The organism is Rehaibacterium terrae (assembly GCF_014202935.1).
Classification (GTDB): domain Bacteria; phylum Pseudomonadota; class Gammaproteobacteria; order Xanthomonadales; family Xanthomonadaceae; genus Rehaibacterium; species Rehaibacterium terrae.
Map to the genome: position 1 here is coordinate 132,227 of NZ_JACHHX010000005.1, position 56,051 is coordinate 188,277.

The window sequence follows — 56,051 nt, forward strand, 5'->3', positions numbered from 1 at the left end:
CTACACGGCCCACCATCTTTCCCGGCAGTCGGTCTCGCAGGCTGGCTCAACCAGTGGGTCGCAGGTTCGAGTCCTACACGGCCCACCATCTTTCCCGGCAGTCGGTCTCGCAGGCTGGCTCAACCCGTTGGTCGCAGGTTCGGGTCCTGCGCGGCCCACCATCTTTCCCGGCAGCCGGTCTCGCGGGCTGGCTCAACCAGTGGGTCGCAGGTTCGGGTCCTGCGCGGCCCACCATCTTTCCCGGCAGCCGGTCTCGCAGGCTGGCTCAACCAGTGGGTCGCAGGTTCGAGTCCTGCGCGGCCCACCATCTTTCCCGGCAGTCGGTCTCGCGGGCTGGCTCAACCCGTTGGTCGCAGGTTCGGGTCCTGCGCGGCCCGCCATTCCCGTTCCGATTCGTTTTGGGCGTGCCGGTCACGCCGGGGTGCGTTCGGCTTCGTCCAGGGCCGCCAGGACCAGGTTGCCGTAGCGGGCGAGTTTGTTGCTGCCAATGCCGGCAATGCTGGCCAGTTCGGGCAGGCTGCGCGGGCGGAATTCGGCGATGGCGCGCAGGGTGGCGTCGTGGAAGATCACGTAGGCGGGAACGTTCTGTTCCTTCGCCAGCCGGGCGCGCAGTTCGCGCAGGTGTTCGAACACGGCGGCATCGGCGGGCGAGAGCGCGCTATCGCTGGCGGCGGTGGGGACGCTGCGCAGCCGTTCGCGCTCGCGTCGGCGGGTCGCCTCGCGGCGCAGGAGCAGGCGGCGTTCGCCGCGCAGCACGGGGCGGCTGTCGGGCGTCAGACGCAGGCCACTGTGGCCGTCGGCATCCACGGCCAGCAGCCCGGCGGCGACCAGTTGCCGGAAGATGCTGCGCCAGTGTCGCGCATCGAGGTCGGCGCCGATGCCGAAGGTGCTCAGGCGGTCGTGGCCGAGTTCGCGGATGCGTGGGTGGTCGGCGCCGCGCAGGATGTCGATCAGGTGGGCGACGCCGTAGCGCTGGCCGCTGCGGTAGACGCAGCTCAAGGCTTTCTGCGCGGCAACGGTGGCATCCCAGGTGTCGGGCGGGCTCAGGCAGTTGTCGCAGTTGCCGCACGGTTGCGGGTAGTCCTCGCCGAAGCCGGCCAGCAGCAACTGCCGCCGGCAGCGGGTCGATTCGCAGTAGCCGAGCAGGGCGTCGAGCTTGCGCCGCTCCACGCGCTTGCGCTCCTCGCCGGCCTCGGAGGACTCGATCATCTGCTTGAGCATCACCACGTCGCCCAGCCCGTAGCACAGCCAGGCCTCGGCCGGCGCGCCGTCGCGGCCGGCGCGGCCGGTTTCCTGGTAGTAGCCTTCCATCGACTTGGGCAGGTCCATGTGCGCGACGAAGCGCACATCCGGTTTGTCGATGCCCATGCCGAAGGCGATGGTGGCGACCATGACGATGCCGTCCTCACGCAGGAACCGGCGCTGATGCTCCGCGCGCTTCGCCGCGTCCATGCCGGCGTGGTAGGGCAGGGCGGCAATGCCGTGCGCTTCGAGGTAGGCGGCGGTTTCTTCGACCTTGCGCCGCGAGAGGCAATAGACGATGCCTGCTTCGCCGCGATGACCGTCGAGGAAGTCCAGCAGCTGGCGGCGGCTGTTGTCCTTCTGCACCACGCGGTAGCGGATGTTCGGGCGGTCGAAGGAGCTGACGAAGTGGCGCGCCTGCTCCAGATCGAGCCGCTCGGCGATCTCGCGCCGGGTCGGCGGGTCGGCGGTGGCGGTGAGTGCGATGCGCGGCACCTGTGGCCAGCGTTCGTGCAGCAGGTTGAGCTGACGGTATTCGGGCCGGAAGTCATGGCCCCACTGCGACACGCAGTGCGCCTCGTCGATGGCGAACAGGGCGATCGCGCTGCGTCCGAGCAGGTCGAGGAAACGCGGAGTCAGCAGGCGCTCGGGGGCGACATAGAGCAGGTCGAGCTCGCCGGCAAGCAACTGCCGTTCAATCGCTGCCGCCGAGGCGGCGTCGAGCGAAGAGTTGAGAAAGGCCGCGCGCACGCCAAGCTGAGCCAGGGCCTCGACCTGGTCCTGCATCAGCGCGATCAGCGGCGAGATGACGATGCCGGTGCCGTTGCGCAGCAGCGCCGGGATCTGGTAGCACAGCGACTTGCCGCCGCCGGTGGGCATCAGCACCAGCGCATCGCCGCCGGCGACGACATGTTCGACGATGGCCTGTTGCGGGCCGCGGAAGGCGTCGTAGCCGAACACGCGGCGAAGGAGGTCCAGGGGCGATGGCGACATGCGCGGCAGGTTAGCAGAGCGGCATCCCGCCATCGGCCCCCGTCACCAGCGGGCCGTGCTCACTCCAGCAGCGAGCGCAGCATCCACGCCGTCTTCTCGTGCAGTTGCATGCGCTGGGTCAGCAGGTCGGCGGTGGGTTCGTCGCCGGCGGCCTCGGCCGTCGGGAAGACCTTGCGCGCGGTCTTCACCACCGCCTCGTGGCCTTCGACCAGTTGCTTCACCATCTCCTTCCAGTCCGGTACGCCTTCTTCCTCCTTGATCGAGGACAGCCTGGCGTACTGGCTGTAGGTGCCCGGGGCGGGGAAGCCCAGCGCGCGGATGCGCTCGGCGATGTCGTCCACGGCCACGGCCAGTTCGGTGTACTGCGTCTCGAACATGGTGTGCAGTGTGTTGAACATCGGACCGGTGACGTTCCAGTGGAAGTTGTGGGTCTTCAGGTACAGCGTGTAGGTGTCGGCCAGCAGGTGCGACAGCCCGTCGGCGATCTTCTTGCGATCCTTCTGGCCGATGCCGATGTCGATCTTCATCGATAGTGCTCCTTCCGTTTGGGCCGATACGGTTAAGCTACGCCCCCCGCGCGTGGATGTGAAATGGAGATGCTCTTTCGCATCGATAGCCGCGATCTATCGTGAAACCCCGCCCGTGACACTGCCCGGCCGCCCCCGCGACGCCCTCCGCCACGCGCTGTCCCGCGACCAGGGGCGGCTGCGGCGGCTGCTGTCGGCTTGGGAAAAGGCGCCCGGCGACGGGAAGGCGAAAGCGGCTTTCGAATCCGCGCTGGCCGCCTCGCGGGCTGCGTATGCGCAGCGCGCGGCCTCGGCACCCAGGCCCACGTTGGACGAATCGCTGCCAGTCGCGCGCGAGGCCGACACCATCGTGCGCCTGATCCGCGAGCATCCGGTGGTCGTGATCGCCGGCGAGACCGGCTCGGGCAAGACCACGCAACTGCCGAAGCTGTGCCTGGCGGCCGGCCGCGGCATCGCCGGCATGATCGGCTGCACCCAGCCGCGCCGGATCGCCGCCCGCGCGGTGGCGCGGCGGGTGGCCGAAGAGCTGGGCGTGGAGTTCGGCGGCGCGGTCGGCTACCAGGTGCGCTTCACCGAGCAGGTCTCCGAGCGCACCCACATCAAGTTCATGACCGACGGCATCCTGCTGGCGGAGATCCAGTCCGACCGCTTCCTGTCGGCCTACGACACCATCATCGTCGACGAGGCGCACGAGCGCAGCCTCAACATCGACTTCCTGCTCGGTTATCTCAAGCAACTGCTGCGCAAGCGTCGCGACCTGAAGGTGATCGTCACCTCGGCGACCATCGACACCGAACGTTTCGCCAGGCACTTCGGCGATGCGCCGGTGGTGAGCGTCGAGGGGCGCAGTTACCCGGTGCAGACACGTTACCGGCCGCTGGAAGGCGAGGGCGAGGACTGCGGCGAGCGCACCGTCAACGAAGCCATCGTCGCCGCCGTGGACGAAATCACCCGCGAGGACCCACACGGCGACGTGCTGGTGTTCCTGCCCGGCGAGCGTGAGATCCGTGATGCGCATCAGGCGCTGGAGCGGCGAAAGTACCGGCAGACCGAGGTGCTGCCGCTGTACGCTCGACTGTCGGCGCGCGATCAGGATCGCGTGTTCAACCCCGGTCCCAAGCGTCGGCTGGTGCTGGCGACCAACGTCGCCGAGACATCGCTGACGGTGCCGCGGATCCGCTACGTGGTCGATCCAGGGTTGGCGCGGGTCAAGCGCTACAGTCCACGCGGCAAGCTCGACCGCCTGCACATCGAGCCGATCTCGCAGGCCAGCGCCGACCAGCGCAAGGGTCGCTGCGGCCGCGTGGCGGCGGGGGTGTGCTATCGCCTGTACAGCGAGGCGGACTTTCTGTCGCGGCCACGCTACACCGACCCGGAGATCCTGCGCGCCAGCCTGGCCGGCGTGATCCTACGCATGCTCGCGCTGGGCCTGGGGCGGGTGGAGGATTTTCCCTTCCTCGATCCACCCGATCCACGCGCCGTCGCCGATGGCTGGCAGCAGCTCGCCGAACTCGGCGCGGTGGACAAGGACCGTCGGCTCACGCCCACCGGGCGGCAGATGGCGCGGCTGCCGGTCGACCCCAAGCTGGCGCGGATGCTGATCGCTGCCGCGCAGCATGGGGCACTGCGCGAGATGACGGTGATCACCGCCTTCCTCGGCATCCAGGACCCGCGCGAGCGTCCGGCCGACGCGCGCCAGGCCGCCGACCAGGCGCATGCCGAATTCGCCGATCCCAGGAGCGAGTTCGTCGGCGTGCTCAAGCTGTGGGACGCCTATCGCGCGGCGCATGAGGAACTCACCCAGGCAAGGCTGCGCGACTGGTGCGGCAAACGCTTCCTGAGTTTCCTGCGCATGCGCGAATGGCGTGAGCTGCACCGGCAGTTGCTGCTGCTGTGCACCGAGCTGGGGTGGGCGCTCAACGCCGAGCCCGCCGGGTATGGCGCGCTGCACCGCTGCCTGATCGCCGGCCTGCCCGGACAGCTCGGCCACAAGGCCGACAAGGGCTTGTACGACGGCCCGCGCGGGCGCAAGTTCCAGCTCTTTCCCGGTTCGGCGCTGGCGTCGAAACCGCCGCCGTGGGTGCTGTCGGCGACGATTCTCGACACCCAGAAGGTGTGGGGCCTGATGAACGCCGCAATCGAACCGGACTGGGCGATCGCCGAGCTGCCGCATCTGCTGGCGCGAAAACATTTCGATCCGCACTGGTCGCGCGCGCAGGGGCGGGTGGTCGGCTTCGAGCAGATCAGCCTGTTCGGGCTGGTGTTGGCGCCGAAGCGGCCGGTGCATTACGGCGGCCTGTATCCGGTCGAGGCGCGCGAGATCTTCGTCCGCGAAGGTCTGGTGCGCGGCGAGGTCAACACCCGCGCCGCCTTCCTGCCGCGCAACCTGCAGACGCTGGCGAAGGCGCGCGAGGAGGAGGCCAAGCTGCGTCGGGCTGGCCTGGTTGCCGACGAAGACTGGCAGGCGCAGTGGTATCTGGATCGCCTCCCGGCCGAGGTCAACAGCGTGGTCGCGCTGGAAAAGTGGTATCGCACGCTGCCGGTCGACAAGAAGAAATCGCTGGAGTGGTCGCTGGCCGAGCTGCTGCCGGGCGAGGGCGGCGAGGCCGAGCGATTCCCGAAGTACCTGCCGTTGGGGGAGGCGCGGTTGCGGCTGCATTACCGCTTCGAGCCCGGTGCGGCCGACGACGGCGTGACACTGGACGTGCCGCTGCACCTGCTCAACGCGGTCGACGCCGCGCGCCTGTCATGGCTGGTGCCGGGCCTGATCGAGGACAAGGCCGCGGCGCTGATCCGCGGTCTGCCCAAGGTGCTGCGGCGCAACTTCGTGCCGGCGCCGGAATTCGCCCGCGCCTTCCGTGAGGCCCACCCGAAGCCGAGTGCAGATGCGATCGCCGGCGAGCTGGCGCGCTTCCTGAGGCAGGCGACCGGCGTGGAGGTCGCCGCCAGTGACTTCGACGAGGCCGCGCTGGAGCCGCACCTGCGCATGAACCTGCGGCTGGTGACGCAGGACGGCAAGCTGCTGGCCGAGTCGCGCGATCTGGACGAATTGAGGCAGCGCTTCGGCCAGCGCGCCGAGCACGCCTTCGCCGCCCGCGCCGGCGAGCGGCTGGCGGCGGAGGGCCTGCGCGAATTCCCGGCCGAGCCGATCCCGGAAAGCGTGCCCGGCGAAGCCGGCGTGCCGGCGTTCCCGGCGCTGGTGGATACCGGCGAGGCCGCTGCGCTGCGCGTGTTCGCCGACCGCGCCAAGGCCGATGCCGAGCATCCGCGCGGTGTCCGCCGGCTGCTGGAGATCGCGCTCGCCGACCGCATCCGGCAGGCGCGCAAGCAATTGCCGGTCTCACCCAAGACCGGCCTGCTGTACGCCGCCATCGAATCGACCGAACGGCTGCGCGCAGATCTGGTCGATGCCGCGCTCGATGCGCTGCTCGCCGATGGCCTGCAGTCGATCCGCGACCGCGCCGTGTTCGCGCAGCGTCGCGACGACATCGGCAAGCGCCTGTTCGGCGAGGCGATGGAGCGCCTGAAGCTGGCCGAGGCGATCCTCGCCGCGGTCGCCGAGCTGCGGCCGAAGCTGGAGTCGCCGCTGATGGGCTGGGCGCGCGGCAACCTCGACGACCTGCGCGCCCAGCTCGACGACCTGGTGCATGCGGGCTTCCTGCGCGAGACCCCGGCCGAGGCACTGGCGCAATACCCGCGCTACCTCAAGGCGATGATGCTGCGCGCCGAGCGCGCCAAGCTGGACCCGGCACGCGACCAGGCGCGGATGCTGGAGATCAAGCCGTTCGTCGACGCGCTGGCGCGCGCGCGCGCCGCCGGCGCGCTGGCGCAGCCGGACTGGCAGGCATTGCGCTGGGAGCTGGAAGAACTGCGGGTGTCGCTGTTCGCCCAGGAGCTGGGCACGCGCGGGCCGGTGTCGGTCAAGCGGCTGGCGAAGCGGCTGGAAGTGCTGGCTGCCACCGATGGCAGGGCATGGCCCTGATGCCGTGACGACGGATGGTTCAGCGGATCCGTTTGACGCGGACGCGGGCGTTGTAGCCATCGACCGAGAGGAACCAGGCATTCATGAAGCCCGGGCTGATCCGCACCACCGGATCATGCAGCCGTACCGCAAGACGGGCGGCGGGGTCGGTGGATTGCCAGACCTGCCCGTTCTCCAGCTCGAATACGGTATTGGTGCCGTCCCAGCCGCGGAACTCGCCGAGAATGCGCGAAACGATCGGCCCGGCGCTGGCACCACTGTCGATGAGGCCACGGCGGTCGACCTCGGGAGCCAGGCCCTGGGTCGCCTGCGCAGCCGTACGCTGACCATGGGCATCGAGTTCGCGCCGCAGCCAGGCATTGAGCGCAGCCAGCTCCTCGGGGCTGAGCTTGTCCAGCCCTGCCGCCTTGAACTCGGCACCCGTCATGCGTTCCTCGAGGGAGGAGAATTCCTGCGCCGGCAGGGCCGCGGCAGGCAGGAGAAGGGCGGCAAGCAGGGCGATTCGACGCATCGTGGGTAGTCCTTAGGCGGTTTCGGGCTAGTGTAAACCGAACGCTCACGTCTATAACTAGCGCACAGGTCCACCCCGACGCCCGTGAAACGCTCCCGCCCCGACATGCCGGCCCTGGCCGAGTGGCTGGCTTCCGCTGCCGCTGCCGCACTGACGCCCGGGCAGCGCGAGGCATTGCGCCAGTGGGCGGAGGACGGCCCACCGACGCAGGCCGAGGCCGAGCTGGTCGAAACCCTGGCGCTGTTGGCGCCGCTCGGCGCCGACGGCGAGGTGCTGGCGGCGACGATCCTGCACGACCTGCCGGCGCTGCGTGAGCGCGCCGGGGCGGCCCTGGCCGAAGTCTTCCCGGGCATGTCCGGCCTGCTCGAAGGCCAGCAGGCGGCCGAGCAGGTCTGGAGCCTGCACGGCGGCAAGAGCGCCGCCGGCAATGCCGAGGGCCTGCGCCGGTTGCTGCTGGCGATCATCCGCGACCTGCGGGTGATCCTGATCCTGCTCGCCCGCCAGCTGGTCAGGCTGCGTCATGCCGATACCCTGCCGGAGCCGCAGCGGCTCGCGCTGGCGCGCCTGACCGCCGACATCCATGCCCCGCTCGCCAACCGGCTCGGCATCTGGCAGCTGAAGTGGGAGCTGGAGGATCTGGCCTTCCGCTACCTGCAGCCGGACACCTACAAGCGCATCGCCAGACTGCTCGACGAGAAACGCGCCGATCGCGAGGCCTTCATCGAGGACTGCAAGGCACGCATCCGCGCGGCGCTGGCCGAGGCCGGCATCGCCGCCGAAGTGGCCGGCCGGCCCAAGCACATCTTCAGCATCTGGAAGAAGATGCAGCGCAAGGACGTGCCGTTCGGCGAGCTGTACGACGTGCGCGCGGTGCGCATCCTGGTCGACGACATCACCGCCTGCTACGCCGCGCTCGGCGTGGTGCACTCGCTGTGGACGCCGATTCCGTCGGAGTTCGACGACTACATCGCCAAGCCCAAGGGCAACGATTACCGCTCGCTGCATACCGCCGTGGTCGGGCCACAGGGCAAGACGCTGGAGGTGCAGATCCGCACCCACGAGATGCACCAGCACGCCGAGCTGGGCGTGGCCGCGCACTGGCGCTACAAGGAGGGCGGCAGCGCCGCGGCCGGCTTCGAGCGCAAGATCGCCTGGATGCGCAAGCTGCTCGAAGGCCGCGAGGGCGAGGAGGACAGCGCCCTGCTGGCCGGCCTGCGCAGCGACCTGATCGAGGACCGCGTCTACCTGCTCACCCCGCGTGGCGAGGTGATCGACCTGCCGCGCGGCGGCACCGTGCTCGACTTCGCCTACCACGTGCACACCGAGGTCGGGCATCGCTGCCGCGGCGCCAAGGTCAACGGCCGGATCGTGCCGCTGAACTTCCAGCCCAAGAGCGGCGATCGCGTCGAGATCCTCACCGGCAAGGTGCCCGAGCCGCGCCGCGACTGGCTGGTGGCGGCCAACGGCTTTCTCGCCAGCGCGCGTTCGCGCGACAAGGTGCGCAGCTGGTTCCACAAGCTCGACCGCGCCCGCAACGAGCATGCAGGCCGCGAACTGCTGGAGAAGGAGCTCAAGCGGCTGGCCCTGCACCAGGCCGACCTGCAGGCGGTGCTGCCGAAGTTCCGCCTCGACAGGGTCGAGGACCTCTACGTGGCGGTGGCGCTGGGCGATGTCGGCCCCAGCCAGGTCGCGCGCGCCCTGCACGAGGCGCAGCACGAGGCCGCCGCGCCGACGCCGGCGCAGGACATCGTCAGCCCGCGGGCGCGCCCGCCGCGGCCGTCCGACCGTTTCACCGTCGAGGGCGTGGGCAACCTGCTCACGCAGCTGGCGCGCTGCTGCCAGCCGGTGGCCGGCGACGCCATCGTCGGTTACCTCACCCGCGGCCGTGGCGTCAGCATCCACCGCGAGGGCTGTCCCGCGCTGGGACGCCTGGCCGCGCGTCATCCCGAGCGCATCCTGCCGGTGGAGTGGGGACGGCGCGGCGCGGCCAGCTACAGTGTCGACGTGCTGGTGCGCGGCGTCGACCGCAAGTGGCTGCTCAAGGACCTGACCAACGCGATCGCCCAAGGCGGCGCGCACGTGCTCGGCGTCCACAGCCGTGTCGACGATGGGCGCGGCATCGCCGAGGTGCGTTTCACGCTCAAGGTCGCCGACTTCGAGCAGCTCGGCCAGCTGCTCGGCAAGCTGAATGGCATCCCCGGCGTGCACGAGGCCCGCCGCACCTAGGGAACCTCTGAACAAGTTCAGAGGTTCCGCGCGCCAAGGATGGCGCGCCCGTGGATCAAGCGCGCAAGTGCTTGATCCGGCGGAGCCGAGTCCGGACATGCGCCGGACTCGGCGAGTCTGGGCAAGTCCAGGATGGACTTGTTCAGACCTTCCCTGATGAATGCGGCGCGCTATCCTGCACGGATGACGCCAACCGCCGAGCACGCATGAATTCCCGCCGCGAGCCGACTTTCGGGCCGCCGCCGTCCGAAGCGCCCGACCCCGACACCATCCGCGCCGACTTTCGTCCCCGTCGCCCGCCGCCACCGCCGCCGCGGCCACTGTGGCCGTGGCTGCTGGGGCTGGGCCTGCTGGTCGGCGTGGGTGGCGGCGTCTACCTGTTCCGCGAGTCCCTTGCCGACCGGCTGCTGCCGAGCACCCGTCATGCGCAACTGATGGAAGAGGCCGCCGTCGCGCTGGCCGAAGGCCGGCTGAGCGCCGCCGACGGCCGTGGTGCGCGCGAGCTGTATACCGCCGTGCTGGCGCTCAATCCCGACCACGCGCAGGCGCGCGAGGGCCTGCGTCGGGTCGCACAGGCCGCGCTGGCACAGGCGCGCGCCCGGCTGGACGCCGGCGACCGCGAAGGCGCCCGCGAAATGCTGGCGCTGGCGCGCACGCTGGCGGTGCCTGCGCCCGAGCTGGCGCCGGTGGAGAACGAGCTGCGCCGGCTCGAATCCGAGGAGAGCGAACTGGGCCGCCTGTTGAGCGCCGCCGACGACGCGCGCCGCGCCGGCCGTCTCGACGGTGGCGCCGACAGCGCCCTGGCCCTGTACCGGCAGGCACTGGCCGCCGCGCCAGACAGTGCCATCGCCCGCGCCGGCCTGCAGGCGGTGCTCGCCGACCTGCTGCGCACGGCCGCCGAGCGCCTCGACGCCGGCGACCAGGACGGTGCGCTGATGCTGGTCCAGCGCGTCGAGGCCATCGACGCCGCCCACCTCGACCTGCCACCGCTCAAGGCGCGGCTGAGCGAATTCCAGGCCGGGCAGGGCCAGCACCGCTCCGAAGCCCTGGCCGCCGCCGACGCCGCCCGCCGCGAGGGCCGATTGAGCGAGGCGCGCGACGGCTACCGCGCCATCCTCGCCGTCGAGCCCGAGGACAACCGCGCCCGCCAGGGGCTGGAACAGGTCGCCGCCGCACTCGCCCAGCAGGCGGTCCGCGCCGCTGCCGATTTCGACTTCGAGACCGCCGAGGCGCGGCTGGTCGAGGCGCGCGAGATCGCGCCCGGCCACCCCGCCATCCGCGATGCCGAGGCGCGCCTGCTGCAGGCGCGCGCCCGCGCGTCCACGGTCGAGGAGGCCCCGCTGGCCTCGTCGCCGCAAGTGCTGCGTCTGCTGGAGGAGGCCGAGCGCGCCGCCGCCGCGCGGCGCTTCGTCGACCCGCCCGGCGACAGCGCCTGGGACATCCTGCGCAACGCGCGCGCGCTGGCGCCCAACGACGAGCGCATCTACGCCGCCATGGAGGCGCTGGTGCCGCGCGCGCGCCGCTGCGTCGAGGACGACATGGCCGCCAACCGGCTCAGTCAGGCCGGGGAGTGCCTCGAAGCCATCGTGGCGATGAACCCCAACGAGCCGACCCTGCCCGAGTTGCGTCGCCGCCTCGCCGAGCGCTGGATCGGCCGGGCCGAGGAGCGCCTGGGCGCCGGCGAGCTCGGCGAGGCCGAGCGCGCATATCGCGCCGCGCAAGGCATCGAACCCAACCATGCGGGCCTGCCCGCGCTGGCGGCCCGTATCGAGCAGGCGCGGCTGGCGCGGCCGCGCTGACCGTCTCGGGCTTGCCGCTTGACCTGAGGGTCGGGCTGCGGGAAGGTGGATCGGCCGCCGCCGGGCGGCGCGGCCGTCGGAGGGGAGATGGCGAACGGGCATCAGGGCGATGGCGGTTACCGCGGGCCGGAGCGGCGCACCGGCAAGGAGCGGCGGCAGACGCCGGACCGGCGCGAGGAAATCCGCTGGGAGCCGACCAAGACCAACCGCCGCAGCGGCAAGGATCGCCGCAAGGCCAGTCGCTGGGACGACACCACGATCCGCTGAGGGATCCGCCGAGGCCGGCACTCAGCCCGGCAGCGTGCGGCAGCCCAGCGCCTCCAGCCAGGCATGCAGGGCCGGCACCTGCGCCAGCCACGGCGCGGCCAGCGTGAGCAGGCCGGCGGACAGCACCAGCGTGGCCGCGGCGGTCCGGGCCGCCGGCCGGGCCAGCCAGCGTGCGGCGCGGGCCCCGCTCCAGGTCAGCGGGATCATCGTCGGCAAGGTGCCGAGGCCGAAGGCCGCCATCACCAGCCCGCCCTGCAGCGCGTCGGCACTGAGCCAGGCAGCGAACAGCAGGGTGGTGCTCAGGCCGCAGGGCAGCCAGCCCCAGAGCAGGCCGAGCGTGACCCGGCGCGGTGTGGTGTTGGCCGGCAGCAGGCGGCGCTGCAGCGGCGCCAGCCGTGTCCACAGCGCGGCGCCGGGGCGCGCGAGGAAGGCCAGCCGCCCGCGCCGGTCGAGCAGGCGCAGCGCGACCAGCACCAGCACCACGCCCACGCCCATCCGCATCGTCAGCATCAGCGATTCGGCCTGTGCCAGTCGCAGTGCGCCGGCGCCGATGCCGGCCACCAGCGCGCCGGCCAGTGCATAGCCGAGGATGCGGCCGAGGTTGGATTCGACCGCGGTGCGCAGCGGCGCCTGGCCGCCGCTGCCCAGCGCCACGCCGGCAGCGACGCCGCCGCACATCGCCACGCAGTGCACGCCGCCGAGCAGGCCGGTGAGGAAGGCGGCGGTGACGGTCAGCCAGTCGATGGGCATTCGGGGAGTCAGGAAACAGTGGAGAGGAGTGAGAAACGAGGTGGAGCGGATCCGCTTGCGTGCAGGGTCGGTGGCACGCCCTGCTCCCTCACTTCCGCTTTCCCGTCTGGCGCCCTTCGTCCCGCTCTTCCGCCAGGATGTCCAGCCCCGGCGTCTCCAGATCGTCGAACTGGCCGCGGCGAACCGCCCAGATGAAGGCCCAGACCGCCGCCCCCAGCAGGAGCAGGCTGATCGGGACGAGTACGAGCAGAATGGTCATGGCGCCATCATCGCATCGCCGGCGGCCGCGGTGGCACGCGCCTCTGCTGTCCCCGCCTCTGGGCGGGCCGGGAACGGCAGCCGTGCCAGCCGCAGCGCGTTGGCGGTGACCAGCAGCGAGGAACCGGCCATGCCCAGCGCCGCCAGCCACGGCGTCACCCAGCCGAGCGCGGCGAAGGGCAGGGCGATGATGTTGTAGGCCAGCGCCCAGGCCAGGTTCTGGCGGATCACCGCGCGCGTGCGCCGCGCCAGCGCGACGGTCTGCGGCAGGCGCAGCAGCGACTCGCCGGTCAGCACCAGGTCGGCGCTGCGGTGCGCCAGCGGCGCGCCGCCGGCCATCGCCAGCGAGACGTCGGCGCCGGCCAGCACCGGGGCATCATTGATGCCGTCGCCGACCATGGCCACCACATGGCCGTCGGCCTGCAGGCTGCGCACGAAGGCGAGCTTGTCCTCGGGCGACAGCCGGGCATGGTGCTGCGGGATGCCGAGCGCACCGGCCAGCAGGCCGACCGCGATCACGCCGTCGCCGCTGAGCACCGTTGGCGACAGGCCGAGCGACTTCAGCGCCGCCACCGCCTCGACGGCATCGGCGCGCGGCCGGTCCTCGATCACGAAGCGTGCCAGCGCATGCGTGCCGTCGCCGAGCCAGATCATGCCGTCGTCGAAGCGGCTGGCGGCGAAATCGGCGCGACCGAGACGGTAGCACCGGCCGTCGACAAGTCCCTGGATGCCTTGGCCGGGCGCGGCCCGGACTTCGTCGGCCACCGGGGCGGCCTCGCCGGCGAAGGCGCGCGCGAGCGGATGGCCGGCATCGCGTTCCAGCGCGGCGGCGATGCGGCGTGCCTGTGCAGCATCCATGCCGGCGAAGGTCTCGACGTGGCGCAGGCTGGGGCGTCCTTCGGTGAGCGTGCCGGTCTTGTCCAGCACCAGCGTGTCGGCACGGGCCAGCGTGTCGAGGGCGTCCGGCCGCAGCGCGAGCACGCCGATCCGCGCCAGCGCACCGTGCGAGACGCCGAGCGCGGTCGGGATCGCCAGCGACAGTGCGCAGGGGCAGCTGATCACCAGCACCGCCAGCATCACCTCGAAGGCACGCTCGGGGGCGAGATGCCACCACACCGCGAACACGACCGCGGCGGTGGCGAACAGCGACACGACGAAGCGCGAGGCCAGCGCGTCGGCGGCCTGCGCCAGCCTGGGGCGCTGCGCCTGCGCCTGCTCGACCAGCCGCACCAGATGCGACAGGCGGGTGTCCTGGCCGGTGCGGGTCACGCGCATCCGCACCGGCGCGTTGCGGCAGGTGCTGCCGGCATAGACCGGCTCGCCGGCGCGCTTGGCGACCGGACGCGATTCGCCGGTAAGCAGGGATTCGTCGAATTCGCCGTCGTCGCACAACACGCCGTCGGTGGGTACTTGCTCGCCGACGCCGACCCGGACGGTGTCGCCGGCGGTCAGCGCGGCCAGCGGCACCTGCTCGCGGCGGCCGTCGTCGCCGATCCGCCAGGCCAGTGCCGGCCGGGCGCGCGCCAGTGTGTCGACCGCGGCATTGGCACGCTGCCGGGCGAGCGCCTCGATGGCGCGCGCGGCCAGCAACAGGAACACGAACATCACTGCCGCGTCGATCCAGACGTGCGGACCGCCGCGCAGCGTTTCGATGAGGCTGGCGAGGTAGGCCAGCAGCACCGAGGTCGCCACCAGCGTGTCCATGCCGAGCCGGCGCAGGCGCAGCTCGCGCGCCATGCCGGCAAGGAACGGCCAGCCCGAGTAGAACACCACCGGCGTGGCCAGCAGGAACGCGATCCAGCGGAAGAAGTCGCGCGTGGCCGCCGGCATCTGGTTGTCGAAATCCAGATACAGCGCCTCGGCGAACATCATCGCCTGCAGCATGCCCAACCCGGCGACGCCCAGCCGGATCAGCAGGGTGCGCCGTTCGCGGCGGCGCTCGCGCTCCAGCGCCTCGCCGGGTGCCAGGTGCGGGCGGTAGCCGAGCCGCGCCAGTGCCTGCAGCACGCGCGAGAGCGGCGTGGTGTCGGGGTCCCAGGCGACGATCAGGCGACCGGTGACCGCATTGGCCTGCACGTCGCGCACGCCGTCCACACGGCGCAGGGCGCGGTCGATCAGCCAGGCGCAGGCGGCGCAGCGCATGCCTTCGACCAGCACGGTGATCTCGCGTCCGCCGATCGCCTCGCGGCTGTGTTCGGCGAGGATGTCGGCGCGATCCCAGGCGGCGAAGTCGTCGGCCTCGGCGTCGACGCGGCGCCCGTCGGCCTGTCGCAGGCGGTAGTAGTCGTCGAGGCCGGCGTCGCGTATCCACGCGGCGGCGGTGCCGCAGCCATGGCAGCAGACCGCGCGCGGCGCGCCGTCGAGCGTGACCGTCGGCGCGTCGGCGGGCAGCGGCTCGCCGCAGTGGAAGCAGCCGCCTTCGCGCGCCATCGGCTCAGTCCGTCAGAGCCGGGTGCAGGCGTGCCCGGGTGGCGCCGGCCGGCAGGCGCGCGATCAGCCGCCAGTCGCCGCTTTCGGGCGTCAGCACCAGCTTCCAGTCGTGGCTACGGTCGGCGGTGAAGCGGCCGAGGAATGCGTCGTCCTGTCGCAGCAGCGGCAGCGCTTCGTCGGCCGCGGCGGCCGTCGGGTGCACGGCGCTCAGGTGCAGGCGCGCCGGAATGCCGGCATCGCCCTCCAGCGTCACGCGCACCGCGCCGGTGTCGGCGTCGAGATCGAGCCGGGCGCTGAGGCCGAGCTCGAGCGCGCGCTGGTCGGCGGCCAGGTCGGCGATCTGCACCTGCGCGGTGCGGCGCACCGATTCGGGGACGGCATCGGCGCCGCCGGCGCGCACGGCGATGGCGACGGTGGACAGCCCGGCGATCACGGCCGACAGCGGAAAGGCGAGCATCAGCCAGACCATCGGCTCACGGTACCAGGGACGGGAAACGGTTGCGTTCATGGCTCACATCGGTCCGAAGAAGCGGGTGTCATGGGTGCTGCGCACCGCGGGGTCGTCGAGGCTTTCGACCACGATGCGCACGTCGTGGCGGCCGGCGACCCGGCTCGGCTCGCCGCGCAGGGTGACCGGCACGGTCAGCACCTCCTCGGCGGCGGCGTGGATTTCGATCGGCGCGCCGACCAGGGTGATCGCCCCCTCGCCCTCGACGGCGATTCGGTAGGTGTGCGCGCGCGGCTGCTTGTTGATGATGCGCAGGGTGTAGGCGTTCTCCACCGCGCCGTCGGCGGCGGTGCGGTACAGCGCGTTGCGGTCGCGCAACACGTCCACCTGCAGCGGCGCACGATTGAGCACGCCCCAGGTCCAGCCAGTGAAGAGCGCGAGCAGAAGTACGCCATAGATCACCACCCGCGGACGCAGGATCCGGCTGGGCTTGCCATCGACGGCGTTCTGGGTGGTGTAGCGGATCAGCCCGCGCGGGTAGGAAAGCCTGTCCATCACCCCGTCGCAGGCATCGATGCAGGCACCGCAGGCGATGCACTCGTACTGCAGGCCGTTGCGGATGTCGATGCCGGTCGGGCAGACCTGCACGCAGAGCGTGCAGTCGATGCAGTCGCCGAGATCCTCGGGGCTGTTGACGGTCGGCCGCTGGTCCTCGGGCAAATCGATCAGGCCGGTCGTGATGCGCGCGCCACCGCGTTCCATTTCCTCATGGGCGGCATGGACCTGCGCCGCCCGCGCCGCGGCTGGCGGCAGCAGCCCGCGCGCACGCTCCAGCACGCTCGCCAGACTGCCGCGCTTGCGTGCGCCACGTGGCTCGCCGCGGCGCTCGTCGTAGGCGATCAGCAGCGTGTTGCGGTCGAACATCGCGCTCTGGAAGCGCGCGTAGGGGCACATGTACTTGCAGACCTGCTCGCGCAGGAAGCCGGCGTTGCCCCAGGTGGCCAGGGCGTAGAACAGCACCCAGAAGGTTTCCCAGCCGCCCCACTCGAACGGGTACAGGCGTGCACCGAGATCACGGATGGGGGTGAAGAAGCCGACGAAGGTGAAGCCGGTCCACAACGCGAACAGCACCCAGGCGACATGCTTGCCGCCGCGGCGCAGGATTTTTTCGCGGTGCCACGGCGAGGCGTCGAGCTTGATGCGTTTGTGGCGGTCACCCTCGAAGAAACGCTCGATCCAGACGAACACTTCCGTCCACACGGTCTGCGGGCAGGCGTAGCCGCACCACAGGCGGCCGGCGAGGGCGGTGAAGAAGAACAGGCTCAGCCCCGCCATGATCAGCAGCAGGGCCAGGAAGAAGAAATCCTGCGGCCAGAAGTTGAGCCCGAAGAGGTAGAACTTGCGCGCCGGCAGGTCGAACAGCACGGCCTGCCGCCCGTCCCAGGTCAGCCACGGGAACAGGTAGTACATGCCCAGTAGCCACCACACCGCCGCGGTGCGCAGGCGGGTGAAACGGCCGTTGACCTCGCGTGGGTGGATCTTCGCCTCGGAGACGTACATCGAGCCCGAGTCGTCCACCTGCTGCAGGGGAATTCGCTTGCTCATGCGTCGTATGCCCGCGAGCATTCGCGGAGATTGCTTTCAGGCGGGCAGGAGCCCGCCCGCTCTTCCGGGGCCCCTGAGCGGCGGCGGGCGCGCGGAGGAAAAGTCCGAAGGATCGCCGGCAGGGATGCCGGCGACGTTTGCGCCGGCACAGGATGTGCCGTCGCAAACGCCCGCAGCGCGACCGCGCACCCTTTGGGCAGGAAGCCCAAAGGGCGCCGATCCGGGGTGCCCTTTCTTTTGGTTACCTTTTCTTTGGGCAAGCAAAGAAAAGTAACCCGGCCGCCGGCAGGCGGACGGAACAGCCGGCCCGAAGGGCCGGCCAGATCGCGAATACCTTCAAGTGAAGAGCAACACCACCCCCATCCCAACCCTTGCGGCGTGGAAGCAGCGTTGGCGCAGCAGGCGGACATCGATGCGTCGCTCACTCCCGCTCCGGCGGCAGCGGCCGGTTGTAGCGGCTGGCCGGCCGCAGCAGGATCCAGGTGAAGGTCGAGGACGAGACCGTGCACAGCCAGAACATGAAGAAGCCGATCGTGTAGCCGGCGCCGCGGCTGATCTCCAGGTCGGGGAAGGTCAGGTCGCGCAGCGCCAGCGGGTCGACGAAGGCGAAGAACACCGTCGTCGCCACGCCGGCGGCGAAGAAGCTCGGCCACAGGATCGCCCCGAGCCGCTGCGCGAGCGGCCGGGGTGGGTGATCGAAACCGGCGCCGCGCGGGCTCATTGCGCCGCGCCCGCCTCGGCCGGCTGGTTGCGCGCGTACACCCAGGCGGCGACCAGACGGGCGCGGGTCTCGCCCAGAATGTCCTTGTGCGCCGGCATCTGGCCATTGCGGCCGTTGACGATGGCGGTGCGGATGCTGTCGAAGTCGCCGCCGTACAGCCAGACGTTGTCGGTCAGGTCAGGCGCTCCCAGCATTGGGTTGCCCTTGCCTTCGACACCGTGGCAGGCCGCGCAGACCATCTCGAAGCGCGGCTTGCCGGCGCTGGCCAGCGCCGGATCGACGCGCTGGCCGCTCAGCGACTGCACATACACCGCCACTTCGGTGACTGCCTGCTCGCTGCCGAGCACGGCGGCGAACGGCGGCATCACCGCCTGGCGGCCGTGCAGGATGGTCTGCAGGATCGTTTCCGGCTCGCCGCCCCACTGCCAGTTGCCGTCGACCAGGTTCGGGAAGCCCTTGGCGCCGCGTGCGTCCGAACCGTGGCAGGTGGCGCAGAAGTTGCCGTAGATGCTCTGGCCGAGCCGGATCGCTTCCGGATCGCGTGCGATTTCGTCGATCGGGCGGCCCTCGAAGCGGGCGAACAGCGGGGCGAGCTTCTCCTGTGCGGCGGCGACGTGGGCGTCGTGCTCGCCGGCCGAGGTCCAGCCGCTGGTGCCGGCGAAGTTGCCCAGGCCCGGGTACCAGATCAGGTAACCGATGCTGAAGACGATGGTCAGGTAGAACAGGTTGATCCACCACTTCGGCAGCGGCTTGTTGTATTCGCGCAGATCGCCGTCCCAGACATGGCCGGTGGTGTCTTCGGGTTGCTCGCCCTTGCGGCGCTTGGAGGTCAGCCACAGCAGCCAGACGCAGCCGGCGATGTTGACTACGACCAGGACGATGATGAACCAGGACCAGAAGGCGCTCATGGTCACTCCTTGGTTTCTTCTTCAAGGGGCAGCCTGGAGGCCGCCTCGAAATCGGGTTTGCGCTTGCTGCTCCAGGCCCAGATCCAGCCGCCGATGAAGGCGGCGAGCAGGACGGCGGTGATCAGCCCATTGACGATGCCGGTGTTCATGGCGTGTTCCTCACTGTGTCCGCGGGCCGTGCCTGCCCAGGCTCTGCAGGTAGGCGATCAGTGCGTCCATCTCGGTCTTGCCGGCCACGGCGGCCGCCGCGCCATCGATGTCCTCGTCGGTGTAGGGGTCGCCGAGGCGGCGAAGGACGCGCATCCTGGCGACGACCTCGCCGGCATCGATCTGGCGCCGCTCAAGCCACGGGTAGCCGGGCATGTTCGACTCGGGCACCACGTCTCGCGGGTTGATCAGGTGCACCCGGTGCCAGTCGTCCGAATAGCGGCCGCCGACACGGGCCAGATCCGGGCCGGTGCGCTTGGAGCCCCACTGGAACGGCCGGTCGTAGACCGATTCGCCGGCCAGCGAATAGTGGCCGTAGCGCTCGGTCTCGAAGCGCAGGGTGCGGATCATCTGCGAGTGGCAGTTGTAGCAGCCCTCGCGCACGTACACGTCGCGTCCGGCCAGTTCCAGCGGCGGGTAGGGCTTGACGCCCGGCAACGGCTTGACCGCCTCGGCCTGGTACATCAGCGGCACGATCTCGGCGAGGCCGCCGAAGGAGATCACCACCGCGATCAGGATGGCCATCAGGCCGACATTCTTCTCGATCTTCTCGTGACTCATGTCCGTGTCCTCCTCAGGCATGGGCCGCGTCGGCGACCGGCTCGACCAGCGGGGAGTCGGCGGTGTCCCGCGCCATCTGGAAGGTCTTCCAGACGTTCCAGGCCATCACGCACATGCCGCCGAGCACCAGCACGCCACCAAGGAAGCGCACCAGGTAGTAGGGATAGGTGGCGACCAGCGACTCGACGAAGGTGTAGGTCAGCGTCCCGTCGGCGTTGGTGGCGCGCCACATCAGGCCCTGCATCACGCCGGCGATCCACATCGAGGCGATGTAGAAGACCACGCCGATGGTGTGCACCCAGAAGTGGATGTCGATCAGCCTGGTGCTGTACATCTCCTTCAGCCCGAGCACGCGCGGGTAGATCATGTACAGCGCGCCGATGCTGATCATCGCCACCCAGCCGAGCGCGCCGGAGTGCACGTGGCCGATGGTCCAGTCGGTGTAGTGGCTGAGCGAGTTGACCGTCTTGATCGACATCATCGGCCCCTCGAAGGTCGACATGCCGTAGAAGCTCAGCGAGACGATCAGGAACTTGATGATCGGATCGGTGCGCAGTTTGTGCCATGCACCCGAGAGGGTCATCATGCCGTTGATCATGCCGCCCCAGCTCGGCGCCAGGAGGATCAGCGAGAACACCATGCCGAGCGACTGCGCCCAGTCCGGCAGCGCGGTGTACTGCAGGTGGTGCGGGCCGGCCCACATGTAGATCGCGATCAGCGCCCAGAAGTGCACGATCGACAGGCGGTAGGAGTAGATCGGGCGGCCGACCTGCTTGGGCACGTAGTAGTACATGATCCCGAGGAAACCGGCGGTCAGGAAGAAGCCCACCGCGTTGTGCCCGTACCACCACTGCACCATCGCATCGACCGCGCCGGTGTAGACCTGGTAGGACTTGGTCAGCGTCACCGGCAGCGCCAGGTTGTTGACGATGTGCAGCATCGCCACCGCGATGATGAAGGCGCCGAAGAACCAGTTGGCCACGTAGATGTGCTTGACCCGGCGTTTGGCGATGGTGCCGAAGAACAGCACGCCGTAAGCCACCCAGACCGCCGTGATCAGCAGGTCGATCGGCCACTCCAGCTCGGCGTACTCCTTGCTCTGGGTGATGCCCAGCGGCAGCGTGATCGCCGCCAGCACGATCACCAGCTGCCAGCCCCAGAACACGAAGGACGCCAGCCTGTCCGAGATCAGCCGGGCATGGCTGGTGCGCTGCACCACATGCAGGCTGGTGGCGAACAGCGCCGAGCCGCCGAAGGCGAAGATCACCGCATTGGTATGCAGCGGCCTCAGGCGGCCGTAGCTGAGCCACGGAATGTCGAAATTCAGCGCCGGCCAGTACAGCTGGGCGGCGATGAACACGCCGACCGCCATGCCGACGATGCCCCAGACCAGGGTCATCACCGCGAACTGGCGGACCACCTTGTCGTTGTAAGTCTCGTGTTGCAGCGCTTGGGAGGCCATGTCCCCATTTCTCCGGATGGCTTTGCGCGGCAATTCTCGGGGCGCGGGGTCGGGGGACGGTTGACTTGGATCAAGTGCGAGCGGCCGGCTTTGGTGCCGCCGCCCCGATCGCGGCTTCCGCGCTCCGTCGGCGATGGCCCCGTCCCCTTGCCTGCCGGTCCGTGCTAGCGTGCCCGGCCATGACATCCACGCCCTTGATCACCAACGACGCCGTCGTTCTCGGCCTGCTGGCCGTCACCCTGGGTCTGGTGTTCTGGACCGGCACCGGTCCGACACCGTTCTGGCGCCGCTTCTACGCGATCGTGCCGGGGCTGCTGCTGTGCTACTTCATCCCGGCGCTGTACAACACCTTCGGGCTGATCGACGGCGAGTCCTCCGGGCTGTACCCGATGGCGCGCGACTACCTGCTGCCGAGCGCACTGGTGCTGCTCACCGTCTCGGTCGACATCAGGGCGATCCTGCGGCTGGGGCCGAAGGCGCTGATCATGTTCCTGACCGGCACCGCCTCGGTGATGCTGGGTGCGGTGCTGGCGTTCCTGGTCCTGCGCGGGCTGGCGCCGGAGGTGGTGGCCGGCGAAGTCTGGCGCGGGCTGACCACGGTGGCCGGCAGCTGGATCGGCGGCGGCGCCAACCAGGCGGCGATGCGCGAGGTGTTCGAGGTCGACATGAACGTGTTCGGCCAGTTCGTTGCCGTCGACATCCTGGTGTCGAGCCTGTGGCTGGCGCTGATCCTGTTCCTGGCGCCGCGCGCGGCCGCCTTCGACCGCTGGACCGGTGCCGATACCCGCGCCATCGATGAGCTCAAGCGCCGGGTCGAGGCCTACCAGGCCGAGCATACCCGGGTCGCCAGCCTGCCCGACCTGATGGTGATCCTCGCCATCGCCCTCGGCGCGACCGGGCTGGCGCATGCGCTGACCGACCTGATCCTCGCCGGCATCGCCACGCTGCCCGCCGAATGGAACCTGGCGGATTACAGCCTGACCTCGCGCTTCTTCTGGGTGGTGGTGCTGGCGACCACCTTCGGCCTGCTGCTCAGCTTCACCCGCGCCCGCCGCTACGAGGGTGCCGGCGCCTCTAAGGTCGGCGCGGCGATGCTGTACGTGCTGATCGCCACCATCGGCATGCACATGGATCTGGGCGCACTGCGCGACGTGCCGGGCCTGTTCGCGCTGGCGGCGGTCTGGCTGCTGATCCACGGCGTGCTGATGTTCGCCGTGGCCAAACTGATCCGCGCGCCGCTGTTCTTCCTCGCCATCGGCTCGGAGGCCAACATCGGCGGCGCCGCCTCGGCGCCGGTGGTCGCCAGCGCCTTCCACCCGGCGCTGGCGCCGGTGGGGGTGCTGCTGGCAGTGCTGGGCTACGTGCTCGGCACCTACTGCGCCTACCTGGTCGGCCTGGCGCTGCAGGCGCTGGCGGGGTGAGCGAAGGAAAACAACGGCACGCACGGCGTGCGTGCTTTGGCTCTTGCCGCCTTCCCGCGTCCCCTACAGCCAGCGCGCCCGTTTGAGCAGGCGGTAGAGCAGGCCGGCCGAAAGCACGGTGACGCCGGTGACGACGTAATAGCTGTAGTCGCCGGCCAGCTCGGGCATGTGCTCGAAGTTCATGCCGTACCAGCTCGCGATCAGCGTCGGTACCGCCACCAGCGCCGCCCAGCCGGCCAGGCGCTTGACCACCTCGCCCTGGCCGACGGTGACCAGCGAGAGGTTGACCGTCATTGCCGCGGTCACCATCTCGCGCAGGGTGTCGATGGCCTCGTTGACGCGCAGGGCGTGATCGAACACGTCGCGGAAATGCAGGCGCATCTCCTCGCGCACCAGGGTCGGGTGCAGGTGCACGAGCTGGCCGAGGATGTCCTGCAGCGGCGCCACCGCCAGCCGCATCTTGGTCAGCTCGTACTTGAGCCGGTACAGGCGCTGGATGGTTTCGCGGCGGAAGGTCTCGGCGAAGATCGCCTGCTCCAGTTCGTTCAGCTCGTCCTGGAACTCGCGCACGATCGGCTGCAGGTTGTCGACGACGTAGTCGAGCACCGCGTACAGCGCGTAGCTTGGCCCCAGCCGCAACAGTTCGGGATGCTGCTCGCAACGGGCGCGCGCCGGCGCGTAGGTGAGCGAGGCGCCGTGGCGCACGGTCACCAGGTAGCGCTTGCCGAGGAAGACATGGGTTTCGCCGAAGCGGATGCTGCCGTCGACCAGTTGCGCGGTGTGCAGGGCGATGAACAGCGAGTCGCCGTAGGCCTCGATCTTGGGCCGCTGGTGGGCATGGTGGGCGTCCTCGACGGCCAGCTCGTGCAGCCCGAACTCCGCCTGGATCTGCGCCAGCAGCGGCTCGTCCGGCTCGTACAGGCCGACCCAGACGAAGCCGTCCCGCTCCCGGGCGAGGAACTCGCCGATGCCCGCCACCGGCAATTCGCGACGGCTGCCATCGGCCGGATAGGCGACGCAGTTGACGATGCCGGCTGCCTGGATTGCGCTCATGGCGGCATCTTCACCGTGCCGCCCGGAGCCGGCAAGCTCAGCCGCGGCGCCGCAGCGCCCAGGCGAGGGCGGCGTGCAGCGGCAGCATCAGCGCGATCCAGTCGGCATTGTCCTGCAGCCGGAACGGGAGGAAGCGCAGGAACAACGCCAGGCCGGCGCCGAGCAGCACCAGCATCAGCAGCCGGTGGAAGCTCCTCGCCGGCTCGCGCCCGCGCCACAGTGCCCGCGCGCCCGGCAACAGGGCCAGGCACAGCGGGTTGAACAGCAGCAGGTTCTCGTTCCCCCAGGCGGCGACGTGGTCGGTCAGCAGCCACAGCGCCAGCAGGCCGAGACCGGTCACGCCGCACAGCGCCCAGAGGCCGGCGGCGATGCCGGCCAGCGCGCGCGGCGTGCGCCGGCCCAGCCAGAGCAGACCGATGGCGAGCGTCAGCCCGAGCAGGGCGTAGCGGGCGCGCCATTGCGGCGGTTCGTCCCAGGCCGGCGGCAGGCGGTGCACGAGCAGCGTGTCCTCGCCAGTGACCAGGGGGCGGCCGTCCGGCAGGCGCACCTCGCGCACCGCCTCGCGCAGGCGCATCGGCACGAAGGATTCCTCCCAGCGCGACAGCGGCCGGTCGGCGTAGGGGCCGAGGCCGATGTGCATTCCGAAGCCCATCCACGGCAGCGGCATGCCCAGGCGCAGCGATTCCATGCGGTAGGTCAGCCCGCGCGAGCGACCGCTGAGCTGCGTCTGCAACAGGCCGCCGAGCGCGTCGTCGAGCGCATCGCGCACCTTGGTCGAGCAATTGGCGGTGAAGTAGTCGTAGCGGTAGACGGCGTTCTCGGGGCGTGCATTCCAGGCCAGGAAGTCGGCCAGGTCGCGCGCGGCGGCGTCCTCGATCGCCAGCCACTGCAGCGTGACGCCGCGCCCGGCCCGGGCGTAGTAGGCCAGGTCCTGCGAGAACGGCAGTGCCACCAGCCGGTAGCGCATGTCGCCCTTGAGGAAGCGCAGCAGGAAGCCGGGCTCGTCGAAGTCGAAGTAGCCGTAGTTGTAGAGCGTGGGCTCGTTGCCGTCGCCTTCGTCGACCAGGATGGCGTTGTGGCCGAAGCGCGACCAGTACTCTTCGCCCGGCTCCATCGTCACCAGGCCGATGCGCGGTGCCGCCGCCGCGCCGGCGACGAGCAACATCCACAGCAGGAACAAGGCGGCCAGGCCGCGGCCGCGCTCAGTCATCGTCCTGCAGGCTCACGACGAAGCTGTGCACGCGGCGGCGGTCGCTGCGTGCGACGCGGAAATGGAATCGGCCCAGGGTCAGCTCCTCGCCGGCTTCCGGCAGGTGGCCGATGGCCGAGGTCACCAGCCCGCCGACGGTGTCGTAGTCGTCGTCGGGGAAGTCGGCACCGAAGCGCTCGTTGAAGTCGGCGATCGGCGTCAGCGCGTCGACCACATACTGGCCGTCGGTCTGGGCGACGATCTGGCTGTTCTCGCCTTCGGCCTCGTCATGCTCGTCGTCGATCTCGCCGACGATCTGCTCGAGCACGTCCTCGATGGTGACCAGGCCGGCGACGCCGCCGTATTCGTCGACCACGATCGCCATGTGATTGCGCGAGAGGCGGAACTCCTTGAGCAGCACGTTCAGTCGCTTGGACTCGGGAATCAGTACCGCCGGCCGCAGCAGCGGGCGCACCGAGGTCGGCGGATTGGCGCCGGCCAGGCCCTTGAGCAGGTCCTTGGCGAGCAGGATGCCCAGGATCTCGTCGCGGTCCTCGCCGTGCACGGGGAAACGCGAGTGGCCGCTCTCGACCACGATGTGCAGCACCTCGGAGAGCGGCGCATCGGCGGGAATGGACACCATCTGCGCACGTGGCACCATCACGTCGCCGACCTGCTGTTCGGACACGGCCAGCGCGCCTTCCAGCATCTTCAGGGTGTCGGCGGTGAGCAGGCCGTTGGCCTGGGCTTCCCGGAGGATCTCGAGCAGGTCCTCGCGGCTGCGGGGTTCGCCGGAGAAGGCGGCGCTCAGGCGGTCGAGCCAGGAGCGGCGCTCCGGCGGGCTACTACTGGGGTCCTCGGACATGGATCTTCGACAGGCGCCCGCGAAAGGGGCGGTGGCCGGCAGTTTACCGCGAACGGGTGGCGGCTTGCCGTCGACATCAGCCCGGCCGCGGGCGGCGAGCCGTTACAGATAGGGATCGGCGATGCCCAGCCCGGCGAGGATTTCGCGCTTGAGCTGTTCCATTGCCTCGGCTTCGAGCGGGTCGTCGTGATCCATGCCGAGCAGGTGCAGCACGCCGTGCACGGTCAGGTGGGCGTAGTGCGCGGCCAGCGGTTTGCCGTGCTCCCTGGCCTCGCGGGCCACCACCGGCGCGCACAGCACGATGTCGCCGAGGATCGGCAGGCTCACCCCGTCGGGCAGCTCGGCCGGAAAACTGAGCACGTTGGTGGCGTAGTCCTTGCCACGGTAATGGCGGTTGAGTGCGCGGCCTTCGCGCTCGCCGACCAGGCGGATGGCCAGATCGGCGCGGCGCACACGGCCGCTGAGCGCGGCTTCGGCCCATTTGCGGAAGCTCTGCGGCGCGGGCAGCCCGGCGCGGTCGAGTCCGTAACTGACGCCCAGATCCAGCTGTACCGCCCGCCTGCCCATCGTCAGTCCTCCGGCTTGCCGTCGCGCGCATCGTAGGCGCGAACGATCCGCTGTACCAGCGGATGCCGCACCACGTCGCGGGCGGTGAAGAAGGTGAAGCTGATCCCGTCGACGTCGCGCAGCACCTCGACCGCATCGCGCAGGCCGGATTTGACGCTGCGCGGCAGATCGACCTGGGTGAGGTCGCCGGTCACCACCGCGGTCGAGCCGAAACCGATCCGGGTGAGGAACATCTTCATCTGCTCGATGGTGGTGTTCTGCGCCTCGTCGAGGATCACGAAGGCGTCGTTGAGGGTGCGGCCGCGCATGTAGGCCAGCGGTGCGATCTCGATGACGTTCTTCTCGATCAGCTTGAGCACGCGCTCGACGCCGAGCATTTCATACAGCGCGTCGTAGAGCGGGCGCAGGTAGGGGTCCACTTTCTGGCTGAGGTCGCCGGGGAGGAAGCCCAGCTTCTCGCCGGCCTCGACCGCCGGACGCACCAGGATCACGCGCTGCACGCGGCTGGTGTTGAGCGCCTCCACCGCGCTGGCCACGGCGAGGAAGGTCTTGCCGGTGCCGGCCGGGCCGATGCCGAAGTTGACGTCGTGGGTGGCGATGGCGTGCAGGTAGCGCGCCTGGTTGGCGCCGCGGCCGCGCACGTTGCCGCGCTTGACCTTGATGACCACCTCCTGCGTGCCGGCGGTGTCGGCGAGGCGGTCGATGCTGGCGTCGTTCAGACGCAGGTGGACGCGCTGCGTGGTCAGCGTCTCGCTGGCCGTCTCCTCGTAGAGCGCCTTGAGCAGGCGTTCGGCGGCGCGCGCGGCCTGGTCCTCGCCGATCACCCGGAACACGTTGCCGCGGTTGGCGATCTCCACCCCCATGCGCAGCTCGATCTGCCGCAGGTGCTCGTCGAACGGGCCGGCGAGATTGGCCAGGCGCGCGATGTCCTCGGGCTCCAGGACGAAGTCGCGCTGGGCGAGCGGGGTGCTCATGGCGCGTCAGCCACGGATCGGCACGGATGGGCGCGGGTCGGGGAGCCTGAAGCCGGCCCGTCGGCGCATGGCGCTGAAAGGAGGCGGTGGATGCAAGCCATGGCGGTCAGCTTCTCCCTGGGTGGCGCTTCATCCGCGGGCATCCGCGTCGACCCGTGGCCGGACTCAGGCCGCCTCGGAGCCGCCGATGGCGAGGACCCGTCCGCGCAGCGAGTTCGACAGCGCGTGGGTGATCGTCACGTCCACGAACTGGCCGATCATGCGGGGATGGCCGGGGAAATTGACGTAGCGCATGTTGCCGGTGCGCCCGGTCAGCTCGTTCGGATCCTTCCTGCTCGGTCCCTCGACCAGTACGCGCTGCACGCTGCCGACCATGGCCTCGGAGATCTTCTTCGCGTTGGCGTCGATGGCGGCCTGCAGGCGCTGCAGACGGGCTTTCTTTTCGGCCTCGGGCGTGTCGTCGGGCAGGTTGGCGGCCGGTGTGCCGGGGCGGGCGGAGTAGATGAAGCTGAAGCTCTGGTCGAAGCCGATGTCCTCGATCAGCTTCATCGTCGCCTCGAAGTCCTTCTCGGTTTCGCCCGGGAAGCCGACGATGAAGTCCGAGCTGATCGAGATGCCCGGCCGCGCCTCGCGCAGGCGGCGGATCTTGGCCTTGTACTCGAGCACGGTGTGGCCGCGCTTCATCGCGGCGAGGATGCGGTCGGAGCCGGCCTGCACCGGCAGATGCAGGTACTCGGCGAGCTGCGGCACGTCGCGGTGGGCCTCGATCAGCGCGTCGCTGAACTCGACCGGGTGCGAGGTGGTGTAGCGGATGCGGCCGATGCCATCGATCTGGGCGATGGCGCGGATCAGCAGGGCGAGGTCGGCGACGCTGCCGTCGGCCATCCGGCCGCGGTAGGCGTTGACGTTCTGGCCGAGCAGGTTGACCTCGCGCACCCCCTGCTCGGCGAGCTGGGCGACTTCCAGCAGCACGTCGTCGAACGGCCGCGAGACTTCCTCGCCGCGGGTGTAGGGCACCACGCAGAAGGTGCAGTACTTCGAGCAGCCCTCCATGACCGAGACGAAGGCGGTCGGGCCTTCGGCGCGCGGCTCGGGCAGGCGGTCGAACTTTTCGATCTCGGGGAAGCTGATGTCCACCTGCGGCCGGCCGGTGTCGCGCCTGGCGGCGATCATCGCCGGCAGCCGGTGCAGGGTCTGCGGACCGAACACCAGGTCGACGAAGGGCGCGCGCTGGAGGATCGCCTCGCCCTCCTGGCTGGCCACGCAGCCGCCCACGCCGATGATGACCCGGTCGTTCTTCTTCTTGAGCTGCCTCCAGCGGCCGAGCTGGGAGAACACCTTCTCCTGCGCCTTCTCGCGGATCGAGCAGGTGTTGATCAGGATGACGTCGGCCTCGGACTCGTCTTCGGTCAATTCCAGGCCGTGCTCGGCCGCCAGCACGTCGGCCATCTTGGCCGAGTCGTACTCGTTCATCTGGCAACCGTGGGTCTTGATGTAGAGCTTGCCGGCCATGCAGGCGTACCGAAAACCGCAAACCGCTATTGTAGTGGCCGCGGGTTGGCGCGCCAAACGTTTGACCGCAAAGGACTTGGCAGTCCGGCCGGAGCTGTGGAAACTGCCGTCATGCGAATCCGGGGAGTCGCCGCCGTCCTTCTGTCCGCGCTGGCCGCGTCCGCCGCGGCGGGCGAGCTGTACCGCTGCCAGGCCGCCGACGGCAGCCTGAGCTATACCAACACCCGCCCCGGGGGGCAGGACTGCAAGGTGATCCAGCGCTACACCCCGGCGCCGGCGCGCGGCGGCGGCACGCCGGCTGCGCCACGGGTGGATTTCCGCAGCGTGCCCGGCGATGCGGCGCCGCGCGCGCCCGCCGTCTCCGGCCAGGCCCGGGTCACCCGCGGCGCGGTCTACAAGTACGAGCGCGACGGAGTGGTGCACTACACCAACGTCCGGCCGCGCGGCGAGCCGGTCGAGGTGCTGTTCACCTACGTCGAAACCTGTTTCGCCTGCGCCGTGCGGCCGGGCGTGGACTTCCGCACGGTGCCGCTCAACACCAGCGCCTTCGCCGCCGAGGTGGCGAAGGCGGCAAGCGAGTTCGGCGTCGATGAGGCCCTGGTGCGGGCGGTGATGCACGCCGAGAGCGCGTTCAACCCCAATGCCCGCTCGCACAAGGGCGCACAGGGGCTGATGCAGTTGATTCCGGCCACCGCCGAGCGTTTCGGCGTCGCCGACCCCTTCGACGCGGCGCAGAACATCCGTGGCGGCGTCGAATACCTGGCCTGGCTGCTGCGCCGCTTCGACGGCAACACAACGCTGGCGACCGCCGCCTACAACGCCGGCGAGGGCGCGGTGGACCGCTACGGCGGGGTGCCGCCATTCGCCGAGACCCAGCGCTATGTCGAGCGGGTGGCGATCCTGTTCGACCGCTATCGCAGCCGGCTGGCCGCGACGTATTGAGCCGGTCCGCCGGCGGTGGCCGGAAGCGCTCCGGGAGTGCTCAGGCCCCGGCCGGTGGCGGCCGGCGCGCCAGCGTCAGTTCGGCGCGGAAGGGGATGCCGGCGCGCATCCCGGCCAGGGCGACCCGGGTGCCCGGCGCCAGGTCGGCCTCGCGCCGGCGCAGCTCGAGCGGGTCGGCGATGGCGCTGCCGTCGAGCTCGGTGAGCACGTCGCCCGGGCGCAGCCCGGCCAGCTCGGCCGGGCTGCCCGGGTGGACGGCCGAGATCGTGACCCCGTGCGCACTGCCGGCGACGCGGCCGGAGCCGTCGAAATATTCCGCGCCCAGCCAGCCGCGCACCACGCCGCCCTCGCGCACGATGTGGTCGAGCACCATGCGCGCGGTGCTGACCGGGATGGCGAAGCCGATGCCGTTGGCGTCCGGCACGCGTTGGGTGAACACGGCGGTGTTGATGCCGACCAGTTCGCCACGGGCGTTGACCAGCGCGCCGCCGGAGTTGCCACGGTTGATCGCGGCATCGGTCTGGATGAAGTCCTCGTAGGTGGCGATGTGAAGCTGGTTGCGGCCGAGCGCCGAGACGATGCCCTGGGTGACGGTCTGGCCGAGCCCGAACGGGTTGCCGATCGCCAGCACCACGTCGCCGACCCGCAGCGGGCCCGGGGTGTCGAGCGGCAGTGCGGGCAGGTGCTCGCCCTCGATCTTCAGCACCGCCAGATCGGTATCGCCGTCGGAGCCGACGACCCGCGCCTGGGTCACCCGGCCGTCCTGCAGCACGATGCGGATGTCGCCGGCGCCGGCGATGACGTGGTGGTTGGTCAGCACGTAGCCGTCGCCGCTGACGAGCACGCCCGAGCCCAGCGAGCGTTCCAGCCGCTGCCGCGGCGGGCCGAGGGTGAGCGTCGAGTAACGCTGCATCAGCGGGTCGGGTACCAGGCGCAGCGAGCGTTCGGTGACGATCTTGTCGGCATAGATGTTGACCACCGCGGGCGCCGCGCGGGAGACCGCGTCGGCGTAGCTGGCCGGACCCGGCGGGGGCATCGCCGGGCCGGTGACGGCGGCGGGCGTCGGCAGTCCGGCCCAGCGGCGCAGGCCGGCGGCCGCGCCGGGGGTCAGCTGCGAAACCAGGAACGCCAGCGCCAGGCCGGCGACGGCGGCTTGCAGCAGGAAGCGGGCGATCGGCATGGCGGGCGCGTCGGGTCGGGGCCGGCGGCATTTTCGCATGGCCGGCGCAAGCGTTGTCCCGGCATTCGGGCATCCGTTAAACTTCCCCGTCTTTGCGGGGCGGGGCATGCGCCGCAAGTCACGCTGTCTCAGCCACATTCAGTCGTTATCGCGGAGAGCCGGATGGCTAACCAAGGGGTCAACTCAGGCCGCCGCCGTTTCCTGACAGCCACCACCGCCGTCGTCGGCGCGGTCGGCGCGGGATTCGCGGCCGTTCCGTTCATCAAGTCCTGGCAGCCCAGCGCGCGCGCGCAGGTGGCCGGTGCCCCGGTCGAGGTCGACATCAGCAAGATCGAGCCCGGCCAGCGCATCACGGTGCAGTGGCGCGGCCAGCCGGTCTGGCTGGTGCGGCGCACGCCCGAGCAGCTGGCGGCACTGCCGAGCCAGAATCCGCGGCTGCGCGATCCCAACTCGGACAACACCGAGCAGCAGCCGGATTACGCCCGCAACGAGTTCCGCTCGATCCGGCCGGAGCTGCTGGTGCTGGTCGGCCTGTGCACCCACCTGGGCTGCGTGCCGCTGTACCGTCCGGAGCTGCAGGCGCAGCCGTTCGACTCCGAGTGGAAGGGCGGCTTCTACTGCCCCTGCCACAACTCGCGCTTCGACATGGCCGGCCGCGTCTACGAGGGCGTGCCGGCGCCGACCAACCTCAAGGTGCCGCCGTACCGGTTCGTCGACGACAACCGCGTCATGATCGGCGTGGACGAAGGAGCTGCGTGATGGCGAACATGATCGACCGCGCGGTCAGCGGGTTCAGCGACTGGTTCAACCAGCGTGCGCCCGGCTTCCTGCCGTTCTACAGGAAGCACATGTCGGAGTACTACGCTCCGAAGAACTTCAACTTCTGGTACTACTTCGGCTCGTTGGCCCTGCTGGTGCTGGTCAACCAGATCGTCACCGGCATCTGGCTGACGATGAACTACAAGCCGTCCGCCGCCGAGGCTTTCGCCTCGGTCGAGTACATCATGCGCGACGTCGAGTGGGGCTGGCTGATCCGCTACATGCACTCCACCGGCGCGTCGGCGTTCTTCATCGTCGTCTACCTGCACATGTTCCGCGGCCTGATCTACGGCAGCTCGCAGAAGCCGCGCGAGCTGGTGTGGATCCTGGGCATGCTGATCTTCCTGACCCTGATGGCCGAGGCCTTCCTGGGCTACGTGCTGCCGTGGGGCCAGATGAGCTATCACGGCGCGCAGGTGATCATCAACCTGTTCGGTGCGGTGCCCTGGGTCGGCGAGGCGCTGACCGAGTGGATCCGCGGCGACTACCTCGTCTCCGACGCCACCCTCAACCGCTTCTTCGCCCTGCACGTGATCGCGCTGCCGCTGGTGATCCTGCTGCTGGTGGTGCTGCACCTGGCCGCGCTGCACGAGGTCGGCTCCAACAATCCCGAAGGCATCGACATCAAGAAGGTGAAGGACGCGAACGGCAAGCCGCTGGACGGCATCCCGTTCCATCCGTACTACACCGTGAAGGACATCTTCGGTGCGGGCTTCTTCCTCACCATCATGGCTTTCATCATCTTCTTCGAGCCCACCTTCGGCGGCCTGTTCCTCGAACACGACAACTTCGTCGAGGCCAACCCGCTGGTGACGCCGGACCACATCAAGCCGGTGTGGTACTTCACGCCCTTCTACGCGATGCTGCGCGCCGTCCCGGACAAGCTGTTCGGCGTGATCATCATGGGCGCGGCGGTGATGATCCTGTTCCTGCTGCCGTGGCTGGACCGCAGCCCGGTGCGCTCGATCCGCTACCGCGGCTGGGTGTCCAAGCTGCTGATCGCGATCTTCATCGTCGCCTTCGTCAGCCTGGGCTGGCTGGGCATGCAGCCCGGTAGCGAGCTGCAGACGCTGATGGCCCGCCTGTTCACCCTGTACTACTTCGCCTTCTTCGCCTTCATGCCGATCTGGTCGCGCATCGACGCCACCAAGCCGGTTCCGGAACGGGTGCCCTCGCATGACTAAGCGCCTCCTCGCCTTGCTGTTCGCCCTGCTGCCGCTGGCCGCGTCCGCCGCCGGCGATGTCAAGCTGCAGGCGTCCAACGTCAACATCGGCGACCGGGCCTCGCTGCAGCGCGGCGCGGCCCTGTACATGAACTACTGCGCCGGCTGCCACTCGCTGGAGTTCCAGCGTTTTTCGCGCATGGCCGAGGATCTGGGCCTGACCGAAGAGCAGGTCATGACCTGGCTCAATTTCACCGAGCGCAAGTTCGGCGAGACCATGACCATCGCCATGGACAAGGGCGACGGCGAGGCCTGGTTCGGCAAGGCACCGCCCGACCTGTCGCTGGTGGCCCGCGCCAAGCTCGGCGGCCCGGACTGGGTCTACACCTTCCTGAAGTCCTTCTACGTCGACGAAACCCGCCCGGCCGGCTGGAACAACACCGTCCTGGCCAATGCCAGCATGCCGAACGTGCTTTGGGAGCTGCAGGGCATCCAGCGCGCCGTCTACGGTCAGAACAAGGACGGCTCCTCCCACGTCGAGCGCTTCGAGCTGACCACCGCCGGCCGCATGACCCCGCAGCAGTTCGACCAGGCCGCGCGCGACATCAGCGCCTTCCTGGCCTACGTGGCCGAGCCGGCCGCCCTCAAGCGGCAGTCGCTCGGCGTGTGGGTGCTGCTGTTCCTGTCGCTGTTCACCTTCCTGGCCTGGCTGCTCAAGACCGAATACTGGCGCGACGTGCACTGATGTCCCGCTGCGCCGGGATGCCCGGAATCCGCGAGGCCCGGCTTTGCCGGGCTTCGCGTTCACGAGGGGTGGCCCCATCGCGGTTTTCCGCGAATTCAGGTAGGTTTTGGGGCGGCGAGGACCGCCGGCACCGGGCTGGTGGCGCCAAATCGGCCGGCCGGACGCCGGCCGGGGAGATCCGCATATGGCCGCAAGCCCACGTCTGCGCAATGCCCTGACCCTGTTTTCCGCCCGCGACTGCGTGGTTTGCCACCGGGTCAGGCTGGTCCTCGCGGCCAAGGGCGTCAGCTATGAATTGATCCCGGTAGACCCGACCAACCCTCCCGAGGATCTGGTCGACCTGAATCCCTACCACTCGGTGCCGACCCTGGTGGACCGCGATCTGGTGCTGTACGCCGCCTCGGTGGTCAGCGAATTCCTCGACGAGCGTTACCCGCACCCGCCGCTGATGCCGGTCGATCCGCTGGCGCGGGCGCGACTGCGGCTGGCGATGCTGCGGCTGGAACACGAGTGGGTGCCCCACGTGCAGGCCATCCAGCATGGCACCAAGGCCCAGGCCGAGGCCGGCCGCAAGCGGCTCAAGGAGCTGCTGCTGGCCTCGCTGCCGCTGTTCAAGGCCTCCAAGTTCTTCCTCAATACCGAAATGAGCCTGGCCGACTGCGCCATGGCGCCGATCGTCTGGCGCCTGCCGGCGCTCGGCATCGCCCTGCCCAAGGAGGCCAAGCCGATCGAGGATTACGGCATGCGGATCTTCCGCAACCCGGGTTTCATGCGCAGCCTGACCCCCGAGGAGAAGGTGCTGCGCGAGCTGCCCGCATGAGCGACAAGCCCCACCGGATGACCTCCAACCGGCCCTACCTGATCCGGGCGATGTACGAGTGGATCGGGGACAACGGCATGACGCCCTATCTGCTGGTGGACGCCTCCCATCCGGGTGTGCAGGTGCCGCCGCAGGCGGTGCAGGAGGGGCGGGTGGTGCTCAACATCGCTCCCCGCGCCGTGGCCCAGCTGGAGCTCGGCAACCAGGAGATCCGCTTCATGGCCCGGTTTTCCGGCGTCAGTCAGCCGGTGCTGGTGCCGGTGGCCGCCGTGCACGCGATCTACGCGCAGGAGACCGGACAGGGCATGATGCTGCCGGCGGAGGAGGGTGGGGCGACGGCGCTCGAGCCGGGGCCGGAGGATGGCCCGCCCGAGGACGGCGGCGGCGCGCCCAGGCGCGGCCACCTGCGGGTGGTGAAGTAGCGCGGCGTCAGTCGGCCGCGGCCAGCGGGCCGATCAGCTCCACCAGCCTGGTGCCGAACAGCACGATGCGGCCGCTGTGGCGGTCCTCGCCGTGACGCGAGTAGTCGAAACGGTAGTGCCGCTCGACCCCGAGCCGGCCGTCGGCGCCGCGGCGCAGGCGCAGCCTGACCAGATGCACGCTGTGGTCGAGCCATTGCACGCCGGCCGCTTCGCAGGCCTGCCGGCCGAGCCGGTGCGCGGTCTCGCTGGCGGCGCGCGCGTTCGACCACAGGAAGGCGGCGAGCGCGAAGCCGAGCATCGCCAGCAGCAGGCCAGTCATGCCGTCGCCCCCGTGGTCCCGCCCGGCGGCGTGCCGAACCTGAGGGAAAGGTCGATCGCGCGCACGTGCTTGGTCAGCGCGCCGACCGAGATGCAGTCCACGCCGGTCCCGGCGATCGCCCGGACCCGTTCCAGCGAGACGCCGCCCGAGACCTCCAGCGGCACCCGCCCGGCAGTGATCCGCACCGCCTCGCGCATGCCGTCCAGGCTGAAGTCGTCGATCAGGATGCGGTCGGGCGCGGCGTCGATCGCCTGCCGGAGTTCGTCCAGATCCTCGACTTCGACGATCACCGGCAGGCCGGGGTGTGCCCGGCGGGCGGCCTCGACCGCTGCGGCGATCGAGCCGGCGGCGTGGATGTGGTTCTCCTTGATCATCACCGCGTCGTAAAGCCCGAGCCGGTGGTTGTGACCGCCGCCGGCGCGCACCGCGTGCTTCTGCGCCAGGCGCAGCCCGGGCAGGGTCTTGCGGGTGTCGAGGATGCGCGCCGCGGTGCCGGCGACGGCGGCGACGTACGCCGCCGTGGCGGTGGCGGTGGCCGACAGTGTCTGCAGGAAATTCAGCGCGCAGCGTTCGCCGCTGAGCAGCGCGCGGGTGCGTCCGGCGAGGGTGCAGAGCACGTCACCGGCCTCGACCCGGTCGCCCTCTGCCACGCGCCAGTGGATCCGGACATGCGGGTCGAGCGTGCGGAAGCAGGCGTCGAACCAGGGACGGCCGGCGATGACCGCCGCTTCCTTGCACAGGACGTAGGCGCTCGCCGGCGTGTCGGCCAGCAGATCGGCGGTGACGTCGCCGGGGCCGATGTCCTCGGCCAGCGCGCGCGCCACGTCGGCGGCGACGAGTTCTTCGGGCGGGGAGGGGAGGGAGCTCATGGCCGCGCATTATGCCCGCCGCGGCACGGGCCGGCGCGTCACGCGCTGCGGGATTCTTCCTGCGGCTGGGCGCTGTCCTCGCGCAACTGTCCGAGCACGGTGCTGAGCGCACGCTGCAGCATGTCGGCGCCTTCCAGCATCCTGGTCAGGCCCTTCTCGATCTCGCGCACCAGCTCTTCCGGCCGGCGGTCGGCGACGCGCATGCCGTTGCGGTTCACGAACAGGCAGCGGCCGGAATAGGGGCTGACCCAGCTCAGCTTGGCACGCTCGCTGCGATCGCTGTCGGCCGGGCCGAACTCGAACCAGGTGCCGGGCGGAACCGAGCGGATGCGCTCGAGCAGGACCGGGTCGACTTCGCCCGGCAGCGGCTGTTCCTCGCCGATCTCGGGATCGGTCTCGACCACGCCTGGGCTGCGCGCCACCGGCGGCTCCTGTTCGAGGAAGTCCGGGGCGGGGCGCTCGCCGAGCCGCCAGCGCATGAACTCGCGCAGTTCGAGGATCAACTGCTCGACCTCGGTCTCGTGGTAGGCCACGGTGGCCAGCCCCTGGCGCAGCTGCGCCTCCAGCACCGGCAGCAGGGCGCGCAGGCGCAGGCGCTCGACGTCGCTGCCGCCGGAGGCGGTGCACCAGAGCAGAGCCTCGCTGAAGCCCATCGCCTCGCGGTAGTTGGCCGAGTCCTCGCCGTGGCGCAGCCAGAGCAGCACCAGACAGTTGGCCCAGGGGCGGGTCAGCAGGTGGCGCACCCAGGCCGGCGCCGGCACTTGCGCCAGCCGCGCGGCGAGTGCCTGGTGGACCTGGCGGCGGGCGTGCCAGAGCCGTTCGCGGCCGGCGGTGGCTTCGACCACGCGCTGCTCGGCCAGCTCGGCGCGGCGGCGCTGGGCGTCGAGCCCGGCGCGCAATTCCTCCAGCAGGCGCGCCTGCGCGGCGAGATCCTCATGACGGGCGAAACTGTCGATGGCATCGGTGATCTGCGCCAGCAGGCGGCCGTCGGGATCGGCGCTGCGGCACCAGCCGAGCATGGTCTCGCCGATCACGTCCACCAGCTGGCGGGCCGGATGATCGTGCCGGGCGAGCACTTTCGGATCGTCGATGGCGGCGCGGGTGAGGGGCACCTGCATCCGCTGCATCAGCGGCTGCAGCGCGCGCGGCACGCGGCGATCGCGCAGCAGCGCGTCGAACACGCGCCCGACCAGATCGACGGTGGCCAGCTGGGTCGGCGCGGCGCCACCGCCGTAGCGGGCTTCGGCCAGCAGCTGGGCGGCGAGCTGACGCGGCGGCGGCAACTCGCCCCCTGCGGCCAGCCGGCGCGCGACGCGCTCGACCGCCAGATGCAGCCCGGCGCCGGCGGCATCTCCAGCGGGGACGCCGTCACGGCGTGCGGTCAGGCTGGGCTCGGCGTCGCCTGCGGCCGGCTCGCCCGCCTGCAGCCGCGATTGCAGCAACTGGATCAGGCGGTCGAGCAGTTCGCGCTCCGGCAGGGAGTCGCCGTCGGCCTTCTCCCTCCGCACGGCGGCGGCCTCGCCGGCGGCCGGCTTCTGCGGCGACGGCCTGGGCGGCTCGCGCTTGATCTGGCCCGGCAGCGTGGGCAGCACGCCCGCATCGGCCAGCCGCAGGTTGATGTCGCCGTAGATGGGGTCGAGGCTGCCGAGCAGGTGGCGCTCGAACAGCTTGAGGATGATCAACCTGACCTCGAGACTGACTTCCAGCGCCGAGATGGCGGTGCGGAAGGCTTCGGCGAGGCGGGCCGGACCGAAAGGATTGCTCTCGTCGTCCAGGTCGGGCCGTCCCAGCAGGTGGCGCAGGCGCTCGTTGAGGGCGAACAGCGCCGCGCTGTGGCGCTGCTGGGCCTTGGACACCATGCCGGTGAGCGCCAGCTCCTCCTCCAGCTCTTCATGACCGACCAGCGCGAGCTTGTCGCTCTCGGCGGCCTCGCCTGCCGACGGCGCGGGGTGGTGGCCGACACGGGCGAGGAAGTCGCGCTCGATGGTGTCGCGCCGTCGCCGGCATTCGCGCATGCCGTCGAAGTACTGCTGCTGACGGGTGCTGACGGTGCTGTGCTCGGCCAGCTCGAACAGGCTGTCGTCGAGGGTGTCGAACAACGTCTTGACCGACACCTTCAGGCGCGCCCGCAGCCAGCTCGTCAGCTCTGCGAGGAGGTGACGGGTCGTGTCCGGCGGGAGCGGGGGCAGGGTCATGGCCGAACGCGGAGGGCTGCCGTCGCCGGGGCGAGTCCCGGGACGGCAGCCTTGAGCCTAAGCCACGTCATCCCGGGAAATCCGTGATCTGGGTCGTGTTTATCCCCTCGTCGGCCAGCAGCACCGGAATGCCGTCGTCGATACGGTAGACGGTGCGCCGGTCGCGCGTGATCAGCGCGGCGGTGAGGGGACTGGATTGCGGCGAGCCGTCGGCCCGCACGACCCGGCCTTCGCCGATGGCGCGGTTGAGCGCCTCGAGTTGCCGGGCGGAGAGAGGCGCCAGGGGTTGTCTGGTCACCGGGCAGCAGAGGATGTCGAGCAGGCGTCGGTCCACGATCTGTCTTCTGGGCTCTCCGGGCTCGATTCTGTCAGGCTGGTCTTGCGCTTACAATACGCCTTTGACGCGAAAGCACGCCATGGCCGACCACTCCGTGACCGCGCCCCTCGTCGGGGTCGTGATGGGCTCCCGCTCCGACTGGGAAACGATGCAGCATGCCGTCGCGCGCCTGGAGCAGCTCGGCGTGCCGCATGAGGTCAGGGTGGTGTCGGCGCACCGCACTCCCGACCTGCTGTTCGACTATGCCGCCTCGGCGGCGTCGCGCGGGCTGCGCGCGATCATCGCCGGCGCCGGCGGCGCCGCGCATCTGCCGGGCATGCTGGCCGCCAAGACCCCTGTGCCGGTGCTCGGCGTGCCGGTGCAGAGCAAGGCACTGAACGGTCTGGATTCGTTGCTGTCGATCGTGCAGATGCCGGCCGGCATCCCGGTCGCCACCTTCGCCATCGGCGCCGCCGGCGCCGCCAACGCCGCCCTGTTCGCCGCCGCGCTGCTGGCGGCGGACCGCGATGCCATCCGCGCCGCGCTGGAGGCCTTCCGCGCCAGGCAGACCGGCGACGTGCTCGACCATCCGGACCCGCGCCTGTGACCACCGTCGGCATCCTCGGCGGCGGGCAGCTGGCCCGCATGCTGGCGCTTTCCGGGGCGCCGCTCGGCCTGCGCTTCCTGGTGATGGACAACACCGAGGACGCCTGCGCCGGCCAGTTCGTGCCGCAACTGGTCGCCGACTACCGCGACCAGGCCGCGCTGGCCGAGTTCGCCACCCGCGTGGACGTGGCCACCTTCGACTTCGAGAACGTGCCCGCCGAGAGCGCGCAATGGCTGGCCGAGCGGGTGCCCGTGTTCCCGAGTCCGCGCGCGCTCGCCGTCGCGCAGGACCGGCTGGCCGAAAAGACCCTGTTCCGCGAACTCGGCATTCCGGTACCGGCCTTCGCCGCGGTCGATTCGCGCGCGGGGCTCGACGCCGCCATCGCCGCGGTCGGCACGCCCTGCATCCTCAAGACCCGTCGGCTCGGCTATGACGGCAAGGGCCAGTTCCGCCTGAAGACTGCGGGCGATGCCGAGACGGCCTGGGCTGCGCTGGGGGCGCAGGCCCGGGCACACGGCCTGATCCTGGAGGCCTTCGTGCCGTTCCAGCGCGAGCTGTCGGTGGTGGCGGTGCGTGGCCGGGATGGCGAGTTCCGCGCCTGGCCACTGACCGAGAACTGGCACGACCATGGCATCCTCAGTGCCAGTCTGGCGCCGGCCAGTGCCGACCCGGCGCTCCAGGCGGCGGCGCTGGAGCAGGCCCGCAAGGTCGCCGAGGCGCTCGATTACGTCGGCGTGTTCGCGCTCGAGCTGTTCCTTTGCGACGGCACGCTGCTGGCCAACGAGATGGCGCCGCGCGTGCACAACTCCGGCCACTGGACCATCGAGGGCGCCGAAACCTCGCAGTTCCAGAACCACCTGCGCGCCGTGCTCGGCCTGCCGCTGGGGGCCACCCGTCCGCTCGGCAGCAGCTGCATGCTCAACTGGATCGGCGAACTGCCCGATGCGTCCGCGGTGCTGGCCGAACCCTGCGGTCACTGGCACGACTACGGCAAATCGCCGCGGCAGGGGCGCAAGGTCGGCCATGCCACCTTCCGCGCCGACGGCGCCGGCGAGCTCGCCGGCGCCCTCGACCGTGCGGCCGCCGCCCTCGGCCGTCAGGCCCAGGTCGCGCCGGTGCTGGCGCGGTTGCGCGGAGCTTGAACAACAACGGCAACAGCACTCACGGAGCAGGGGCGAAAGGCAAGAGAAAAACGCAGGGAACCATGTCGATCTCCCGCCTCTCTCCGCTTTTCTCCTTTACTCCGTGAGTGTTGTTGCCGTTGCGCCTGCGCTTCAGCGCTCGGTCCCTTCCGGCCCGAACACGACGACGTGTTCGATGTCGGTCCCGATGCGCAGGCGATGGCCCGGCGCGTGCTGGACGTGGCTTGGGAACAGCGCGCTGACCAGCTCGCCGTCATCCAGTTGCAGCGTGTAGAAGGTTTCCGCGCCGCGGAACACCGCCGAGACGACCAGCGCCTCGATCCCGTCCGCGCCGTCCGGCTGCAGGTCGTCGGGGCGGATCAGCACCCGCACCGTGCTGCCGGCGGCGAACTCCATCGCCCGGCCGGTACGCAGCCGGCCGAGCGCGGTGGCGACGGTGTGCGGGTCGAGCACGGTGCCACGGATGAAGCGGCCCTCGCCGACGAAGCCGGCCACGAACGGATCGGCCGGACGGTGATAGACCTCGAAGCCCGGTGCCCACTGCAGCAGCTCGCCGGCGCGCATCACCCCGACGGTGTCGGCGAAGGCGAAGGCCTCGTCCTGGTCGTGGGTGACCAGCAGTGCGGCGATGCCCCAGCCCTTGAGCAGCTGGCGCAGCTCGCTGCGCAGGGCGATGCGCAGGTGCGCGTCGAGGCTGGAGAAGGGCTCGTCGAGCAGCAGCAGATCCGGCCGTGGCGCCAGCGAGCGGGCCAGCGCCACGCGCTGCTGCTGGCCACCGGAGAGTTCGTGCGGATAGCGGTCGGCCAGCCCGTCCAGGCCGAGCGGCGCCAGCGCCCCGGCCACGCGCGCGGCGCGTTCGCCGCGCGGCAGCCGGTGCAGTCCGAAGGCGACGTTCCCGGCCACGGTCAGGTGCGGAAACAGCGCCAGGTCCTGGAACACGAAGCCCACGCCGCGCCGCTCCGGCGACAGCGTGGTCGCGTCGATTCCGCGCAGCGCGATGCGGCCGGCGGTCGGCGGATGGAAACCGGCGACCGCGCGCAGCAGCGTGGTCTTGCCGCAGCCGCTGGGGCCGAGCAGGCAGCCCAGCTCGCCGGGCGCCAGCGTCAGCGACACCTCGTGCACTGCCGGCAGTCCGCCGTAGTTGCAGGACACCCGCTCGACGGCGAGCAGCGGGGCCGTGGCGCCGGTGGCGGCCGGAGCGCGCGTCGACCCCGGCACGGCGAGGGGGTCGAGTGCGCCCGACGCGGGTGCCGCTTCGCCGTGCATGCGTCGTGCGCCCTCGGTCGGCCGATGCCGGGTCGTCGATGCCGGTGGCTCAGGCCATCTGACTGGCGACGAAGTCCCAGTTGACCAGGTTCCAGAACGCCTCGACGTACTTGGCGCGGGCGTTGCGGTAGTCGATGTAGTAGGCGTGCTCCCACACGTCGCAGGTCAGCAGCGGCTTGTCGGCGCCGGTGAGCGGGGTGGCGGCATTGGAGGTGCTGACGATGGCCAGGCTGCCGTCCGGGCGCTGCACCAGCCAGGCCCAACCGGAGCCGAAGGTGGTCAGCGCGGTCTGGGTGAACTGCTCCTTGAACTGGGCGAAGGAGCCGAACGCCTTGACGATCGCCTCGGCCAGCTTGCCGGTCGGCTCGCCGCCGCCGTTCGGGGACAGGCAGTGCCAGTAGAAGGTGTGGTTCCACACCTGCGCGGCGTTGTTGAACATGCCGCCCTGCGACTTGCGGACGATCTCTTCCAGATCCAGGTTCTCGAACTCGGTGCCCTTGATCTGGTTGTTGAGGTTGGTGACGTAGGTCTGGTGGTGCTTGCCGTAGTGATATTCGAGGGTCTCGGCGGAGATGTACGGCTCCAGCGCGTTCTTCTCGTAGGGCAGGGCGGGCAGTTCGATCGCCATGGTGCTTCTCCTTGTGCTGGCTGGGTGGCTGCGCGGGGGAGCGCGGAAGGACTTACAATTCTAGCCCATCGCCTCGCCGGCAGGCCGGCCCGGTGCCGGGACGGTGAGGTGCGCGAACCATCACCCCGAGCAGGATCCCCCATGCCCAACTCCCCCACGATCGACCGGATCAAGGCCCTGGTCGAAGGCCATCCCATCGTCCTGTTCATGAAGGGCACCCCGCAGTTCCCGATGTGCGGCTTCTCCAGCCGGGCGGTGCAGGTGCTCAAGGCCGCCGGCGCCGACTTCGCGCACGTCAACGTGCTGGAGGACCCGGAGATCCGCGCCAACCTGCCGCGTTACTCCGACTGGCCGACCTTCCCGCAGCTGTTCATCAACGGCGAACTCATCGGCGGCTGCGACATCACCGTCGAGCTGTTCGACAGCGGCGAGCTGCACCGCATGGTGGCCGAGGCGCAGAAGCAGAAGGACGAGGCGTGAGCGCGGCCTTCGATGCCGTCCCGCCGGCGCGGCCCGGCGCCCTGGCCGGCCGCGTGGTGCTGGTGGCCGGCGCCCATGGCGCGCTCGGCGAGGCCAGCGCCCGCGCCTGCGCCGAGGCTGGCGCCACCGTGGTGCTGCTCGGCCGCCGCGTGCCCAAACTCAACCGCGTGTACGATGCCGTGGCCGCGCTCGGCCCGGAGCCGGCGATCTATCCGCTCGACCTGGAAGGCGCCGGCCCCAACGACTACGCCGAGCTGGCCGACAAGCTCGCCGCCGAGCTGGGCCGGCTCGATGGCATCGTCCACGCCGCCGCCGACTTCAAGGCGCTCACGCCGCTGGAGCTGACCGCGCCGGAGGACTTCGTCCGCGCGCTGCACGTCAACCTGCTGGCGCCGTGGCTGCTGACGCAAGCCTGCCTGCCGCTGCTCAAGCGGGCCGCAGACAGCGCGGTGGTGTTCGTCGGCGAGGATCTGGACCGGGTGTCGCGCGCCTACTGGGGCGGCTACGGCATCGCCAAGCACGGCTTGGCCGGGCTGGTGAAGATGCTCGCCGTCGAGCTCGAGAACAGCCCGGTGCGGGTGAGCGCGTTGCAGCCGGCGCCGATGCGTACCCCGCTGCGCGCCCGCGCCTACTTCGGCGAGGACCCGGGCCAGTGGCCGGAAGCCTCGGCCTACGCCCCGGCCGTGGTGCACCTGCTGTCGCCGGCCGGCGTGGCCCAGCGCGGCCAGCTCTGGAAAGTCCGCGCATGACCACGGCCGCCGCCGCGATCCTGCTGTTCCTGATCCTCGACCCACTGGGCAACATCCCGGTGTTCCTGAGCCTGCTCAAGCCGCTGCCGCCGCAGCGGCGGCGGGTCGTGCTGGCACGCGAGCTGCTGATCGCGCTGGGCGTGCTGTTCGTGTTCCTGTTCGCCGGTCAGTACCTGCTGCAGCTGATGCAACTGCGCCAGGAGTCGATCAGCATCGCCGGCGGCATCGTGCTGTTCCTGATCGGCATCAAGATGATCTTCCCGCGTCCGGAGGGCATCTTCGGCGACGTGCCCGAAGGCGAGCCGTTCATCGTGCCGATGGCCATTCCGCTGATTGCCGGCCCGTCCGGCATGGCGGCGGTGATGCTGATGGCCAATTCCGACCCCGAGCGCACCGCCGACTGGAGCCTGGCGCTGTTCCTGGCCTGGGCGGCGACCGCGGCGATCCTGTTCGCCGCCACCTGGCTGTACCGCTGGCTGGGCATGCGCGTGCTCACCGCCGTCGAGCGGCTGATGGGCATGCTGCTGGTGGCGCTGTCGGTGCAGATGTTCCTCGACGGGGTGAAGGCCTACCTCGCCGGCTGAGCCCGGCCCGATGGCGAGCCAGGGCCGCGATCGGGCATGCCCCGGCCGGATATCGCCGCCACGGCGGCCCCCGCCGTCGTGGGTTTGCGCCGGGCTGGCGATGCTTTGATGCTTTTCCCCGGTCCCCGGTCCCCGGTCCCCGGTCCCGCCGCCTGTCACACGCCTTTCAGACAGCCCCCCTATCGTGACGCCGGTCCCCGTGACGGATCGGCCACGTGATCAGCGTCGAACAGAGGTTCTACGAGAAGTTTCCGCGCCTGGCGGCCGGGCGCGGGCGTGCCTTCAGTCGGCCGGTGGTCGGCCTGCTGCGGCGCGTGACCTGCGAGGCGCGCATCAACGACGTGCTGGCCCACCTGCGCGACACGCAGGGTTTCGACTTCGTCGAGCGGGCGCTCGATCAACTGGGGGCGTGCTACCAGGTCGCCCACACCGATCGCGAGAACATCCCGGTGGAAGGGCGCGTGGTGATCGTCGCCAACCATCCGCTCGGCGCGGTCGATGCCCTGGCCCTGCTGCATCTGGTGGGGTCGGTGCGGCGTGACGTGAAGATCCTCGCCAACGACATGCTGATGCAGCTGGAGCCGCTGGCGCCGCTGCTGCTGCCTTGCGACGTGTTCGGCGGCGGCCGCAATGCGCTGCGCGAAGCCTACCGCGCGCTGGAGCGCGAGCAGGCGCTGATCCTGTTCCCGGCCGGCGAGGTCAGCCGGCTGCGACCGCAGGGCGTGCGCGACGGGCGCTGGTCGGCCGGCTTCGTCCGCTTCGCCCGCAAGTCCGGTGCGCCGGTGCTGCCGGTGCACATCGATGCCCGCAACTCGCCCACCTTCTACGGCGTGTCGATGCTGGCCAAGCCGCTGGCCAGCCTGCTGCTGCCGCGCGAGATGTTCGCCGCGCGGCAGGCCCGCCTCAGCCTCACGGTGGGCGCGCAGGTGCCGGCGCGGGCGCTGGACGGCACCGGTCTGAGCGACCACCGGCTCGCACAGCGCATGCGTGCCCACGTTTACCGGCTGCCCAAGCGCAAGCCGCCACGGTTCGCCACCGCGTCGGCGATCGCCCATCCGGAGAGCCCGCAGGCGGTGAAGCGCGCCCTCGCCATCGCCGAGCCGCTCGGCCGCACCGGCGACGGCAAGCGCATCCTGCTGCTCGACCCGCAGCCGGATTGCCCGGCGCTGCGCGAGATCGGCCGCCTGCGCGAGCTGACTTTCCGCAAGGTGGGCGAGGGCACCGGCCGCCGGCGCGACCTCGACGCCTACGACCGCTGGTATCGGCACATCGTGCTGTGGGACGAAGAGGCGCTGGAGATCGTCGGCGCCTACCGCATCGCCGAGGGCGCGCAGGTGCTCGACGAGCGCGGCGTCGCCGGCCTGTACACGGCCAGCCTGTTCGACTACGCCACGGCCGCGGAAGGCTTTCTGCGCGAGGGCGTCGAACTCGGCCGCAGTTTTGTCCAGCCGCGCTACTGGGGCAGCCGCAGTCTCGACTACCTCTGGCAGGGCATCGGCGCCTACCTGCGCGGCCGGCCGCAGGTGCGCTACCTGTTCGGCCCGGTCAGCCTGTCGGCCAGCCTGCCGGAGGCCGCGCGCGACTGGATCGTCGAGGCCCACCGCCACGGCTTCGGCGACCGCGCCGGCCTGGCCCGTGCCCGCAATCCCTACCGGCCTGCCGCCGCGACCGCCACCGCCGCCGCCGAGGCCTTCGCCACGCTGGACGCAGGCCGGGCGCTGATCGCGCTGAAGTCGAAATTGAGCGATCTTGGTGTCGTTTTGCCGACACTTTATCGGCAATATGTCGAGCTTTGCGAGCCGGACGGCGTCCTGTTCCTGGACTTCGGCATCGACCCCGGCTTCGGCCATTGCGTCGACGGCCTGATCCGCCTCGACCTCACCCGGCTCAAGCCGGCCAAGCGGGCCCGCTACCTCGGGGCGCCGGCTGCCGCGGATGCCTGACCTGCGCGAGACCAGCGCGAGTGCCACGGAACTGTCATCAAACCCCGATATGCTGTTAAACTGGCGTTAACCCTCCCGGGCCGTACGGACTCGGGTCGGGCTCGGGGAAGTGACTGGAATCACTGCATCGCGCGACCGGTATCGCGCACTCCGGACTGCGGCAGACAGGACGCCTCGAATTTCCTTTCCGCAATCAGACAGGGCATAGACCATGAAGAATCGAAGCACGGTTCGGTTGTCGCGTCTGGCGCTCGGCCTCGCCGTCGCGCTGGCCGCCGCTCCCGCCTTCGCGCAGAGCACCTCCGCCGCCCTCAGCGGCCGCATCGTCGGCGACGACGGTCAGCCGGTCGCCGGCGCGCAGGTGACCATCCTGCACACCCCGTCGGGCACGATCAGCCGCGCCACCACCGACGCCGAGGGCCGTTACACCGCACGCGGCCTGCGCGTCGGCGGGCCGTACACCGTCACCGTCAGCCGCGACGGCTACCAGTCGACCGCGCAGGAGAACGTCTACGCCCTGCTGGCCGAGACCTCGCAGGTCAATCTCGAGCTGCGTTCCGAGGTGAGCAGCCTGGAGGCGATCACCGTCGTCGGCAGCGCGATCGATTCCGTCTTCGGTCCGGACCGCATGGGTACCGGCACCAACGTGTCGCGCGAGGACATCGACCGCCTGCCGTCGATCGCCCGCAACATCCAGGACTACATGCGTCTGGATCCGCGCATCGCGCAGACCGACAAGGAGCGCACCGAGATCTCCGCGGGCGGCCAGAACACCCGTTTCAACAACATCCGCGTCGACGGCGTCACCGTCAACGACGGTTTCGGTCTGGAGAGCAACAACCTGGTGACCGCGCGCCAGCCGATCTCGATCGACGCGATCGAGGCGCTCAACATCTCGCTGGCCAACTATGACGTCAGCCTGTCCGGCTACACCGGCGTCAACGTCGACGCGGTGACCAAATCCGGCACCAACGACTTCTCCGGCACCGTCTACGGCCTGTACCGCAGCGGCGACTGGGCGCGCGACGACATCATCCCGGGCTCGTTCTTCGCCCCGCCGAAGGAAGAGCAGACCTACGGCATGACCTTCGGTGGCCCGCTGATCCGGGACAAGCTGTTCTTCTTCCTGACCTACGAAAAGTTCGAGCGCACCCTCGGCGCGCCCACCAACCTGCCGGCCGGCATCACCGCCGCGCAGATCCAGGAAGTGCGCAACATCGCCCAGAACGTGTGGGGCTTCGACGCCGGCGACTTCGCCCTGCCGGGCAAGCTCAAGTTCGAGGTCGAGGACATCGTCGCCAAAGTCGACTGGAACATCAACGACGACCACCGCGCCTACTTCCGCTACAACAAGTCCGAGCAGACCGAGCCGTTCCTGCGCCAGATCGGCGCCCGCAGCCTGTCGCTGTCGAGCTTCTGGCAGACCAACAACAAGACCTACGAGTCGGCCGTGGTCCAGCTGTTCAGCGACTGGAGCGACCGTTTCTCGACCGAGTTCAAGATCGGCCGCTCCGAGTCCAGCTCGCTGTGGGACCTCAACTCGCGCCTGCCGCAGATCCAGATCTGCCTCAACAGCACCTCGTGCAGCGGCGCCGACTCGATCTACCTCGGCGCCGAGCAGTTCCGCCACATCAACATCCTTGAGACGCAGATCGACACCGCCTACGGTGCCGGCTTCCTGTTCCTCGGCGACCACGAGATCAAGTTCGGCGCCGAGTACCAGAAGAACGAGGCCTACAACCTGTTCGGTCGCGACCAGTTCGGCGTCTACCAGTTCGTCGGCCTGGACGCCTTCCGCAACGGCACGCCCAGCCAGTTCAACGTCCGCTACCCGATCAACGGCGACATCAACTCGATCGCCGCCCAGATCAAGCTGGAGAACCTGGCCCTGTTCATCCAGGACACCTGGTCGGTCAACTACAACCTGACCCTGAACTACGGCCTGCGCTACGACGTGCCCAACGTGCCGACCCCGCCGCCGGCCAACCCGGCCGCCTCGGCGATCTTCGGCTACGACAACACCAACACCATCGACGGCAACGGCCTGCTGCAGCCGCGCGTCGGCTTCAACTACACCTTCGACAGCGAGCGTCCGACCCAGCTGCGCGGCGGCGTCGGCCTGTTCTCCGGCGCGGCCGCCAACGTCTGGCTGGCCAACCCGTACCAGAACAACGGCGGCATCACCCTGGGCGAGTTCTTCTCCAGCACCGGCGCCGGCATCGTGTTCAGCCCGAATCCGGACAACCAGCCGGGCACCCGCGTCGATCCCAACAACCCGACCCCGGGCGGCCCGCTCGACCTGGTCGATGGCGACCTCAAGCAGCCGGCGGTGTGGAAGGCCAACCTGGCCATCGAGCACGAGCTGCCGTGGTGGGGCATCGTCGGCTCGGCCGAGCTGCTGCTCACCAGCGTCAAGGAAGGCCTGTACTACGAGAACCTCAACCTCGGCAGGCCGAGCCTGCAGGCCCGCGACGGCCGCCTGATGTACTGGGGCAACCCGTTCGCCGCCCCTAACGGCAGCTTCAACACCGGCTCGGCGAACGCCCGCGGCAACCGCAACCGTCAGTTCACCGACGTCACCGTGCTGCGCCCGACCAACAAGGGCGAAGGCCAGCAGCTGACCCTGTCGCTGAACAAGCCGGTGGTCGAGAACTGGTCCTGGAGTCTGGCCTACACCTACACCAACGCCACCGAGGTCAGCCCGCTGACCAGCTCGCAGGCGATCTCCAACTGGGCCAACAGCTTCCGCCTGAACCCGAACGAGCCGATCGCGGCCCGCTCGGTCTACGAGGTGCGTGACCGCTTCATCGGCACCCTGGGCTACCAGACCTTCCTGTTCGATGGCTACAAGACCTCCTTCGCGCTGTTCTACGAAGGGCGTTCGGGCCGTCCGTACAGCTGGTCGTTCCTCAACGACGCCAATGGCGACGGTCGCGTCAACGACCTGCTGTACGTGCCTGCCGGTCCGGGCGATGTGATCTTCACCGGCGGAGCGGCGATGGAGCAGGCGTTCTTCGACTTCATGCGGCGCAACCCGGGCCTGGCCCGTTTCGCCGGCAGCGTGGCCACGCCGGGCTCCGAGCGTTCGCCCTGGGTCAACACCTTCGACATCCGCATCAGCCAGGAGATCCCGGGCTTCTTCGGCAATCACAAGGCCGAGATCTGGCTGGACATCCAGAACGTCGGCAACCTGATCAACAAGGACTGGGGCCGCATCGAGGAGATCGGCTTCCCGTTCGGCAAGGGTGTGGTCAGCTTCGCCGGCATCGATCAGGCCACCGGCAAGTACCGCTACACCTTCAACGAGGCCAACGTCCGCGACGTCGTCCTGCGCGACAACCGCGGCGAGTCCCGCTGGTCGGCCCAGATCGGTTTCCGCTACCGCTTCTGATCCATCCGCCTGCGTGGCATCTGACGGCCGGGGGCGCGAGCTCCCGGCCGTTTTCATGTGCGCCCGGCACGGGCGCACATGGCGCACATCGGGATAGGGCGCACAGCGTCCATCGCCGATCGGTGCCCGTGCGACCGCCGGTCGCAGCGATGGGCGGTCCGCGCCCGCCGCGAACCGTGGCCCCAGGCGCGCCCCTCGAAGGGTGTACGCCGTCACCGCGCCGCGCTCCGCCTCCCGGCCGGTGCTACAGTGGCCAGTCCAACAAAACGAACGCCATCGAGCGACGAGAACAGATGAACCGAGCCGACACCCTGGATACCGTCAACGCCCGCATCTCCCCGCGCGGCGGCCTCGACATCCTTTCCCGCGACGAAGTCGCCCGCCTGCGCGACGCCTCCGCCGGCGGCCTGCACGACCTGCTGCGCCGCTGCGCCCTGGCCGTGCTCACCAGCGGCAGCCAGTCCGACGACCCGCGCGCCGCCCTCGAGCGTTACCCCGATTTCGACATCCAGGTGCTGCAGCAGGATCGCGGCATCAAGCTGGAGTTGCGCAACGCGCCGGCCGTCGCCTTCGTCGATGGCGAGATCATTCGCGGCGTCGCCGAGCAACTGTTCTCCGTCGTGCGCGACATCGCCTACACCGCCATCGAGGTCAAGTGCAGCGGCAAGTTCGATCTGGAGAGCTCGGAAGGACTGACCAACGCCGTCTTCGAGATCCTGCGCAATGCTCGTGTGTTGCGTCCGAATCTGGAGCCCAACCTGATCGTCTGCTGGGGCGGCCACTCGATCGCCCGCGACGAGTACGACTACACCAAGCTGGTCGGCTACGAACTGGGCCTGCGCGGCCTGGACATCTGCACCGGCTGCGGCCCTGGCGCCATGAAGGGGCCGATGAAGGGCGCCACCATCGCCCACGCCAAGCAGCGCCGCTTCGAGAACCGCTACATCGGCATCACCGAGCCCGGCATCATCGCCGCCGAGTCACCCAATCCGATCGTCAACCAGCTGGTGATCATGCCGGACATCGAGAAGCGCCTGGAGGCCTTCGTCCGGCTCGGCCACGGCATCATCGTCTTCCCCGGCGGCGTCGGCACCGCCGAGGAGATCCTCTACCTGCTCGGCATCCTGCTGCACCCGGACAACGCCGGCCTGCCGTTCCCCCTGGTGTTCACCGGCCCGAAGTCGTCCGCCGCCTATTTCGAACAGATCGACCAGTTCCTGCGCCTGACCCTGGGCGAGGATGTGGCCAAGCGTTACCAGATCATCGTCGACGACCCGGCCACCGTCGCCCGCCGCATGCGCGCCGGCGTCGACAAAGTCCGCGAGCACCGCCTCGACAACAAGGATGCCTTCTTCTTCAACTGGTCGCTCAAGGTGCGCGAGGAATTCCAGCGCCCCTTCGACCCCACCCACGAGGCCATGGCCGGTCTCAACCTGCACCGCGACCAGCCCGCCCACCTGCTCGCCGCCGACCTGCGCCGCGCCTTCTCCGGCATCGTTGCCGGCAACGTCAAGGAGGAGGGCATGCGCCGCATCGAAGCCGGCGGCCCGTTCGAGATCCACGGCGACCCCGAGATCATGCGCGCCCTGGACAAGCTGCTGCGCGCCTTCGTCGAGCAGCGGCGGATGAAGATCAGCGGCGAGTACCGGCCGTGCTATCGGGTGATGGCGTGAGGAGCATCACTGATTGCAGGCGGGAGTTCCCCAGGCAGGCTTGTTCTGCCGAGTGGCAGTGAGAGTGCCGCAGCGGTCGCCCGCCTGCACGCCCTTGGGGGTGGCCGTGATCGTGTAGTTGCCTGCCGTCGCCGAGCTGATGGCAATGGTGTAGTAGTCAGACAGCGGGAGGGTAGGGTAACCGGCGGTAGTGCAGGGACTGGTTGGACAGGCGTAACTCGGATTTTCAGCGCGCCAGCGCTCCAAGTCGAGCTGTAGCTGCCCAACCGACCGGAAGGCCTCTGCACGCCGCCCTTTCCGGACCTGTTCGTTATAGGCAGGGATCGCGACGGCCGCCAGAATTGCGACGATGGCGATCACGACCATGAGCTCGATCAGCGTGAATCCGCGGGTCTGTTGCATATCGGCCGTCTCACTGTTCGGTTCGGATCATAGCACCGGGTCATCCGGGCCAAGTCTGCGCGAGGCTCACTTGTCCCCGGGAATGACGCCGTCCGTCGGCGATGGCTTGCCCTTGCCCATGGCAGCTTCCTACAGTCGTGGGCGTCAAACAGGCAGGAAGGACGGATCTGATGCGAGCCGCGGGGCAGCCCTCGGGGGGCTTCACACTCGTGGAGCTCATGGTCACCTTGGCGGTGCTGGCCATCCTGCTGGCAGCAGCGGCGCCCTCGTTTCGTGAATTTTTCGAGCGCTATCAGCTTCGTGGCGTGGCTGATCAAGCACTTGCATTCTTGGCGCAGGCGCGCCAGTCAGCGGTCGAGAATGATCGCAACATCACGCTCGGGCTGGCAGGGGCGGGATCGCAGTGGTGCATCGGCGGCGTTCAGGCCGCTCCGATGGCTGCCGGAGCCTTGGTCCCGACGGCTCCCGCGGCCTGCGACTGTGCTGCCGCCCCGAACCAGTGCATCGTCGATGGAGAGCCCTTTGTCGTGTCCTTCGAGAATGCGGGAGGGGCCGAACTCGTCTCTGGACGCGGTGCCTCCTTGACTTATGACAGCAAGAGTGGCGCTCTGGCCGTGCTGGGCACAGCGCCACAGTTCGAAGTGCAGTCGGCGACAGGACGATACGGGATCAGGATCGTGATCAGTCCGCTGGGGCAGGCGCGCGCCTGCATTCCCGCAGGCAAGCGGGTCATGCCGGGGTATCCGACATGCTGATCGGCTCTGGATTTGTGCCGCGCATGTGGAGAATGTCGCGACGTGTCGCCGTCGGCCTCTCGTTGGTCGAGCTGCTGGTGGCGATCGTGGTTGGCTTGTTGGTGGTGCTTGCCACCATCACATTCATCGCCTCGATAGCGAGGGCCAATTCACAGGACATCCAAGTGACCCGGCTGACACAAGAAGTCCGCGCATTGTCCGAGGTGATCGTTCGAGAGGTGCGAAGAGCCCGATACGTCTCGGATCCGATCGGGCTGGTGGCCCAGGCAAGCACAGCGGTCGGCAATGATCTCTTGGAGATACGGGATGCCTCGACTAATGCTCCCAGCAACCCGGGGAACTGCATCGTCCTGGCCTACGATGACCCGCCCGGCGGACTGGTGACGCGCAGCATCCGGCTGCAGCGCAATGATGGTCAGGGGCAGGTATGGATGAATACGGCGGGTGACGATTGTGCTGGAGGCGTGGCAATAAGTTCGGCACAGGTTGATGTCGTGGATCTGCGACTGCGCCAGGTCGGTGGCTCGCGGATCGACATGGAGATCAGTGCGCGGCTAGCCGACCCGCCGCCGGGGCTCGAAGGGGTTGCCCGCGTATTTCGTCAAACGGTCTATGTTCGATCCGGACAGGTGAATTGAGATGGCCGTCACTTCTGTCGTTCACCTGCCGCAGCGGATTATCCGCAGCAACCGGCGTGTTCGCGGTACGGTGCTGCTGGTTGTCATTGTCTTGCTCCTTCTGGCTTCGCTCTTTGTTCTGCTCGGCCTCAACGTCAGCGTGTTTGAGCAGCGGACATCGGGCAATGACCTGCGGGCCCGGCTGGCACAGGAATTGGCGGACGCCGGTCTGACTCAAGGTATCGAGTTCTTCAATGCGCGACGGGATCTGGTACTGAATGGCGAGAGGTGGACGCTCTGCGGCCCGAATGAGACGGAGTTTCCTTGCGGTGCAGTACCGGCTGCGCGACGCGGCACCATGTTCAAATATCATGCCCCGGGTACCACGGGAGCCATTCTGGCGGATCGCCTCCTCCCGCTGGATGCGCCGATCACTTCCATCGGAGGTTTCGATGCGAGCCAGCAGGTTGGAGCGGTGCTGTGCCGCGTGGCCCCCCCAGCCGGTCCCGGTGCTCCGACCACCTGTGCCACCGACTTGGCTTCGGCTTCCCCGACCTGGGCGATCACGGTCGTTTCCAGGGGGCAGCTGACGAATGAGGGCTCGAGCGCCACTGTCACCCAGACATTTGGCGGATTCAATCTGTTCGCGATGGGGCCGAACGCCCCCCCTGTCGTTGCTTCGGGCACAGTGACCGTCGGTGGTGCCCTCAGTATCGTCGCGGCCCAGCTGCCGCAGGGCCCGGTGTCGGTATGGACCCGACTGGCGGTGGAAAAAAACGGCACCCCGCGGACCTGCCAGTTCCATGCTTTCCTGCGCCAGGGTGGCAGTGGCAACAGTTCGGACCTGCCAAGAGTCGAGCAAGGCACCGAGATCTGCCACTCCTGCCGTTGTCCGGGTGATGACTCGTTGTCTTTCCCGAAAGCCGGTAACGAGGCCTGTCAAGGCAGCGATATCGTCGACATCGACAACAATGCCCCGAACTCCCCGGGCTGCCCGGTGGAGCCGAATCTGGACATCCGGCGTGAGGAGTTCCCGAAAGATCTGTTCGCCTTCGTCTTCGGGCAGAGAGCGTGGGACGATATCGAGCGTGACGGGATTCCTCCGGGATCTCCCTGTACCTATGAAGCCAAGGATTGCCATTTCGGCGAGACCCGGCGCGTTTCGCTCTGCACCTATCCGCATCCTGCCACCGGTGCGCTGACCACGGCGCTGCTGCCCGAGGACACCTGTTTCCTGCTGAACATCAGGAACAAGATCCACATCGGTGACGGCATCGATGACCAGGCGCAATGCGATGCCTTGGGGCCGAGCACCCGGGGACTGGTATGGGTGCATAGCCAGCCGATCGGTGATCTCCCTGGCTATACATGTGGCCGGATTCGTCAGATCGAGATCGGCAGTCCGACTGGTCCTGTGGCGCTGATCCATGATGGTGCGCTGACCCAAGTCAACGGCCTGATCCTCTACGGGCTGCTGTTCCTGCGCGAACCGAACGGCAACCTCACCCTGGACAAGAACACTGGCGGTACGGCCGACTTCGGAATCAACGGCAACGCCATTGTTTACGGCGCAGTGGTCGTGCAAGGGAAGGTTACTTCGGGTGGTGGCGGCAATGCCGCAATCGTCTACAAGGGGGACGTGCTGAGTGCGCTAGTGAATGACCCGTCCAACTTCAACACCAGCTCGCTGCCGGCTTCGTGGACCGACCGGCTGCGGTATTGAGGACATGCCATGAGACGCATTGCCGCCAGCATGGGGTCGCGGGAGCGCGGTCTGACCCTGATCGAGGCGATGATTGCCGTGGTCATCCTGGCTACCGGCCTGCTGGCCTTGGCGGCGCTGCAAAGTGCCATCATTCGCAACAGTGCCGACGCCAAGGTGCGCTCGGTGATGATGGCCTATGCCCAGGGCGAACTGGATCGGCTGCGCCTTGCGGGTGCAGCCACCTTGGCGAACTCGACCAAGAACAGCGCGACCATTGCCGATCCCAATGATCCGCTGCGGCTCGCAGTCGCAGCGGCAGGCTTGGCAAGCGCGCAACAGACGGTGACGGTCACGCAGTTCGTCTACAACCAGGCTACGGGGGTCTTCGAGCAGAGCGGCGCTGCGCCCGGGGATCGCCCCTATTTCAAACGGGTCGACATGCAACTGGCCTGGACCGATGCAACCGGCGGCGCTCGCAATCTGCAGCTTTCCACGGCGATGAGTGTGCTGGCTCTGGGATCAAGCCCCGTCCTGGTCGACCGTCAGCCATCGGAGGATTCATCGCAGCAGCCTGTCATTCGCCGCCCTTCCCCGGTCACCGAGGGCATGATCCCGATTGCTCTCGGCGACGGACAGGAGACTGCTGCCACCAATCCGAGGCCACAGCTTGTGGGGCGGGACCGTGACACGCTGGTGGCGGATACCCGCTTCGAAGTCCTGACCTATGACCCCAATGACAATCTGGGGGACGCACGATTCGCGCGCATCAACAAGCGCATCGAAACCGCGCTCGTGGGCTGTACGTGTCAGACCGGGCTAGGTGGATTCCCGACCGGCGGGAACAGCCCGAATGTCAATGTCATCCTGAGAGAAAGGGCATTCCGCCCGACCTACTGGGATGGCACCAGCTACACATCGCCGAAGCCGGCAGGCACGCCGGTTTCAAGCCCCAGTCTGAGTGTGCAGCAGAGTGAGCTGTGCAACGAATGCTGCCGCGACCACCGTGACCAAGTCGGGGTGGATGGGGCGAAGTTCAACCCTTGGTCCGCGACGCATGACCATTACGATGCCGAAGGCAACCGGGTTGCATCGGGCACCTATGTCGAGGCCTGTCGCCTGATCCGGGTGGATGGTCTTTGGCGCGTGGCACCGGATCCGCGGTTGGACGATCTCTCTCTCGTGGCTACCCGGACGTATCCGGAAACTACGGGGTCTGGGGTGCCACCTGCCGACAATAACCGAGCGACTGCCCCGCAGCTCTCCGAGTACGGGAAAAATGCCTACCTGAATTTCGCCTATCAGGCGGTGAAGGCATTGTTCTTCGACCGCAGCACGTTCGACCGGGAGTCCGCCCAGGCTGACAGTGGGCTGAATCAGCCCGACTATATCCCCATCAAGGCAGGTGACCGACGCTGGCTGCATGCGCGCGGGCTGCTTCGCGACTATCTGGAGCCGCCTGCGCTGGCGCGACTGGACAAAGCCAAGGAAAGCTGCACGGCGGCTGACGACACGGGGCGTGCCCAGTGTGTGCTTCCATTCTCGCCGATGGCGACCGTCAACGTCACCGAGCTGGCAGTCTGGTCGGGGACGAGTGGCAGCAGCACGGGCCTGGTCCCGCCTCTCGGACTCGAATCGAACTATGCCCTGGCGTCCATGCGCAGGTATCCTTCCGCATTGGCACTGGTGTCCCCAATCAGTCCATTCGACGGCGATGGGCCCTTGGTCGACGAGCAGTTGTTCCTGCTCAGTGCTGGTACCGTTCCATCTTCCTCCTCGTGGCTGCAGGTGGCCAGCCCGACCCGTGTGCTGTTCGGAGATCCGAACAACCCCTCTCGCGGTTT

The 56,051-nt window shown here is 69.4% G+C and carries 50 protein-coding genes and 1 tRNA gene (1 of these 51 cut by a window edge); 24 read left to right on the top strand and 27 right to left on the bottom strand.

Translation table 11 applies throughout. The annotated features are described in order from the left end of the window. Positions 1-201: 201 nt before the first annotated feature. Positions 202-307: transfer RNA gene (locus HNQ58_RS05080), tRNA-OTHER, on the top strand. Positions 308-411: 104 nt separating this feature from the next. Here the strand turns inward: HNQ58_RS05080 and recQ are convergent. After that, complete coding sequence (recQ, locus tag HNQ58_RS05085; protein WP_183947710.1) at positions 412-2,235, bottom strand: DNA helicase RecQ; 1,824 nt, start codon at positions 2,233-2,235, stop codon at positions 412-414. Between the two features lie 59 nt (positions 2,236-2,294). Then, a complete protein-coding gene (locus HNQ58_RS05090) occupies positions 2,295-2,762 on the bottom strand; it encodes a Dps family protein (RefSeq protein ID WP_183947711.1) in 468 nt (155 codons plus the stop codon). Positions 2,763-2,847: 85 nt separating this feature from the next. Between HNQ58_RS05090 and hrpA the strand changes: the two genes are divergently transcribed. After that, positions 2,848-6,744 (top strand): ATP-dependent RNA helicase HrpA, encoded by a 3,897-nt coding sequence (gene hrpA, locus HNQ58_RS05095; protein WP_425504154.1) that lies wholly within the window; start codon positions 2,848-2,850, stop codon positions 6,742-6,744. Between the two features lie 19 nt (positions 6,745-6,763). Here hrpA and HNQ58_RS05100 read toward each other — a convergent pair whose 3' ends face one another. Next, a complete protein-coding gene (locus HNQ58_RS05100) occupies positions 6,764-7,255 on the bottom strand; it encodes a hypothetical protein (RefSeq protein WP_183947713.1) in 492 nt (163 codons plus the stop codon). A 105-nt stretch (positions 7,256-7,360) separates the two neighbouring features. Here HNQ58_RS05100 and HNQ58_RS05105 point away from each other — a divergent pair, with 105 nt between their 5' ends. The 3 genes from HNQ58_RS05105 to HNQ58_RS05115 all read left to right on the top strand — a co-directional run bounded on the left by HNQ58_RS05105 (position 7,361) and on the right by HNQ58_RS05115 (position 11,547). After that, complete coding sequence (locus HNQ58_RS05105; protein ID WP_183947763.1) at positions 7,361-9,481, top strand: RelA/SpoT family protein; 2,121 nt, start codon at positions 7,361-7,363, stop codon at positions 9,479-9,481. 206 nt (positions 9,482-9,687) lie between these two features. Next, on the top strand, positions 9,688-11,280 hold the full coding sequence (locus HNQ58_RS05110) for a hypothetical protein (protein WP_183947714.1): 1,593 nt from the start codon (positions 9,688-9,690) through the stop codon (positions 11,278-11,280). 87 nt (positions 11,281-11,367) lie between these two features. After that, complete coding sequence (locus HNQ58_RS05115) at positions 11,368-11,547, top strand: hypothetical protein (protein ID WP_183947715.1); 180 nt, start codon at positions 11,368-11,370, stop codon at positions 11,545-11,547. 21 nt (positions 11,548-11,568) lie between these two features. On the opposite strand, the gene HNQ58_RS05120 is transcribed toward HNQ58_RS05115, so the two are convergent. The 10 genes from HNQ58_RS05120 to ccoN all read right to left on the bottom strand — a co-directional run bounded on the left by HNQ58_RS05120 (position 11,569) and on the right by ccoN (position 20,897). Beyond that, complete coding sequence (locus HNQ58_RS05120; RefSeq protein ID WP_183947716.1) at positions 11,569-12,297, bottom strand: sulfite exporter TauE/SafE family protein; 729 nt, start codon at positions 12,295-12,297, stop codon at positions 11,569-11,571. Positions 12,298-12,385: 88 nt separating this feature from the next. Then, entirely contained in the window at positions 12,386-12,556 is a 171-nt protein-coding gene (gene ccoS, locus HNQ58_RS05125; protein WP_183947717.1) for a cbb3-type cytochrome oxidase assembly protein CcoS, read from the bottom strand. Beyond that, positions 12,553-14,985 (bottom strand): heavy metal translocating P-type ATPase, encoded by a 2,433-nt coding sequence (locus tag HNQ58_RS05130; RefSeq protein ID WP_183947718.1) that lies wholly within the window; start codon positions 14,983-14,985, stop codon positions 12,553-12,555. The genes ccoS and HNQ58_RS05130 overlap by 4 nt, the downstream gene beginning before the upstream one ends. 4 nt (positions 14,986-14,989) lie before the next feature. Beyond that, entirely contained in the window at positions 14,990-15,493 is a 504-nt protein-coding gene (locus HNQ58_RS05135; RefSeq protein ID WP_183947719.1) for a FixH family protein, read from the bottom strand. 3 nt (positions 15,494-15,496) lie between these two features. Further along, positions 15,497-17,038: a 4Fe-4S dicluster domain-containing protein gene (locus tag HNQ58_RS05140; RefSeq protein WP_183947720.1), complete on the bottom strand. Its 1,542-nt coding sequence runs from the start codon at positions 17,036-17,038 to the stop codon at positions 15,497-15,499. Positions 17,039-17,459: 421 nt separating this feature from the next. Beyond that, entirely contained in the window at positions 17,460-17,759 is a 300-nt protein-coding gene (locus HNQ58_RS05145) for a hypothetical protein (RefSeq protein WP_183947721.1), read from the bottom strand. Further along, entirely contained in the window at positions 17,756-18,667 is a 912-nt protein-coding gene (gene ccoP / locus HNQ58_RS05150; RefSeq protein WP_183947722.1) for a cytochrome-c oxidase, cbb3-type subunit III, read from the bottom strand. Before ccoP ends, HNQ58_RS05145 begins: the two co-directional genes overlap by 4 nt. Positions 18,668-18,669: 2 nt before the next feature. Beyond that, positions 18,670-18,816, bottom strand: coding sequence for a cbb3-type cytochrome oxidase subunit 3 (locus tag HNQ58_RS05155; RefSeq protein ID WP_221301152.1), 147 nt, complete (start codon positions 18,814-18,816; stop codon positions 18,670-18,672). A 10-nt stretch (positions 18,817-18,826) separates the two neighbouring features. Further along, entirely contained in the window at positions 18,827-19,435 is a 609-nt protein-coding gene (gene ccoO, locus HNQ58_RS05160) for a cytochrome-c oxidase, cbb3-type subunit II (protein WP_183947723.1), read from the bottom strand. Positions 19,436-19,448: 13 nt separating this feature from the next. After that, a complete protein-coding gene (gene ccoN, locus HNQ58_RS05165) occupies positions 19,449-20,897 on the bottom strand; it encodes a cytochrome-c oxidase, cbb3-type subunit I (protein ID WP_183947724.1) in 1,449 nt (482 codons plus the stop codon). A gap of 179 nt (positions 20,898-21,076) precedes the next feature. Between ccoN and HNQ58_RS05170 the strand changes: the two genes are divergently transcribed. Continuing rightward, a complete protein-coding gene (locus HNQ58_RS05170; protein WP_183947725.1) occupies positions 21,077-22,318 on the top strand; it encodes a DUF819 family protein in 1,242 nt (413 codons plus the stop codon). A gap of 63 nt (positions 22,319-22,381) precedes the next feature. Here HNQ58_RS05170 and HNQ58_RS05175 read toward each other — a convergent pair whose 3' ends face one another. The 6 genes from HNQ58_RS05175 to miaB all read right to left on the bottom strand — a co-directional run bounded on the left by HNQ58_RS05175 (position 22,382) and on the right by miaB (position 28,478). Next, positions 22,382-23,371 (bottom strand): magnesium and cobalt transport protein CorA, encoded by a 990-nt coding sequence (locus HNQ58_RS05175; protein ID WP_183947726.1) that lies wholly within the window; start codon positions 23,369-23,371, stop codon positions 22,382-22,384. A gap of 37 nt (positions 23,372-23,408) precedes the next feature. Then, positions 23,409-24,581 carry a lipoprotein N-acyltransferase Lnb domain-containing protein gene (locus HNQ58_RS05180; RefSeq protein WP_183947727.1) on the bottom strand — a complete coding sequence of 391 codons (1,173 nt, stop codon included), beginning with the start codon at positions 24,579-24,581 and terminating at the stop codon, positions 23,409-23,411. Further along, positions 24,574-25,425, bottom strand: a complete 852-nt coding sequence (locus HNQ58_RS05185; RefSeq protein WP_183947728.1) for a CorC family transporter — start codon at positions 25,423-25,425, stop codon at positions 24,574-24,576. Before HNQ58_RS05185 ends, HNQ58_RS05180 begins: the two co-directional genes overlap by 8 nt. A gap of 102 nt (positions 25,426-25,527) precedes the next feature. Next, complete coding sequence (gene ybeY, locus HNQ58_RS05190; RefSeq protein ID WP_183947729.1) at positions 25,528-25,992, bottom strand: rRNA maturation RNase YbeY; 465 nt, start codon at positions 25,990-25,992, stop codon at positions 25,528-25,530. A gap of 2 nt (positions 25,993-25,994) precedes the next feature. Further along, on the bottom strand, positions 25,995-26,966 hold the full coding sequence (locus HNQ58_RS05195) for a PhoH family protein (protein ID WP_183947730.1): 972 nt from the start codon (positions 26,964-26,966) through the stop codon (positions 25,995-25,997). A 165-nt stretch (positions 26,967-27,131) separates the two neighbouring features. Further along, a complete protein-coding gene (gene miaB, locus HNQ58_RS05200; RefSeq protein ID WP_183947731.1) occupies positions 27,132-28,478 on the bottom strand; it encodes a tRNA (N6-isopentenyl adenosine(37)-C2)-methylthiotransferase MiaB in 1,347 nt (448 codons plus the stop codon). Between the two features lie 111 nt (positions 28,479-28,589). On the opposite strand from miaB, the gene HNQ58_RS05205 reads away from it, so the two are divergent. Next, complete coding sequence (locus HNQ58_RS05205) at positions 28,590-29,420, top strand: lytic transglycosylase domain-containing protein (RefSeq protein WP_183947732.1); 831 nt, start codon at positions 28,590-28,592, stop codon at positions 29,418-29,420. A gap of 40 nt (positions 29,421-29,460) precedes the next feature. Here the strand turns inward: HNQ58_RS05205 and HNQ58_RS05210 are convergent, their stop codons facing one another. Beyond that, positions 29,461-30,600 carry a S1C family serine protease gene (locus HNQ58_RS05210; protein ID WP_183947733.1) on the bottom strand — a complete coding sequence of 380 codons (1,140 nt, stop codon included), beginning with the start codon at positions 30,598-30,600 and terminating at the stop codon, positions 29,461-29,463. Between the two features lie 162 nt (positions 30,601-30,762). On the opposite strand from HNQ58_RS05210, the gene petA reads away from it, so the two are divergent. The 5 genes from petA (at position 30,763) to HNQ58_RS05235 (ending at position 34,569) form a co-directional block, all read left to right on the top strand. Further along, positions 30,763-31,359, top strand: coding sequence for a ubiquinol-cytochrome c reductase iron-sulfur subunit (gene petA, locus HNQ58_RS05215; RefSeq protein ID WP_183947734.1), 597 nt, complete (start codon positions 30,763-30,765; stop codon positions 31,357-31,359). Beyond that, the gene (locus tag HNQ58_RS05220; protein ID WP_183947735.1) at positions 31,359-32,603 is read left to right on the top strand and encodes a cytochrome b; all 1,245 of its coding nucleotides are present in this window, start codon (positions 31,359-31,361) and stop codon (positions 32,601-32,603) included. The genes petA and HNQ58_RS05220 overlap by 1 nt, the downstream gene beginning before the upstream one ends. Next, positions 32,596-33,327: a cytochrome c1 gene (locus HNQ58_RS05225; RefSeq protein ID WP_183947736.1), complete on the top strand. Its 732-nt coding sequence runs from the start codon at positions 32,596-32,598 to the stop codon at positions 33,325-33,327. The genes HNQ58_RS05220 and HNQ58_RS05225 overlap by 8 nt, the downstream gene beginning before the upstream one ends. 184 nt (positions 33,328-33,511) lie before the next feature. Next, entirely contained in the window at positions 33,512-34,147 is a 636-nt protein-coding gene (locus tag HNQ58_RS05230; protein WP_183947737.1) for a glutathione S-transferase N-terminal domain-containing protein, read from the top strand. After that, positions 34,144-34,569, top strand: a complete 426-nt coding sequence (locus HNQ58_RS05235) for a ClpXP protease specificity-enhancing factor (RefSeq protein ID WP_183947738.1) — start codon at positions 34,144-34,146, stop codon at positions 34,567-34,569. Before HNQ58_RS05230 ends, HNQ58_RS05235 begins: the two co-directional genes overlap by 4 nt. A 7-nt stretch (positions 34,570-34,576) precedes the next feature. Here HNQ58_RS05235 and HNQ58_RS05240 read toward each other — a convergent pair whose 3' ends face one another. The 4 genes from HNQ58_RS05240 to HNQ58_RS05255 all read right to left on the bottom strand — a co-directional run bounded on the left by HNQ58_RS05240 (position 34,577) and on the right by HNQ58_RS05255 (position 38,286). Further along, complete coding sequence (locus HNQ58_RS05240) at positions 34,577-34,888, bottom strand: DUF3301 domain-containing protein (protein ID WP_183947739.1); 312 nt, start codon at positions 34,886-34,888, stop codon at positions 34,577-34,579. Beyond that, entirely contained in the window at positions 34,885-35,757 is an 873-nt protein-coding gene (gene nadC, locus HNQ58_RS05245) for a carboxylating nicotinate-nucleotide diphosphorylase (RefSeq protein WP_183947740.1), read from the bottom strand. The genes HNQ58_RS05240 and nadC overlap by 4 nt, the downstream gene beginning before the upstream one ends. 38 nt (positions 35,758-35,795) lie before the next feature. After that, positions 35,796-37,952 carry a DUF1631 family protein gene (locus HNQ58_RS05250; RefSeq protein ID WP_183947741.1) on the bottom strand — a complete coding sequence of 719 codons (2,157 nt, stop codon included), beginning with the start codon at positions 37,950-37,952 and terminating at the stop codon, positions 35,796-35,798. 67 nt (positions 37,953-38,019) lie between these two features. Further along, positions 38,020-38,286, bottom strand: a complete 267-nt coding sequence (locus HNQ58_RS05255; protein ID WP_183947742.1) for a Trm112 family protein — start codon at positions 38,284-38,286, stop codon at positions 38,020-38,022. 82 nt (positions 38,287-38,368) lie between these two features. Between HNQ58_RS05255 and purE the strand changes: the two genes are divergently transcribed. After that, on the top strand, positions 38,369-38,875 hold the full coding sequence (gene purE / locus HNQ58_RS05260) for a 5-(carboxyamino)imidazole ribonucleotide mutase (RefSeq protein WP_183947743.1): 507 nt from the start codon (positions 38,369-38,371) through the stop codon (positions 38,873-38,875). Then, positions 38,872-40,017, top strand: coding sequence for a 5-(carboxyamino)imidazole ribonucleotide synthase (locus HNQ58_RS05265; protein ID WP_183947744.1), 1,146 nt, complete (start codon positions 38,872-38,874; stop codon positions 40,015-40,017). The genes purE and HNQ58_RS05265 overlap by 4 nt, the downstream gene beginning before the upstream one ends. A gap of 132 nt (positions 40,018-40,149) precedes the next feature. Here the strand turns inward: HNQ58_RS05265 and HNQ58_RS05270 are convergent, their stop codons facing one another. Both HNQ58_RS05270 and sodB read right to left on the bottom strand, forming a co-directional pair. Further along, positions 40,150-41,235 (bottom strand): ATP-binding cassette domain-containing protein, encoded by a 1,086-nt coding sequence (locus HNQ58_RS05270; protein WP_221301153.1) that lies wholly within the window; start codon positions 41,233-41,235, stop codon positions 40,150-40,152. A gap of 97 nt (positions 41,236-41,332) precedes the next feature. Then, positions 41,333-41,911, bottom strand: a complete 579-nt coding sequence (gene sodB, locus HNQ58_RS05275; protein WP_183947745.1) for a superoxide dismutase [Fe] — start codon at positions 41,909-41,911, stop codon at positions 41,333-41,335. 141 nt (positions 41,912-42,052) lie between these two features. On the opposite strand from sodB, the gene grxD reads away from it, so the two are divergent. From grxD to ppnN, 6 genes are all read left to right on the top strand, one after another. Further along, entirely contained in the window at positions 42,053-42,391 is a 339-nt protein-coding gene (gene grxD / locus HNQ58_RS05280) for a Grx4 family monothiol glutaredoxin (protein WP_183947746.1), read from the top strand. Further along, complete coding sequence (locus HNQ58_RS05285) at positions 42,388-43,140, top strand: SDR family NAD(P)-dependent oxidoreductase (RefSeq protein ID WP_343057196.1); 753 nt, start codon at positions 42,388-42,390, stop codon at positions 43,138-43,140. Before grxD ends, HNQ58_RS05285 begins: the two co-directional genes overlap by 4 nt. Beyond that, positions 43,137-43,724, top strand: a complete 588-nt coding sequence (locus HNQ58_RS05290; RefSeq protein WP_183947747.1) for a YhgN family NAAT transporter — start codon at positions 43,137-43,139, stop codon at positions 43,722-43,724. The genes HNQ58_RS05285 and HNQ58_RS05290 overlap by 4 nt, the downstream gene beginning before the upstream one ends. Positions 43,725-43,939: 215 nt before the next feature. Further along, entirely contained in the window at positions 43,940-45,667 is a 1,728-nt protein-coding gene (gene olsF, locus HNQ58_RS05295) for a bifunctional ornithine lipid synthase OlsF (RefSeq protein WP_183947748.1), read from the top strand. Positions 45,668-45,878: 211 nt separating this feature from the next. Next, positions 45,879-49,058, top strand: coding sequence for a TonB-dependent receptor (locus HNQ58_RS05300; RefSeq protein ID WP_246417018.1), 3,180 nt, complete (start codon positions 45,879-45,881; stop codon positions 49,056-49,058). 293 nt (positions 49,059-49,351) lie between these two features. Further along, positions 49,352-50,731 carry a nucleotide 5'-monophosphate nucleosidase PpnN gene (ppnN, locus tag HNQ58_RS05305; protein WP_183947749.1) on the top strand — a complete coding sequence of 460 codons (1,380 nt, stop codon included), beginning with the start codon at positions 49,352-49,354 and terminating at the stop codon, positions 50,729-50,731. A gap of 6 nt (positions 50,732-50,737) precedes the next feature. Here the strand turns inward: ppnN and HNQ58_RS05310 are convergent, their stop codons facing one another. Beyond that, the gene (locus tag HNQ58_RS05310; RefSeq protein ID WP_183947750.1) at positions 50,738-51,133 is read right to left on the bottom strand and encodes a type IV pilin protein; all 396 of its coding nucleotides are present in this window, start codon (positions 51,131-51,133) and stop codon (positions 50,738-50,740) included. 218 nt (positions 51,134-51,351) lie between these two features. On the opposite strand from HNQ58_RS05310, the gene HNQ58_RS05315 reads away from it, so the two are divergent. The 4 genes in view from HNQ58_RS05315 to HNQ58_RS05330 are tightly spaced (at most 9 nt apart) and all read left to right on the top strand, a layout consistent with a single transcriptional unit that may run on beyond the window. Then, entirely contained in the window at positions 51,352-51,888 is a 537-nt protein-coding gene (locus HNQ58_RS05315) for a GspH/FimT family pseudopilin (protein ID WP_183947768.1), read from the top strand. Further along, positions 51,882-52,526: a PilW family protein gene (locus tag HNQ58_RS05320; protein WP_183947751.1), complete on the top strand. Its 645-nt coding sequence runs from the start codon at positions 51,882-51,884 to the stop codon at positions 52,524-52,526. Before HNQ58_RS05315 ends, HNQ58_RS05320 begins: the two co-directional genes overlap by 7 nt. Before the next feature lies 1 nt (position 52,527). After that, complete coding sequence (locus HNQ58_RS05325) at positions 52,528-54,228, top strand: hypothetical protein (RefSeq protein ID WP_183947752.1); 1,701 nt, start codon at positions 52,528-52,530, stop codon at positions 54,226-54,228. Positions 54,229-54,237: 9 nt separating this feature from the next. Further along, positions 54,238-56,051, top strand: the 5' portion of a protein-coding gene (locus HNQ58_RS05330) for a type IV pilus modification PilV family protein (RefSeq protein WP_183947753.1). It continues 529 nt past the right edge of the window; the window shows 1,814 of its 2,343 coding nt (coding positions 1-1,814); it begins with the start codon at positions 54,238-54,240; its stop codon lies off the right edge, out of view.

Excerpts from the sequence above, each read along its gene's own strand:
- nadC (WP_183947740.1), bottom strand. The coding sequence starts at position 35,757 with ATGAGCTCCCTCCCCTCCCCGCCCGAAGAACTCGTCGCCGCCGACGTG.
- HNQ58_RS05240 (WP_183947739.1), bottom strand. The coding sequence starts at position 34,888 with ATGACTGGCCTGCTGCTGGCGATGCTCGGCTTCGCGCTCGCCGCCTTC.
- HNQ58_RS05220 (WP_183947735.1), top strand. The coding sequence starts at position 31,359 with ATGGCGAACATGATCGACCGCGCGGTCAGCGGGTTCAGCGACTGGTTC.
- HNQ58_RS05315 (WP_183947768.1), top strand. The coding sequence starts at position 51,352 with ATGGTCACCTTGGCGGTGCTGGCCATCCTGCTGGCAGCAGCGGCGCCC.
- HNQ58_RS05100 (WP_183947713.1), bottom strand. The coding sequence starts at position 7,255 with ATGCGTCGAATCGCCCTGCTTGCCGCCCTTCTCCTGCCTGCCGCGGCC.
- HNQ58_RS05145 (WP_183947721.1), bottom strand. The coding sequence starts at position 17,759 with ATGAGCCCGCGCGGCGCCGGTTTCGATCACCCACCCCGGCCGCTCGCG.
- HNQ58_RS05210 (WP_183947733.1), bottom strand. The coding sequence starts at position 30,600 with ATGCCGATCGCCCGCTTCCTGCTGCAAGCCGCCGTCGCCGGCCTGGCG.
- ybeY (WP_183947729.1), bottom strand. The coding sequence starts at position 25,992 with ATGGGCAGGCGGGCGGTACAGCTGGATCTGGGCGTCAGTTACGGACTC.
- HNQ58_RS05180 (WP_183947727.1), bottom strand. The coding sequence starts at position 24,581 with ATGACTGAGCGCGGCCGCGGCCTGGCCGCCTTGTTCCTGCTGTGGATG.
- grxD (WP_183947746.1), top strand. The coding sequence starts at position 42,053 with ATGCCCAACTCCCCCACGATCGACCGGATCAAGGCCCTGGTCGAAGGC.
- HNQ58_RS05105 (WP_183947763.1), top strand. The coding sequence starts at position 7,361 with ATGCCGGCCCTGGCCGAGTGGCTGGCTTCCGCTGCCGCTGCCGCACTG.
- ccoP (WP_183947722.1), bottom strand. The coding sequence starts at position 18,667 with ATGAGCGCCTTCTGGTCCTGGTTCATCATCGTCCTGGTCGTAGTCAAC.
- HNQ58_RS05225 (WP_183947736.1), top strand. The coding sequence starts at position 32,596 with ATGACTAAGCGCCTCCTCGCCTTGCTGTTCGCCCTGCTGCCGCTGGCC.
- HNQ58_RS05195 (WP_183947730.1), bottom strand. The coding sequence starts at position 26,966 with ATGAGCACCCCGCTCGCCCAGCGCGACTTCGTCCTGGAGCCCGAGGAC.
- HNQ58_RS05235 (WP_183947738.1), top strand. The coding sequence starts at position 34,144 with ATGAGCGACAAGCCCCACCGGATGACCTCCAACCGGCCCTACCTGATC.
- HNQ58_RS05170 (WP_183947725.1), top strand. The coding sequence starts at position 21,077 with ATGACATCCACGCCCTTGATCACCAACGACGCCGTCGTTCTCGGCCTG.
- sodB (WP_183947745.1), bottom strand. The coding sequence starts at position 41,911 with ATGGCGATCGAACTGCCCGCCCTGCCCTACGAGAAGAACGCGCTGGAG.
- HNQ58_RS05175 (WP_183947726.1), bottom strand. The coding sequence starts at position 23,371 with ATGAGCGCAATCCAGGCAGCCGGCATCGTCAACTGCGTCGCCTATCCG.
- petA (WP_183947734.1), top strand. The coding sequence starts at position 30,763 with ATGGCTAACCAAGGGGTCAACTCAGGCCGCCGCCGTTTCCTGACAGCC.
- HNQ58_RS05110 (WP_183947714.1), top strand. The coding sequence starts at position 9,688 with ATGAATTCCCGCCGCGAGCCGACTTTCGGGCCGCCGCCGTCCGAAGCG.
- HNQ58_RS05310 (WP_183947750.1), bottom strand. The coding sequence starts at position 51,133 with ATGCAACAGACCCGCGGATTCACGCTGATCGAGCTCATGGTCGTGATC.
- HNQ58_RS05230 (WP_183947737.1), top strand. The coding sequence starts at position 33,512 with ATGGCCGCAAGCCCACGTCTGCGCAATGCCCTGACCCTGTTTTCCGCC.
- HNQ58_RS05135 (WP_183947719.1), bottom strand. The coding sequence starts at position 15,493 with ATGAACGCAACCGTTTCCCGTCCCTGGTACCGTGAGCCGATGGTCTGG.
- ccoS (WP_183947717.1), bottom strand. The coding sequence starts at position 12,556 with ATGACCATTCTGCTCGTACTCGTCCCGATCAGCCTGCTCCTGCTGGGG.
- HNQ58_RS05115 (WP_183947715.1), top strand. The coding sequence starts at position 11,368 with ATGGCGAACGGGCATCAGGGCGATGGCGGTTACCGCGGGCCGGAGCGG.
- HNQ58_RS05250 (WP_183947741.1), bottom strand. The coding sequence starts at position 37,952 with ATGACCCTGCCCCCGCTCCCGCCGGACACGACCCGTCACCTCCTCGCA.
- HNQ58_RS05300 (WP_246417018.1), top strand. The coding sequence starts at position 45,879 with ATGAAGAATCGAAGCACGGTTCGGTTGTCGCGTCTGGCGCTCGGCCTC.
- ccoN (WP_183947724.1), bottom strand. The coding sequence starts at position 20,897 with ATGGCCTCCCAAGCGCTGCAACACGAGACTTACAACGACAAGGTGGTC.
- HNQ58_RS05325 (WP_183947752.1), top strand. The coding sequence starts at position 52,528 with ATGGCCGTCACTTCTGTCGTTCACCTGCCGCAGCGGATTATCCGCAGC.
- miaB (WP_183947731.1), bottom strand. The coding sequence starts at position 28,478 with ATGGCCGGCAAGCTCTACATCAAGACCCACGGTTGCCAGATGAACGAG.
- HNQ58_RS05130 (WP_183947718.1), bottom strand. The coding sequence starts at position 14,985 with ATGGCGCGCGAAGGCGGCTGCTTCCACTGCGGCGAGCCGCTGCCCGCC.
- HNQ58_RS05290 (WP_183947747.1), top strand. The coding sequence starts at position 43,137 with ATGACCACGGCCGCCGCCGCGATCCTGCTGTTCCTGATCCTCGACCCA.
- HNQ58_RS05120 (WP_183947716.1), bottom strand. The coding sequence starts at position 12,297 with ATGCCCATCGACTGGCTGACCGTCACCGCCGCCTTCCTCACCGGCCTG.
- HNQ58_RS05185 (WP_183947728.1), bottom strand. The coding sequence starts at position 25,425 with ATGTCCGAGGACCCCAGTAGTAGCCCGCCGGAGCGCCGCTCCTGGCTC.
- HNQ58_RS05090 (WP_183947711.1), bottom strand. The coding sequence starts at position 2,762 with ATGAAGATCGACATCGGCATCGGCCAGAAGGATCGCAAGAAGATCGCC.
- HNQ58_RS05155 (WP_221301152.1), bottom strand. The coding sequence starts at position 18,816 with ATGAACACCGGCATCGTCAATGGGCTGATCACCGCCGTCCTGCTCGCC.
- HNQ58_RS05205 (WP_183947732.1), top strand. The coding sequence starts at position 28,590 with ATGCGAATCCGGGGAGTCGCCGCCGTCCTTCTGTCCGCGCTGGCCGCG.
- ccoO (WP_183947723.1), bottom strand. The coding sequence starts at position 19,435 with ATGAGTCACGAGAAGATCGAGAAGAATGTCGGCCTGATGGCCATCCTG.
- recQ (WP_183947710.1), bottom strand. The coding sequence starts at position 2,235 with ATGTCGCCATCGCCCCTGGACCTCCTTCGCCGCGTGTTCGGCTACGAC.
- purE (WP_183947743.1), top strand. The coding sequence starts at position 38,369 with ATGGCCGACCACTCCGTGACCGCGCCCCTCGTCGGGGTCGTGATGGGC.
- HNQ58_RS05140 (WP_183947720.1), bottom strand. The coding sequence starts at position 17,038 with ATGAGCAAGCGAATTCCCCTGCAGCAGGTGGACGACTCGGGCTCGATG.
- ppnN (WP_183947749.1), top strand. The coding sequence starts at position 49,352 with ATGAACCGAGCCGACACCCTGGATACCGTCAACGCCCGCATCTCCCCG.
- HNQ58_RS05320 (WP_183947751.1), top strand. The coding sequence starts at position 51,882 with ATGCTGATCGGCTCTGGATTTGTGCCGCGCATGTGGAGAATGTCGCGA.